At 69.2% G+C, this 53,644-nt stretch carries 52 protein-coding genes and 1 pseudogene; 24 read left to right on the top strand and 29 right to left on the bottom strand.

Going from position 1 to position 53,644, the window contains the following annotated elements:
- The 3 genes and pseudogenes from NM1_RS34430 to NM1_RS34440 all read left to right on the top strand — a co-directional run.
- A pseudogene (locus tag NM1_RS34430) lies at positions 1-424 on the top strand (molecular chaperone HtpG); the annotation flags it as partial.
- 244 nt (positions 425-668) lie between these two features.
- The gene (locus tag NM1_RS34435) at positions 669-869 is read left to right on the top strand and encodes a cold-shock protein (protein ID WP_068029993.1); all 201 of its coding nucleotides are present in this window, start codon (positions 669-671) and stop codon (positions 867-869) included.
- A 116-nt stretch (positions 870-985) separates the two neighbouring features.
- Positions 986-1,654, top strand: coding sequence for a DUF1361 domain-containing protein (locus NM1_RS34440; RefSeq protein ID WP_068029996.1), 669 nt, complete (start codon positions 986-988; stop codon positions 1,652-1,654).
- Positions 1,655-1,812: 158 nt separating this feature from the next.
- Here NM1_RS34440 and NM1_RS34445 read toward each other — a convergent pair whose 3' ends face one another.
- The gene (locus NM1_RS34445) at positions 1,813-2,580 is read right to left on the bottom strand and encodes an SDR family NAD(P)-dependent oxidoreductase (RefSeq protein ID WP_068029999.1); all 768 of its coding nucleotides are present in this window, start codon (positions 2,578-2,580) and stop codon (positions 1,813-1,815) included.
- 143 nt (positions 2,581-2,723) lie between these two features.
- Between NM1_RS34445 and NM1_RS34450 the strand changes: the two genes are divergently transcribed.
- Complete coding sequence (locus NM1_RS34450) at positions 2,724-3,404, top strand: TetR/AcrR family transcriptional regulator (protein ID WP_068030120.1); 681 nt, start codon at positions 2,724-2,726, stop codon at positions 3,402-3,404.
- A 109-nt stretch (positions 3,405-3,513) separates the two neighbouring features.
- On the opposite strand, the gene NM1_RS34455 is transcribed toward NM1_RS34450, so the two are convergent.
- The 4 genes from NM1_RS34455 to NM1_RS34470 form a co-directional block, all read right to left on the bottom strand.
- Complete coding sequence (locus tag NM1_RS34455) at positions 3,514-4,233, bottom strand: TMEM165/GDT1 family protein (protein ID WP_068030003.1); 720 nt, start codon at positions 4,231-4,233, stop codon at positions 3,514-3,516.
- Positions 4,234-4,652: 419 nt separating this feature from the next.
- Positions 4,653-5,180 (bottom strand): peptidase, encoded by a 528-nt coding sequence (locus NM1_RS34460; RefSeq protein ID WP_068030005.1) that lies wholly within the window; start codon positions 5,178-5,180, stop codon positions 4,653-4,655.
- Positions 5,181-5,376: 196 nt separating this feature from the next.
- On the bottom strand, positions 5,377-6,000 hold the full coding sequence (locus tag NM1_RS34465) for a superoxide dismutase (protein WP_068030007.1): 624 nt from the start codon (positions 5,998-6,000) through the stop codon (positions 5,377-5,379).
- A 266-nt stretch (positions 6,001-6,266) separates the two neighbouring features.
- Positions 6,267-6,878 (bottom strand): hypothetical protein, encoded by a 612-nt coding sequence (locus tag NM1_RS34470; protein ID WP_068030009.1) that lies wholly within the window; start codon positions 6,876-6,878, stop codon positions 6,267-6,269.
- Positions 6,879-7,314: 436 nt separating this feature from the next.
- Here NM1_RS34470 and NM1_RS34475 point away from each other — a divergent pair, with 436 nt between their 5' ends.
- The 4 genes from NM1_RS34475 to NM1_RS34490 are packed head-to-tail and all read left to right on the top strand — an operon-like array spanning position 7,315 to position 10,542.
- Positions 7,315-7,674, top strand: coding sequence for a rhodanese-like domain-containing protein (locus tag NM1_RS34475; RefSeq protein WP_068030011.1), 360 nt, complete (start codon positions 7,315-7,317; stop codon positions 7,672-7,674).
- 51 nt (positions 7,675-7,725) lie between these two features.
- Complete coding sequence (locus NM1_RS34480) at positions 7,726-8,799, top strand: DUF4328 domain-containing protein (RefSeq protein WP_084520317.1); 1,074 nt, start codon at positions 7,726-7,728, stop codon at positions 8,797-8,799.
- Positions 8,796-9,563: a glycerophosphodiester phosphodiesterase gene (locus NM1_RS34485; RefSeq protein WP_068030014.1), complete on the top strand. Its 768-nt coding sequence runs from the start codon at positions 8,796-8,798 to the stop codon at positions 9,561-9,563. Before NM1_RS34480 ends, NM1_RS34485 begins: the two co-directional genes overlap by 4 nt.
- Positions 9,564-9,615: 52 nt before the next feature.
- Positions 9,616-10,542: a DUF5926 family protein gene (locus NM1_RS34490; RefSeq protein WP_068030019.1), complete on the top strand. Its 927-nt coding sequence runs from the start codon at positions 9,616-9,618 to the stop codon at positions 10,540-10,542.
- A 58-nt stretch (positions 10,543-10,600) separates the two neighbouring features.
- Here the strand turns inward: NM1_RS34490 and NM1_RS34495 are convergent, their stop codons facing one another.
- The 5 genes from NM1_RS34495 to NM1_RS34515 form a co-directional block, all read right to left on the bottom strand.
- The gene (locus NM1_RS34495; RefSeq protein WP_068030023.1) at positions 10,601-11,149 is read right to left on the bottom strand and encodes a ferritin; all 549 of its coding nucleotides are present in this window, start codon (positions 11,147-11,149) and stop codon (positions 10,601-10,603) included.
- 86 nt (positions 11,150-11,235) lie between these two features.
- Entirely contained in the window at positions 11,236-11,814 is a 579-nt protein-coding gene (locus NM1_RS34500; RefSeq protein WP_084520318.1) for a ferritin, read from the bottom strand.
- A gap of 10 nt (positions 11,815-11,824) precedes the next feature.
- On the bottom strand, positions 11,825-13,132 hold the full coding sequence (locus NM1_RS34505; RefSeq protein ID WP_068030128.1) for an LCP family protein: 1,308 nt from the start codon (positions 13,130-13,132) through the stop codon (positions 11,825-11,827).
- Positions 13,133-13,247: 115 nt separating this feature from the next.
- Positions 13,248-14,042: a CPBP family intramembrane glutamic endopeptidase gene (locus NM1_RS34510; protein ID WP_068030026.1), complete on the bottom strand. Its 795-nt coding sequence runs from the start codon at positions 14,040-14,042 to the stop codon at positions 13,248-13,250.
- A gap of 130 nt (positions 14,043-14,172) precedes the next feature.
- Positions 14,173-14,937: a DUF2470 domain-containing protein gene (locus NM1_RS34515; protein WP_068030029.1), complete on the bottom strand. Its 765-nt coding sequence runs from the start codon at positions 14,935-14,937 to the stop codon at positions 14,173-14,175.
- 100 nt (positions 14,938-15,037) lie between these two features.
- On the opposite strand from NM1_RS34515, the gene NM1_RS34520 reads away from it, so the two are divergent.
- Genes NM1_RS34520 through NM1_RS34530 form a run of 3 tightly spaced genes read left to right on the top strand, consistent with a single transcriptional unit; the run spans position 15,038 to position 17,104 of the window.
- On the top strand, positions 15,038-15,496 hold the full coding sequence (locus NM1_RS34520; protein ID WP_068030032.1) for a hypothetical protein: 459 nt from the start codon (positions 15,038-15,040) through the stop codon (positions 15,494-15,496).
- A 10-nt stretch (positions 15,497-15,506) separates the two neighbouring features.
- Positions 15,507-16,427, top strand: a complete 921-nt coding sequence (gene pheA / locus NM1_RS34525) for a prephenate dehydratase (RefSeq protein WP_068030035.1) — start codon at positions 15,507-15,509, stop codon at positions 16,425-16,427.
- Positions 16,424-17,104: a histidine phosphatase family protein gene (locus tag NM1_RS34530; RefSeq protein ID WP_068030038.1), complete on the top strand. Its 681-nt coding sequence runs from the start codon at positions 16,424-16,426 to the stop codon at positions 17,102-17,104. The genes pheA and NM1_RS34530 overlap by 4 nt, the downstream gene beginning before the upstream one ends.
- Before the next feature lie 12 nt (positions 17,105-17,116).
- Here the strand turns inward: NM1_RS34530 and NM1_RS34535 are convergent, their stop codons facing one another.
- From NM1_RS34535 to NM1_RS34560, 6 genes are all read right to left on the bottom strand, one after another.
- A complete protein-coding gene (locus NM1_RS34535) occupies positions 17,117-17,953 on the bottom strand; it encodes an ESX secretion-associated protein EspG (protein WP_084520319.1) in 837 nt (278 codons plus the stop codon).
- On the bottom strand, positions 17,950-19,119 hold the full coding sequence (locus NM1_RS34540; RefSeq protein WP_068030044.1) for a PPE domain-containing protein: 1,170 nt from the start codon (positions 19,117-19,119) through the stop codon (positions 17,950-17,952). The genes NM1_RS34535 and NM1_RS34540 overlap by 4 nt, the downstream gene beginning before the upstream one ends.
- Before the next feature lie 44 nt (positions 19,120-19,163).
- Positions 19,164-19,478 carry a PE family protein gene (locus NM1_RS34545; protein WP_068030046.1) on the bottom strand — a complete coding sequence of 105 codons (315 nt, stop codon included), beginning with the start codon at positions 19,476-19,478 and terminating at the stop codon, positions 19,164-19,166.
- 249 nt (positions 19,479-19,727) lie between these two features.
- Positions 19,728-20,081, bottom strand: coding sequence for a metallopeptidase family protein (locus NM1_RS34550; RefSeq protein ID WP_068030049.1), 354 nt, complete (start codon positions 20,079-20,081; stop codon positions 19,728-19,730).
- Between the two features lie 22 nt (positions 20,082-20,103).
- Positions 20,104-21,234, bottom strand: coding sequence for a septum formation family protein (locus NM1_RS34555; RefSeq protein ID WP_084520320.1), 1,131 nt, complete (start codon positions 21,232-21,234; stop codon positions 20,104-20,106).
- 150 nt (positions 21,235-21,384) lie between these two features.
- On the bottom strand, positions 21,385-23,082 hold the full coding sequence (locus NM1_RS34560) for an aldehyde dehydrogenase family protein (RefSeq protein ID WP_068030052.1): 1,698 nt from the start codon (positions 23,080-23,082) through the stop codon (positions 21,385-21,387).
- Between the two features lie 86 nt (positions 23,083-23,168).
- Between NM1_RS34560 and serS the strand changes: the two genes are divergently transcribed.
- The 6 genes from serS to NM1_RS34590 all read left to right on the top strand — a co-directional run bounded on the left by serS (position 23,169) and on the right by NM1_RS34590 (position 30,419).
- On the top strand, positions 23,169-24,431 hold the full coding sequence (gene serS, locus NM1_RS34565) for a serine--tRNA ligase (protein ID WP_068030055.1): 1,263 nt from the start codon (positions 23,169-23,171) through the stop codon (positions 24,429-24,431).
- Between the two features lie 137 nt (positions 24,432-24,568).
- On the top strand, positions 24,569-26,434 hold the full coding sequence (locus NM1_RS34570; RefSeq protein WP_246011474.1) for a putative bifunctional diguanylate cyclase/phosphodiesterase: 1,866 nt from the start codon (positions 24,569-24,571) through the stop codon (positions 26,432-26,434).
- 130 nt (positions 26,435-26,564) lie between these two features.
- A complete protein-coding gene (locus tag NM1_RS34575; RefSeq protein ID WP_068030060.1) occupies positions 26,565-27,551 on the top strand; it encodes a DMT family transporter in 987 nt (328 codons plus the stop codon).
- A 97-nt stretch (positions 27,552-27,648) separates the two neighbouring features.
- A complete protein-coding gene (locus tag NM1_RS34580) occupies positions 27,649-28,752 on the top strand; it encodes a Gfo/Idh/MocA family protein (protein WP_246011475.1) in 1,104 nt (367 codons plus the stop codon).
- Between the two features lie 139 nt (positions 28,753-28,891).
- Entirely contained in the window at positions 28,892-29,881 is a 990-nt protein-coding gene (locus NM1_RS34585) for a MauE/DoxX family redox-associated membrane protein (RefSeq protein WP_068030062.1), read from the top strand.
- A 202-nt stretch (positions 29,882-30,083) separates the two neighbouring features.
- A complete protein-coding gene (locus tag NM1_RS34590; protein WP_068030064.1) occupies positions 30,084-30,419 on the top strand; it encodes a BP74-related protein in 336 nt (111 codons plus the stop codon).
- Positions 30,420-30,465: 46 nt separating this feature from the next.
- On the opposite strand, the gene NM1_RS34595 is transcribed toward NM1_RS34590, so the two are convergent.
- Positions 30,466-32,004, bottom strand: a complete 1,539-nt coding sequence (locus tag NM1_RS34595; protein WP_068030069.1) for a Rieske 2Fe-2S domain-containing protein — start codon at positions 32,002-32,004, stop codon at positions 30,466-30,468.
- Positions 32,005-32,142: 138 nt separating this feature from the next.
- On the bottom strand, positions 32,143-32,988 hold the full coding sequence (locus tag NM1_RS34600; RefSeq protein ID WP_068030072.1) for a hypothetical protein: 846 nt from the start codon (positions 32,986-32,988) through the stop codon (positions 32,143-32,145).
- A gap of 90 nt (positions 32,989-33,078) precedes the next feature.
- Here NM1_RS34600 and NM1_RS34605 point away from each other — a divergent pair, with 90 nt between their 5' ends.
- Both NM1_RS34605 and NM1_RS34610 read left to right on the top strand, forming a co-directional pair.
- Complete coding sequence (locus NM1_RS34605; protein WP_068030076.1) at positions 33,079-33,861, top strand: lysophospholipid acyltransferase family protein; 783 nt, start codon at positions 33,079-33,081, stop codon at positions 33,859-33,861.
- Positions 33,862-33,896: 35 nt separating this feature from the next.
- Entirely contained in the window at positions 33,897-34,649 is a 753-nt protein-coding gene (locus NM1_RS34610; protein ID WP_068030078.1) for a lysophospholipid acyltransferase family protein, read from the top strand.
- A gap of 29 nt (positions 34,650-34,678) precedes the next feature.
- On the opposite strand, the gene NM1_RS34615 is transcribed toward NM1_RS34610, so the two are convergent.
- The gene (locus NM1_RS34615) at positions 34,679-36,046 is read right to left on the bottom strand and encodes an MFS transporter (RefSeq protein WP_068030082.1); all 1,368 of its coding nucleotides are present in this window, start codon (positions 36,044-36,046) and stop codon (positions 34,679-34,681) included.
- A 228-nt stretch (positions 36,047-36,274) separates the two neighbouring features.
- On the opposite strand from NM1_RS34615, the gene NM1_RS34620 reads away from it, so the two are divergent.
- Positions 36,275-36,871, top strand: coding sequence for a TetR/AcrR family transcriptional regulator C-terminal domain-containing protein (locus tag NM1_RS34620; protein WP_084520324.1), 597 nt, complete (start codon positions 36,275-36,277; stop codon positions 36,869-36,871).
- A gap of 55 nt (positions 36,872-36,926) precedes the next feature.
- Here NM1_RS34620 and NM1_RS34625 read toward each other — a convergent pair whose 3' ends face one another.
- The gene (locus NM1_RS34625; protein ID WP_211339439.1) at positions 36,927-37,730 is read right to left on the bottom strand and encodes an AraC family transcriptional regulator; all 804 of its coding nucleotides are present in this window, start codon (positions 37,728-37,730) and stop codon (positions 36,927-36,929) included.
- A gap of 87 nt (positions 37,731-37,817) precedes the next feature.
- On the opposite strand from NM1_RS34625, the gene NM1_RS34630 reads away from it, so the two are divergent.
- Positions 37,818-38,663, top strand: coding sequence for an NAD(P)H-binding protein (locus NM1_RS34630; protein WP_068030085.1), 846 nt, complete (start codon positions 37,818-37,820; stop codon positions 38,661-38,663).
- Positions 38,664-38,697: 34 nt separating this feature from the next.
- On the opposite strand, the gene NM1_RS44300 is transcribed toward NM1_RS34630, so the two are convergent.
- Positions 38,698-38,823, bottom strand: coding sequence for a hypothetical protein (locus tag NM1_RS44300; RefSeq protein ID WP_255286253.1), 126 nt, complete (start codon positions 38,821-38,823; stop codon positions 38,698-38,700).
- Between the two features lie 210 nt (positions 38,824-39,033).
- Between NM1_RS44300 and NM1_RS34635 the strand changes: the two genes are divergently transcribed.
- Complete coding sequence (locus NM1_RS34635) at positions 39,034-40,050, top strand: agmatine deiminase family protein (RefSeq protein WP_068030088.1); 1,017 nt, start codon at positions 39,034-39,036, stop codon at positions 40,048-40,050.
- Positions 40,051-40,053: 3 nt separating this feature from the next.
- Here NM1_RS34635 and NM1_RS34640 read toward each other — a convergent pair whose 3' ends face one another.
- The 6 genes from NM1_RS34640 to NM1_RS34665 are packed head-to-tail and all read right to left on the bottom strand — an operon-like array spanning position 40,054 to position 47,923.
- On the bottom strand, positions 40,054-40,713 hold the full coding sequence (locus tag NM1_RS34640; protein WP_174556945.1) for a hypothetical protein: 660 nt from the start codon (positions 40,711-40,713) through the stop codon (positions 40,054-40,056).
- On the bottom strand, positions 40,710-42,383 hold the full coding sequence (locus NM1_RS34645; RefSeq protein ID WP_068030091.1) for an ABC transporter family substrate-binding protein: 1,674 nt from the start codon (positions 42,381-42,383) through the stop codon (positions 40,710-40,712). Before NM1_RS34645 ends, NM1_RS34640 begins: the two co-directional genes overlap by 4 nt.
- A gap of 28 nt (positions 42,384-42,411) precedes the next feature.
- Positions 42,412-44,088, bottom strand: coding sequence for an ABC transporter family substrate-binding protein (locus tag NM1_RS34650; RefSeq protein ID WP_068030093.1), 1,677 nt, complete (start codon positions 44,086-44,088; stop codon positions 42,412-42,414).
- Between the two features lie 9 nt (positions 44,089-44,097).
- The gene (locus NM1_RS34655; protein WP_068030098.1) at positions 44,098-45,984 is read right to left on the bottom strand and encodes an ABC transporter ATP-binding protein; all 1,887 of its coding nucleotides are present in this window, start codon (positions 45,982-45,984) and stop codon (positions 44,098-44,100) included.
- On the bottom strand, positions 45,981-46,946 hold the full coding sequence (locus tag NM1_RS34660) for an ABC transporter permease (protein ID WP_068030100.1): 966 nt from the start codon (positions 46,944-46,946) through the stop codon (positions 45,981-45,983). Before NM1_RS34660 ends, NM1_RS34655 begins: the two co-directional genes overlap by 4 nt.
- A complete protein-coding gene (locus NM1_RS34665; RefSeq protein ID WP_068030102.1) occupies positions 46,943-47,923 on the bottom strand; it encodes an ABC transporter permease in 981 nt (326 codons plus the stop codon). The genes NM1_RS34660 and NM1_RS34665 overlap by 4 nt, the downstream gene beginning before the upstream one ends.
- Before the next feature lie 232 nt (positions 47,924-48,155).
- On the opposite strand from NM1_RS34665, the gene NM1_RS34670 reads away from it, so the two are divergent.
- Positions 48,156-48,998: a Cof-type HAD-IIB family hydrolase gene (locus NM1_RS34670; protein ID WP_068030104.1), complete on the top strand. Its 843-nt coding sequence runs from the start codon at positions 48,156-48,158 to the stop codon at positions 48,996-48,998.
- A gap of 3 nt (positions 48,999-49,001) precedes the next feature.
- On the opposite strand, the gene NM1_RS34675 is transcribed toward NM1_RS34670, so the two are convergent.
- Together NM1_RS34675 and NM1_RS34680 are read right to left on the bottom strand one after the other, a co-directional pair.
- Positions 49,002-49,460 (bottom strand): ATP-binding protein, encoded by a 459-nt coding sequence (locus NM1_RS34675; protein ID WP_246011476.1) that lies wholly within the window; start codon positions 49,458-49,460, stop codon positions 49,002-49,004.
- A 163-nt stretch (positions 49,461-49,623) separates the two neighbouring features.
- Positions 49,624-51,987 carry an N-acetylmuramoyl-L-alanine amidase gene (locus tag NM1_RS34680; RefSeq protein ID WP_246011477.1) on the bottom strand — a complete coding sequence of 788 codons (2,364 nt, stop codon included), beginning with the start codon at positions 51,985-51,987 and terminating at the stop codon, positions 49,624-49,626.
- 371 nt (positions 51,988-52,358) lie between these two features.
- On the opposite strand from NM1_RS34680, the gene NM1_RS34685 reads away from it, so the two are divergent.
- A partial coding sequence (locus NM1_RS34685) for a SpoIID/LytB domain-containing protein (RefSeq protein ID WP_084520325.1) occupies positions 52,359-53,644 on the top strand: 1,286 nt, incomplete at its 3' end.

A 53,644-nucleotide genomic window follows, 5' to 3' on the forward strand; every position in this document is an offset into this window, starting at 1 on the left:
CTCCGAGCAGCTGCGGGAACAGCAGGAGAAGGACTTCGGCGACGTGCTGAAGTGGCTGCAGCAGACCCTCGGCGAGAGCGTCAAGGAGGTGCGCCTGTCCACCCGGCTGACAACCTCACCCGCGTGCATCGTCGGCGACGCCTTCGACTTCACCCCGCAGCTCGAGCGCATGTACCGCGCCTCGGGCCAGATCCTGCCGGAGACCAAGCGGATCCTCGAGCTCAACCCGGGCCATCCGCTGGTCACGGGGCTGCGCGACGCCTACGGGGAGAAGAAGGCCGACGCCGACGAGGGCAAGGCCGAGGAGCTCGCCCAGACCGCCGAATTGCTGTACGGCACGGCGGTTCTGGCCGAGGGTGGCGAGCTGAAGGATCCGGCCCACTTCGCGCAGGTCCTGGCCGACCGGCTGACGCGCACGCTGTAACTACGGCGCGGACAGGTGGGTGCGGGGGCGGCTGTGACGCTGATCATGGTCGTCCCCGCGGCGGGAACCTTTTCCGTCCGGGTGCGTTATTGTTGTTAGTCGCATTTTTGTTGTTCAAATGCTCGTGCGGAACAGTGTGCGGGCGTCGCTTCTCCTTGCCAGGCAAGTTGCAAGTCGCCGTCTGGATGTGACTCGGACGCCGCGACCGCGGTGCCGATGACAACTCTGCCAAGGAGAAATCAAGATGGTTCAGGGAACCGTGAAGTGGTTCAACGCGGAAAAGGGCTACGGCTTCATCGCTCATGAGGGCGGCCCGGACGTATTCGTCCACTACTCCGAGATCGAGGGCACCGGCTACCGGGGCCTCGACGAGGGCCAGCAGGTGAGCTTCGAGATCACCCAGGGCAAGAAGGGCCCGCAGGCCTCCGGCGTCCGCGCTCTGTAATCACAGACCGAACGTTCAAGGCCCGCACCGGATTCCGGTGCGGGCCTTGCTGTATTCAGGGGTCGCCGGGGCACTGACGGCGCGAGCCGACGCCGAAGATCCCTCATGATGGACGCATGGACGTCGTGCTCGATTCGGTGGGGGCGAACCTGGTGGACCTGGTTCGTCGAGACTTCTTCTGGATGGCCTGGAACACGGTCCTGGCGTGGGTTCCGGTGCTGCTGGCGCTCCTGGTGTTCCGCACCCGCAGGGGTGCGACGGACATACCGCGCTCACCGGTGTGGTGGGCCGGGGTCGCGCTGTTCGTGCTGTTCCTGCCCAACGCGCCCTATGTGGTGACCGACCTGGTGCACCTGCGGGAGGACATCCACTTCGTCGGCGACGGGCCGGTGGTCACGACGGTGCTGCCGCTCTACGCGGCGCTGATCGTCTCCGGCTTCCTCGCCTACTACCTGGCGCTGGCCGAGGTCGGACGGTTCCTGGACGGGGTGGGCCTCGCGCGGTGGCGGGTGCCGGTCATCCTCGGGTTGCACCTGCTGTGCGCGATCGGCATCTTCCTCGGCCGCTGGACCCGGCTCAACAGCTGGGAGCCGGTGGTGCAGCCGCGTGACACCGTCGACCGCATCCTGCTGGCCCTGAGCTGGTCGTGGGCGCCCGCCGCGATCGTGGTGCTGGCCCTGGTCACCGCCGTCGGCCATTTCGTCACCAAGGCCGTCGCCGAGGCCACGGTGGCGAGCACCCGCCGCGCCCTGCTCTGGCTCCGCCCCGCCTCCGACTCGCCCTGATGCCCCGCCCCAACGACGAAGGCCCGCACCGTGTACACGGGTGCGAGCCTTCGGATTCGGTGATCCGACCTGGCGGCCGGAGTCCCTGAGATCCCTTCGGGGGTCCGGGGGCTGGGCCCGCGGGTTCCCTTACGGGGTGTGGGGCAATGAACCGCGGCCTAGCGGGGCGCCATGCGGAGGGCGCCGTCCATGCGGATGGTCTCGCCGTTGAGGTAGTCATGCTCGACGATGTACTGCGCCAGCTGCGCGTACTCGTCGGGGCGGCCCAGGCGCGAGGGGAACGGCACGCCGGCCTCGAGGCCCTTGCGGTACTCCTCGGTGACGCCGGCCAGCATCGGGGTGTCGATGATGCCGGGGGCGATGGTGTCGACCCGAATGCCGAACTGAGCCAGGTCGCGCGCGGCCGGAATGGTCATACCGGCGACACCGCCCTTGGACGCCGAGTAGGCGATCTGACCGATCTGGCCCTCGAAGGCCGCGACCGAGGCGGTGTTGATGACGACGCCGCGCTGGCCGTACTCGTCGAGTGGCTCGGTCTTGGCGATGGCGTCCGCGGCCAGCCGCATCACGTTGAACGTGCCCAGCAGGTTCACGGTGATGACGGTGCGGAACAGCTCCAGATCGTGCGGGCCGTTCTTGGACAGGATGCGACCGGCCCAGCCGACGCCGGCGCAGTTGACCACGATGCGCGGCGGCACGCCGGATTCGACGACCGTGGCGACCGCGGCGGCGACGTCGTCCGCGCTGGTCACATCGGTCGGGATCAGGGTGACACCGGCCGGAACGCTGTCGCCCGCCCGCTCGATGGACTGCTGCAGGTCCAGCCCGAACACGGTCGCGCCCAGGTCGGCGAAGCGCTTGGCGGTCGCGGCGCCCAGGCCGGACGCAGCTCCGGTGATGATTGCGGCGGATCCCGAAATCTCCACGGTGTTTTGGTCCTCTCGTTTGTGACGGCCCTCGCTGGCCTTCCGTCAATAAGCACCATAACGGGCGTTCGGTGACGATCGGCCGCGGGCCGCTGCCGAGGCGTTTGTGAACAGATATGTTCTTCAGTGCTACCGTCGTCCGTATGCCAGAGCCGGTCAGCACCGCCCGTCAGCTGCCCCGCGGCCGTCACGGCCTGCCCCGCGAGACCGTGATCCGCGCGCAGCGCGACCGCATCCTGGGCGCGATGGCGGAGGCGATGTCCGAAAACGGTTATGTGGGAACGTCTGTCGCGGTGATCATCAAACGGGCGGGGGTGTCCCGGGAGACCTTCTACGAGCAATTCCGTTCCAAGGAAGATTGTTTCGAGGCGGCCTACGAACGCGCTGTGCAGCTGCTGGTGGACCGGATCATGGAAGCGGCACGGGCGCAAACGGATTCGGCCGACCCGTTGGAACTGGAACATCGCATGGACGCGCTGCTGACCGCCTATCTGGACGGCCTGGCGAGCGAACCGGCGAACGCGCGGCTGTACCTGGTCGAGGTATATGCGGTGGGGCCCAAGGCCATTGCCCGCCGCGCGCAGCTGCAGGAATCGTTCGTCACCATGCTGGCCGACATCCTCGACGCCCACACCGAGCAGCAGCGGTTCGCCTGCCAGACCCTGGTGGCGGCCCTGAGCGCCATGGTCACCACCCGGGTCGCCGCGGACGACCTGGACGGCCTGCACGCGCTGCGCGAGCCCATGCTGGACCTGGTACGCCGCAGCGGTGACCTGTTCGGCGCGGCCCCCGCCGAGCAGACCGCTGCAATCGCCAACAACTGATCCGCACTCCACGTATTTCCGGCGCGCCCTCACCTCACGTATTCCGGCGCGCCCTCACCTCACGTATTTCCGGCACGCTTTTCGCCGGAGCGACGGCGGCGGGATCCGCTCAGCCGTGGGTCTCGAGGCGGTCCGGTTCGTCCGGCGCGGCGGCGCGGGTGGGTCGTCGAAGCAGCCAGAGCACGCCGCCTCCCATGGCGGGAGCGACCGCGGCTAGCGCCAGCTCGGCCGCCTGGCCCAGGTTCGGGACCAGCGCGCCCAGCAGCGTGGCGGTGCCGATGTAGAGGAACAGCAGGCCAGAACCGGTCGCGATCAGCCGTTCGGGCAGATGCTTGCCGACGGTGATGCCGACGGCGATGGCCAGCGCGCCGGCGGCGACCATGCCCAGCACCGATCCGGTCCACACCGCCACCCAGCTGCGGTTGGAGGCGAGGGCGATGGTGGCGAACATGGTCCGGTCGCCGAGTTCGGCGAGCAGGAAGGCCGACAGCACCACGAAGAATGCCCGGCCCGGGGGCGGTGTGCCGGAGTCCGCCGCGGGGGTCTCGGAATCCGCGCCTCGGACATGCGCCTCGCGCAGCGTCCACCCACCGACCGCGAGCAGGACGACACCGGTGCACACCGCGATCAGATCCGTCGGCAGTGCCGCCCCGAGGAAATGCCCGACACCGGTCGCGATCAGATTCACCGCGACGCTGGCGGCGGCGATGCCCGACAGCACGATCCACCACCGGTAGCGCAGCGCGAAAGTCAGCGCCATCAGCTGCGACTTGTCGCCCAGTTCGGCGACGAAGAGCACGCCGAAGCTCAGCGCAATCGTGGCGATCATGAATCGGCTCCCAGGTCTCCGGCCTGCCGGCCGAAGACGGGTGCGCCCTCAGCCGACAACGCATCCGAATAATCGGTTGGTCTGTCATCGGCCGAAGGTCTCGCCCACCGGATTCCGGTTCACGTGGCCGGACCCTGCTCGACGGATCTCGCAGCGGGTCAGTATGTCGACCACGTGATTGGGGGCTACTCCCCTTCGCTGTCGGCCAGCCTACCCTCGGTTACCGCCGTACGCCAACCCCGTGTCGCCGAAATCGCAATGCGCACAATAAGTTTGGCGATCCACGCCGAAAGTTTCGGGTACCCGTCGCAACCCGTCAGCAGACCCTGTGCGAGTCGGGCAGCAGACCCTGCACGACCCGGTCGAGCGACGTGAAGCCGGTGCGGCCGGTCGGTGTTGCCGGGCTGGGCCGAGCTCGCTCAGGCCGCGAGCAGCATGGCGAGTACGGCGGTATCCGGATCGCTGATCGGATCCACGCCGACGCGGCTGACCATGGTGTTCACCGTGCCGTCCAGCTCGGCCTCCACCCATGCCGCGCGGTGCTCCAGCCCGAGATGGGGCACACCGGGCAGCAGCACGCAGCCGGACGCCGCGCCCGTGGATTCGGGCAGCGCGGGGCGGGTCTCCGACGGGGGATGCAGCATGATCAGCGCGGGCGGGACGTGATCGGCGAAGCGGCCGGGCTCGACGGCCTCGTCGCCCAGCACCGGCCCCTCGGCCAGGACCAGGCCGATCGTGCCGGGTTCGGGGTCGTCGGGCAGATCCTCGCGGGCCCCGAAAACCGTGGAGGTGGCCAGCAGCCCCGGCAGGCTGGCGACCCGCACCGCCAGGACGAGCAGCTGCGCCCACTCCTTGGTGGTGTCGGGCCAGCGACCGCCGATGAGGAAACCCCTCAGTAGTCCATGCGCCTGGAAGGGCGTGACCAGTACCTGATCGTTCGTGCGCATCGCTGCCTCCCGGTGGGTACGGGGGCCGGCCGCTCGGGTGACGAGCGAGCCCGTCCTTTAGTTGTGAGTACCCGAGAATGGCGCAAACAATGTCTGGCACACAAGTACCAGAGAGTGCTAAGCCCCAGGTAACAGGGCGGAAACACAAAAACCGGGCCCGCGAATCAGGTTCGCGGGCCCGGAGGGTCGGGCGCTATCAGCCGAAGACGAGACCCTTGGCCTGCGAGGTCGCCCGGGCGAAGCGCTCCTGCACATCGGCCCAGTTGACGACGTTCCAGAAGGCCTTGACGTAGTCGGCCTTGACGTTCTTGTACTGCAGGTAGAAGGCGTGCTCCCACATGTCGACCTGCAGCAGCGGGATGACGCCCAGCGGCACGTTGGCCTGCTGGTCGTACAGCTGGAACGTCAGCAGCTTCTGGCCCAGCTGGTCGTAACCCAGCACCGCCCAGCCGGAGCCCTGCAGGCCGTTGGCCGCGGCGGTGAACTGCGCGCGGAACTTGTCGAACGAGCCGAACTGGTCGTCGATGGCGGCGGCCAGCTCCCCGACCGGCTTGTCGCCGCCGTTGGGGGACAGGTTCTTCCACCAGATCGAGTGGTTGACGTGCCCACCCAGGTGGAAGGCCAGGTTCTTCTCGTTCAGGAAGATTGCGCCGTGGTCACCGGACTCGCGGGCGGCCTCCAGCTTCTCGAGTGCCGCGTTGGCACCGGCGACGTAGGTCGCATGGTGCTTGGAGTGGTGCAGCTCGTTGATCTGCCCGGAGATGTGCGGCTCCAGGGCGCCGTAGTCGTAATCCAGATCTGGCAGCGTGTACTCAGCCACGATGTCCCTTCCTCATGATGTCGGGCCGTGTGCACCCGAGGTGTCTCGGGCGCACCCAACCATCATTCGTACACCCGCTCGGTTGCAACCGGGTTCCATGCCCCCGGATTCCAATCCCGGCCAGGTTTCCCACGGTATGGACGCCGGGGTCGGTGCGACCCGGGTACCCGGCAGGGACGACGTTAGTCAGCGCGGACGCTTCCCGCCTCTGTCGAACGACGGGGATGATCGTCACAGCTCAGGGACGGCAGCTATACGCGAAGGACTCACATCGGCGGTGCGACGTCCGGCAGCATCGTGCGCGGATCGCAGGCATCGTGCGCCTTCCACCAGCGCCGCCCGCCGTCGGCGAATTCGGCGGGGGTGAGGGAGCGGCCGTCCGAGGTCTCGACCTCGACCCCCTCGAACCACACCCGCACGTCGAGTTCGCGGGGATCGACGCCCTCCTGCTGCGAGAACTCCAGCACATGTGTGGCCGGTCGATCGCTGACGGTGGCGTCGAGGCTCAGCAGCTCGCGCCACAGCGCCCAGCCACTGTCGTCGACGTCGATGAAATCCCACCCGTGCAACGCGCCGCCACCGAAGCTCTCGATCGCCTCGCCGAGAGTGTCCAGCGTCAGCGGGGAGATCTGCGGTTCCAGATCGTCCCACTCCTGTTTGCGCAGGGACGCGGCGACTCGGCTGACGCCGGTCAAGATCAGGACCACGCGGCGGTCCTCGGGCGGCGGCCCGTCGACGGGAAGGGTCAGCACCTCCAGTTCGAGTCGCAGCCGCGCGGCCGGGGCGTCGACCGCGACGCCGAGGCAGGTGGCCTCGGCAAGTGCGGTGTTCAGCCCGGCCGCGTCCAATCCGTCGAGTAACCCCCTGCTCGCGTCCATATGCCAAGGCTACCGAGCGTGCCGGGCAGAGCCCGGGATTTCGGTTTCTCGCTAGTGTTGTCGTTTTTTTCGAAGAACAGGGAACCGAACGGCCGGACGTCCCGTCCAAGTAGTTGTCGGGACCACGCCGCGGATCTCGGATACGTACTCGACCTGCGGCGTGGCCCCGCCTTCGGCGGCGGGTGACCGCTCCGGGATGAGGAGGGGAGTCTCGGATCGGTCACCCGCATGCGCTCCGCAGGCCCATCGCACTCGTTCCGGGCCATCGATCGGTCAGCTCACCGTAAACCTGTGGATCAGGTTGTGGATTATGTGGATAACTAGGGCCGGGATATGCACAGTCCGGCCGGAACCGACCGCATGTCCGGCGATCGGGCCGACGCGGAAGACCAGCGGAACTCCCCGCCCGTCCGGCGCCCGTGGCAGGATCGAAACCGTGACGAGCCCCGAAGTTCCGTCGGTGGCGGTCGACGAAGTGCCCGCCGAGTTCGACGCTGCCCCGCCCCCCGATTCGGCCATCCTGCTCGACGTGCGCGAGGACGACGAGTGGCAGCTCGGGCACGCGCCCGGCGCCCGCCACATTCCGATGGCCGACGTGCCGGCGCGGGTCGACGAGCTGGACTACGACTCCGACATCTATGTCGTCTGCCGTCAGGGCGGCCGGTCCATCGAGGTGGTGAAGTACCTGACGCACGTCGGATTCGACGCCGTGCACGTCGTCGGCGGCATGGTGGCATGGCAGCGCTCCGGCCGCCCGCTGGCCGGTGCGGACGAGCACGAGGCGAAGATCTACTGATGGCCCACGGGTTCCGATGACACAGCTACCGATGAAAGGGGGCGGCGCCCGATGAGTACGGTCGTGCAGCCCTGCGCCCGCTGCGGGTCGCGCTGGGCGGTGCAGGGCAGGCCGATGCACTGGTGCCCGCGCTGCCGCGGCGTGCTGCTGTCGCCCGCCCCGGTCGACGCCCCCGCCGAGCATCGCAACTATCGCTGGGTGGCCCGGCCGCCGGGCCGGCATCCGCGCGACGGCCGGTCGAGCCGTTCCGCCCGGTCCGCGCCGGCGACCCCCCGCTATTCCGAGATGCCGCGGTGGGGCCTGCGGGACGAGCCGCCGCGCCCGTCGACGGTCGCCCGCCACTCGCTCTCCCGGCTGACCGACCGCCTCGAGCGGCTGCTGGTGATCACGGCCGCCCTGTTCGCGGTGGCGGGCATCGCCGAACTCGGGCGGTATCTGATCCTGCTGGTCAATCGCACCCGATTGATTCACCCGGCGACGCTGCTGGTCTCCGACATCGCGGTCTACCTGACCGGGGTGCTGGCGCTGCTGTTCGCCCTGGCCGGTGCCCTCGCGCTGGTCGGCTGGCTGGTCGACGCCCGCCGGGACGCGTACGCGCGGGACGGGCGACGCGATCCGCGCTCGCTGCCGATGCTGTTGTGCGGCTGTCTGATTCCCGGGGTGAATCTGATCTGGCCGGGCGTGTTCCTGATGGAACTGGTCCGGCGGCTCGGCGGGGACTCCCGCGCCGTGCGGGCGGTGCGAATCTGGTGGTGTGCGTGGGTGTGCAACGGCGCCATGGTGATCGCCGCCCTGTGCTGGCGCACCGCCGATTCGCTGCAGGCCCAGGCCGACGGTGTGATGTTCACCGTCTGGACCGATCTGGTGGCCGCCGCGGTCGCCGTGCTGTCGCTGTGGGTCGTCAGGCTGATCCAGGGTCGTGACCTGCGCGGCCGCGTCCGGATGCCGAAGCGGTGGCTCGCGGCGGTGGGTCCGGCCGCCCCGGTCATCGAGCCCGTACACCCGGTGGCGGAAAGTAATGAGCGCGCGCCGGATTCGGCGGTCGGGAAGAATGGCGGCTCCGATGCGGAGCCCGAGGTGGCGTCCGAGGCCGGGTCCGAGCAGGAGGAGGTCATGGCGAAGTGAGCCGAGACAGTCGCGCACCGTTCGTGGTGGCGCACCGCGGCGCGTCGGGCGCGCGCCCGGAGCACACCCTGGCGGCCTTCGAGCTGGCGCTGCGGGAGGGTGCCGACGGCGTCGAATGCGATGTCCGGCTGACGCGCGACGGGCATCTGGTCTGCGTGCACGACCGGACCGTGGACCGGACCTCCTCGGGCACCGGGCTGGTCAGCGAGCTGAGCCTGGACGAGCTGCGGGAGTTGGACTTCGGCGCCGACGATGCGCCGGCCGGCGTGGTCACCCTCGGCGAGCTGATCTCGCTGGTGCTGGACTGGCGCAGCCGGCCCACCAAGCTGTTCATCGAGACCAAGCATCCGGTGCGCTACGGCGCGCTGGTGGAGGCCAAGGTGCTGGCCGAGCTGCAGCGGTTCGGGATCGCGACACCGGCCTCGGCCGATCACTCGCGCGCGGTGGTGATGTCGTTCGCCGCCACCGCAGTGTGGCGCATCCGGCGGTCGGCCCCGCTGCTGCCCACGGTGCTGCTCGGCGAGTCGTCGCGGTACCTCGGCGGCAGCGCGGCGACCACGGTGGGCGCCACCGCCGTCGGGCCGTCGGTGAAGACCCTGCGCGACCATCCCGAGCTGGTGGACAAGGCGGCCGCGGCCGGGCGTGCGACCTACTGCTGGACCGTCGACGCCGCGGAGGACGTCAAGCTCTGCGCCGATCTCGGCGTCAGCTGGATCGCGACCAATCACCCGGGTCGCACCAAAGCGGTCCTGGCCACGGTGTGACTCGCGTGCCCCTGCGCCGTGTGCTCAATCCGACACTGTAGGTTCACCGTTCGTGGGTAAGAGCAAACGGAATCAACCCAAGCCCGACAGTAATCGGGCCCAGCGTCTCGCCGAGCGCCGCGCGGCACAGGAGCAGGCGGCGCAGGCCGTCGCGCGCCCCTTCGCCGGCCTGGCCGTCGAATGCGATCTCGTCGCACTACGGGAGTTCGTGCCGTCGGCCACCGCGACGCTGAAGCTGTCGAGCGGGGTTGGCGCCAAGCGTCCCGTCACCCTCGCCACGGTGCTGCCCGGCGCGGTCGCCGCCCTGGTGCGCGCGGGCGACGAGCCGACCGGTTTCGTCGGCGCCCAGGTGCAGTTCCAGTCCGAGGACCCGGCCGCCGACCTGGCCGCCGCCGTGCTGTGGACCCAGAGCGCCGAGCCCGGCGAATCGCTGCAGGCCGCGGCCGAGGCCGCCGAGGACGCGGTACCGGCGCTGGGCGAGGTGATCGATCCGGGCGCGGGCCTGGATCTGACCGTGCACCAGGACTTCGACTGGTGGGTGCCCGAGGGCGTGACCCCCGATCCGCAGGTCGCGGCGACCATCGAGCAGGCCAACCAGGCGATCATGCCGTCCGACCGGCTGGAACTGGGCGGGGATGCGATCGGCGCGGCCTGGTGGGTCGACGCCGGGGAGAAGGCGCACGTGCGCTGGGTTCGCCCCGAGGACGAGGACGCGCTGATGCTGGCGCTGGCCCGCGTGCACGCCGCCGGCGGTCTGCATCTGGGCGACGGCTCCCGGTTCGCGGGTTCGTTCCGCACCCACGGGCTGCTGGTGCCGGTGTTCGACCTGGATCGGGAGCGGCACCCGAGCGAATGGGTCGCTCCCGCCCGGGAATTCGGCGCGCGGCTGGCGGAGGCGGTGGCCTCGGACGCGCCGTTGAGTTCCGACGAGCGGCGGTCCCGCGACGGCCTGCGGTCCCGTCAGGTCACGTTGCGCTAGAAACGAAAAGCTCGGCTCCGCGCAGGCGGAGCCGAGCGTCGCTCACTGTGGGGGAACCTCAGATCGCTCCGCCCGCCGCATGCGGCGCACCCGACGTGTCGTCCGGTCCGCTCATCTCGCGGGAGACGAAATACTCCAGATCGAACAGGTTCTTACCGGCGCGGTCGGCGACGGTGAGCAGCGTCGTCATCCGCGCGACCTCCTCGACCTGCTCCTTGAGGAACCACTGCATGAACTGCTCGCCCAGGTAGTCGCCCTCTTCGCGGGCGGTGCTGGCCAGCTGGACGATCTGATCGGTGACCGTCTTCTCCTGGGCCAGGGCCAGGGCGATGGGCTCGCGGGCATTCTCGAATTTCGACTTCGCGCCGTCGATGCCGGACAGGTCGATGCTCATATCGCGATCGAGGAAGTACTGCGCGATCATCATCGCGTGGTTGCGTTCCTCGACGGCCTGCTTGTAGAAGTACTTCGCCAACACCGGAAGATCGGCATTGTCGAACCATACTGCGATTGCGATGTACTGATGTTCGGCATTGAATTCGTGCCGAATCTGATCGTGGAGCAAGCTGTGGAACTTGCTGCGTGGGGTTTCGGGGTGGCTGGACATGAGCACGACATTAATGCTGGTTATCGCGCTTGTCATCCAAGTGCACCCTTATTGAGTACAACCTTATTGAGGCAAGTATTGCCTAATCAAATGCGGGTTGTTCCCGCCATTTTCGGTGCGGCCGGATCGGGCTTCGAGGGACGCTGCAGTTCGCGTGCGACGAAGTCCTCGACATCGAAAAGGTTTCCGTCGGCGCGGTCGCATACGGCGAGCAGCGTGGTCATCCGGGCCACCTCCTCCAATTGATCCCGCAGGAACCACTGCACGAACTGTTCGCCGAGATAGTCGCCCGTCTCCGCGGCGGTGCGGGACAGGGCGTTCAGCCGATCGGCCAGGCGCTGTTCGCGCCGCAGCATGAAATCGACGGCCGATCGCGCGGAATCGAAGGTGGGCACGATCTCGTCGAGCCCGCCGATCTGGACCGGGATATCCCGGTCCAGCAGGTATTGGATCATGCGCAGTGCGTGCCCGCGCTTGTCGTCCCCGCCGCGGTAGCAGACACCCGCCAGCCGCGGCAGCCGCAGGGTGTCCAGGTACACCGCGGCGGCGAGATACTGCCGCGCCGCGGTGAATTCATGGCGAATCTGGTCCCGGAGCGAATCCGGAAACGACCGTTCGCCGTCGGCGGCGGAAACGTTGTCCGGGGTGTGACCGTTGTTCGGCATGTGATCGACGTTACCGCGTGATCAGGTCCTCGGGGATCGGCTTGTCCGATGCGAGTGCGTCGAAGAACCGGCCCGCCTTCTCCTTGTCCCACAGCAGCACGTTGCCGCTGCCCGAGACGTCGTCGAAGCCGCCGATCGGGACGGTGGTGGTCACGGTGTCGCCGCGCAGGCCCCACCCCAGCCGGGCCAGATCCCAGATGTGGTCGTCGTTGTCGACCTGCAGGGAGCTGGTCAGGCCCTGGGCCAGCGGCCAGCTGCGCAGCGGGTTGATCAGGGTGCCGGTGCTGGTCGCCTTCTTCAGCAGGGCGGCCATGAACATCTGCTGGTTCTGCATGCGGTCGAGGTCGGCCCGGGGCGTGGCGCGGGTGCGGACGAAGCCGAGCGCCTGGGCGCCGCTGAGATGCTGGCAGCCGGCGGGCAGATCTATTCCTGCCAGCGGGTCATCGATCGGATAGGGCAGGCACATATCGATTCCGCCCACCGCGTCCACCATTCCGGCGAAGCCGCCGAAACCGATTTCCGCGAAATGGTCGATGTGCAGGCCGGTGATCGTTTCCACGGTCTGCGCCAGCAGCTTCGGGCCGCCGGCGGAATAGGCCGCGTTGAGTTTGTCCCGGCCGATGCCCGGGATGGGTACATAGGAATCACGCGGCAGGCTCACGATCGTGGTGGCGCCGGACTTCGGGACGTGCACCAGCATGATCGTGTCGCTGCGCTCGCCCCCGGCATCGGAGGTGTCGCCGGTGGAGAGTTCGCTCTCCTGATCCTTCGTCAAGCCCAGGCGACTGTCGGATCCGGTGAGCAGCCAGTTCGTGCCCGGCGTGTCGCCGACACGGTCGGGGTAGTCGCCCAGCGCGTCGATGCGGTGCAGCGAGCGGTCCAGATAGATCGCGGCCACGATCGGCGTGATGAGCGCGACCAGTAGCAGCGCGACCAGCCAGCGGCCCCAGTGCCGCTTGCGGCGCATCCGCGGTTCCGGGGGCGGCCGCTCGCGGCGGCGCGGCGGCGGCCCCGGGGGAGGCGGCGGCGGTGGTTCGCGATACGGCACGGGACGCTGCGTCGGCGCGTGATCCGCGGGCCGACGCGGTGGTCCCTGGCGGTAGCGGGGCGGCGGATTGTCCGCGGGCGGCACCTGGGACCAGGCCAGGGCCTGCTCGCGGGCGCCGTCGCGACGCATCACCTGGGTGGGCTCGTGCGGGGGCCGGGGTTGTCCGCCGCGCGGATGCCGCTGATCGGGTGGGGGCGGCGCGGGGCGGCCGGGTCCTGGCGGCGGGACCCGGCGCGTCCGCGCGTAATGCTGGGGGTCGTCGCCGTTCATCACCGAGATGCTACTGATCCGCCGGGCCCGCCGGTTCATCTCGAGTCGATGACGATCCTCACGGTTTCGGCGGGCGCCGACGTCGAGTGCGGTTGCATCCCGTGCGCTCGGGCGTTCAGGGCAGCCAGGACACGTGCCCGCGCAGCAGGGCGTAGCCGATATAGGCGACCGTATCGATGGTCGCGTGCGCCAGCACGAGCGGCCACAGCCGGTCGGTGCGCTGCCAGAACCTGCCGAACACCAGGCCCATCACCAGATTGCCGAGCCCGCCGCCCAGGCCCTGGTACAGGTGGTAGCTGCCGCGCAGCAGGGCCGAGGCGAGCAGCGACCGGTTCTCGGTCCAGCCCAGCGCCCGTAGCCGGGTGATGAGATAGGCCACCACCAGGATCTCCTCGGCCACGGCATTCGCCAGCGCCGACAGCACCAGCACCGGCAGCCGCCACCAGTGGTCGCCGAGCGAACTCGGCACGATGGTCACGCTGAATCCCATCGCGTGGGCCGCCAGGTACAGCCCCAGCCCGGGCAGGCCGATCACCGCCGCCAGCACCAGCCCCGGAAGCACGTCGCCGCGCCAGCGGATGCGTGCCAGGCCGATCAGCCGCGGCCCGATCCCGCTGCGCCACAGCAGATACAGGCCGAGCGCGCCCCACCCCAGCAGCCGCAGCACGCTCAGCAACTGGAACATCAGATCGATGGCCGACTGCGCCGCCCGCGACGGATTCAGCGCCACCGTCTGTCCGCCCACGCCGCCCGGCGCCAGCGCGCTCTCGAGCAGCGACAGCGCCGCATTGGCCCCGCTCAGCCCGAACGTGACGACCAGGACGATCGCGATCTCGATCCGAATCGCCGTACGCTCCCGCCCCGTCGCGGGCTCGCGCCGGCCAGGAACGGAATCGGCGGAAGACACCATGCCCGCCAATCTATGTGCCGGCCCCAGTCAGCGAGTTCGCGCACCTCGTGCGTTTTCACGCACCCGCTCCAGCCTGCTGAAGGCGGTGCGTGAACGCGCAGGGGGTGCGCGAGCTGGTGTTGGCGTGCCGTCAGATGCGGCGCATGCCGTGTAGGAAGGGGCAACCGGCGAGGATGCGGACCGCGCGGCTGAGGGATTGGATGTCGTCGACGGGGGATTCGAAGGGCAGGCGGACGTCGTGGTCGCCGTCGTCGGGGCTCTCCACGCGCAGGGTCACGCCGTAGCGGTCGATGGCCAGCGGGTGCACCGCGCCGCCGCGGAGCCGGACCGGCAGGTGCCGGGCCAGCTGCGCGACCACGTCGGCGTGGTCGGCGTCCATGTGCTGCAGCCACGCCCCCTCCAGTTCCCAGAACGGGTCGGCCTGGGCGGTGCGCAACTGTTCCTGGCAGGCCGAGGCGGCACCGCTGGAATCGGCCACCACCGCGGAGTCGATGACCAGCCGCAGCAGCGTGGTGGTGTGGCCGACGTCGAGCAGTGCCGGGTGCGCGTGCTCCTTGGCGACCTCGCCCGCCAGGACGCGCTGGGCGTGCTCCGGAACCGCGCGGACCCGCCCGCGCAGCCACACCAGCGCCCGGACCGGCTCGCGCAGCGGCAGTGGCGCCATATCGGTCAGCTCCAGCACGGCGGGCGAGCCGAGTGGACCCCAGGCCGCCGTCACCGCCGATGAATCCATCGGTACCGCGATCACCGCATCGCCGCACGCCCGCAGGTGATGCACGGTCGTGGGCACGGGATCGGCGCCGGGCAGGGCCAGCACCGCCTGCTCGGCGTGTGCGCAGGCATTTCGCACCCGCTCGGCCGTGGACGGTGCGGCGGTCGTGGTCGTGCGCGGCATGCATACCTCCAGATGTCCGGACCCGGCGCTGTAATTAGGTAAACCTAAGCTAAGTGACGACGAGGGGTTGCGCAAGCGTTGCGATCGCTACGGTGGAAACGTGCCGCATGATTCGAATCCGCCCGCCGAGCCGGTCCTGGTGTCGCTGAGCGTGCCGCCGAAACCGTCCGTGGGTCTGGTGGAGGGTCTGGTCCGCGCGCCGTCCGCGGTGTCCGACGCGCCGCTGCTCGACGGCGCGGCACCGGACTCGCAGGTCGCGGCCTTTCTGGCCGGAGCCGCGCACGCCGATACCGGATTCGTGGCCCGCGCCGCATCGGGGGAGCGGGCCCTGGCACTGGTCGCGGCCACGGCCGCCGCGCTGTGCGGTGAGGACATCGCGGCGGCGCTGCGCGATCCGGATATCGAATTCCTGCGCGGGCTCAAACCCCCGGCCGTGCAGGCGCTGCGCGAGGTATTGCTGGCAGTGGAGTCGGACAACCCCCGCGAGGTCGCTCGCACCCTGGCGGTGCTGGCCCCTGACATCGCGCAAACTCCCGGCCCACCCCCGACTCCTCGGTAATGTCGTATCCGTGCCGCGTATCGCCTATTTCGGGCCGTCGGGAACCTTTACCGAGATGGCCCTTGTCAAGCTCGAGTCCGCGAACGTCTTCGACGGACCGGTCGAACGCGTCGCCGCACCCAGCCAGGGCGCCGCGCTCGAACTGATCCGGGCCGACGAGGTCGACGGTGCGGTGGTGCCCATCGAGAGTTCGGTGGAGGGGTCGATATCGCCGACGCTCGATGCGCTCGCCGTCGGCCCGCGCCTGCAGATCGTGGCCGAGACCGAGCTGGATGTGGCCTTCACGATCGTGGCCCGGCCGGGTGTGGCGCTGGACCAGGTGCGGACCCTCGCCGCCTATCCGGTCGCCGCGGCGCAGGTGCGGGTGTGGCTGTCGAACCATATGCCGCAGGCACGGCTGTACACCTCGTCGTCCAACGCCGCCGCCGCGGAGGATGTGGTGAGCGGTCACGCCGAGGCGGCGGTGTCGACCACGCTGGCCGGGGAGCGGCTGGGGCTGGCGGTGCTGGCCTCCGGCGTGGCCGACCACGACCAGGCGGTCACCCGGTTCGTGCTGGTGACCAGGCCGCGGGTGGCGCCGCCGCGCACCGGCGCCGACCGGACCTCGCTGGTGGTGTTGGAGCTGGCCAACGAACCGGGTGCCCTGATGCGGGTGTTCGCGGAGTTCGCCACGCGCGGAGTCGATCTCACCCGCATCGAATCGCGGCCCACCCGTACCGGAATGGGCACCTATCGCTTCTATCTGGATTGCGTCGGGCATGTCGACGACACCGCGGTCGCCGAGGCGCTCAAGGCGCTGCACCGAACGGCCGGGCGGATCCGCTACCTGGGTTCGTGGCCGGCGAGTTCGCCCAGCGGCAGCACGCCGCCGCCGGACGAGCCCGCGGCGGCCTGGCTGGAAGACTTGAAGAAGGGGGTGGCGGATCTGTGAGTGACAAGCTGGTCCTGGTGCGGCACGGCGAAACCGAGGGCAATGTCGCGAAGATCCTCGATACCCGCGTGCCGGGCCTGGCCCTGACCGAACGCGGTGTGGCACAGGCGAAATCGTTCGCGGCCAATCTCGCGGCGTCGCCGCGGCGGTTGTTCTGCTCGGCGGCGTTGCGGGCGCGCCAGACCGCCGGTCACATCGAATCGGTGACGGGTGTGTCCGCCGAGGTGATCGAAGGGCTGTACGAGGTCCAGGTCGGAGAGCTGGAGGGCGCGAATTCCGATGCGGCGCACCGGATGTTCCAGGACGCCTACCACGCCTGGCACCTGGGCGAACTGCAGGTGCGGTTGCCCGGCGGCGAGACCGGGCAGGAGGTGCTGGACCGGTATCTGCCCGAACTGGAACGGCTTCGCCGGGAGTTCCTGCCGCCCGGCGCCGATCGCCTCGGCGACATCCTGCTCGTCAGTCACGGTGCCGCAATGCGTTTGGTGGCGCGGGCGATCGGCGGGGTGGAACCGCCGTTCACGACCAACAACCACCTGGACAACACGGAGACCATCGAATTGCTGCCGCGCTACCGTGGCCCGGAGTTCCAGGGCTGGGAGTGCGTACGGTGGGGCCGCTACACCCCACCCTTCGAATACGATGCCGAACCCACGGCAGACGACCCGATGGGGTAATGGCCAGGTGCTCTAGCCGCCCAGCACTCCCGGATTCGGCTTGAAATCCTCACGCAGTGGCAAGGATTCGATCAGGTTCTCGAGTGCGGCGCGGAGGCGGGCGGGGGTGCCGCTGCTCAGCGACGACCATTTGACGTCGTCGTCGGAGACGCTGGTGGTCGACAGGAAGCGACCGTTGCGGGTGTCGAAGACGGCCACGTGATTGGGCGAGAAATCCCGCTCGCCGTCGCCGTAGATGACACCGACGATCTCCGCGGCGGACTGGATCTCGACCAGAGCCGCGGCCAGCGTGGTGGCGTCCTGATCCGGCTTGCCGACCTGCGCCAGGCGCCGCGCGGTGGCGGCGGAGTCACCGGTGTCACCCAGGATCGGGGCCAGCTCCTCGGTCGGCGCGTTCATGCCGTACAGCTCGAGCGCCGGGGGCGAGCCGAGCGCCGCGATCACCGTCCCCGGCAGGTCGGGGCCGCACTGGTCGATGACGAAGGAGTCGGGCCCGCGTAGGGCGACGACCTCCATGTCGTCGCCCTTGGCCACGCACAGCCGATTCACCGCGTCGCCGACGATCCAGCGCATCTCCAGTGCCCAGTGCGGCCGGTCCAGCACCCGCATGCGATCCGCGAGTTCCGGCGCGACCGCGTCACCGTGCAGCAGATCCCGATCGGTGAGTGATTCGGCCGCGGCGGACATCGCCTCGGAGTAGGTGACGTTGTTCTCGTAGTACCGGTTCGCGCTCAGCACCACCGGAATGTCGGTGAGTTCCAGCCGCTCCTGCAGCAGCTGGAACTCGTGAAACGACAGCGTGACCGCCTCCAACATGGACGGCCCGTTACCCGCTCCGAGCACCGTCACCTAGTGCTCTCCGCGGACGCGTCCGCGCCGATGACGCCGGGCGCGATGACACCGCCCTCGGCGAAGTGCTCGCCGCGCAGGTAGTCGTTACCCGAACGCTCGTCCTCTTCCTCGTCGTTGTGAGCCTGGTTGCCGAGCAACGGATTACCCATGGCGTTGTTCGTGCGGGCCGGAGGTGCGCCCGCCTGGCTCGCGGCCGTCGCCTCCGCGGTCGCGGTGGTCGCGGCCGGGCCGCCGCCGATCGCCGCGCCCGCGCCCCAGCCGTCGGGGAGCTTGAGCGAACCCGCGTTGCTGCCGATGCCGACGGAACCGCCGGAGAACGAGACGGCACGGGTGGCCGCGGCGGTGCCGCCGACCGCGCCGACCGACGCCATCATCGGGCCCGCGAAGCTCGGGACGCCGGTGCTGCCGTTGAACGCCGAGGAGATCGCGGTACCGGCGACGTTACCGGCGGTCGTGACCCCGGTACCGGCCATGGACGCCGCCGACTGCGCGGCCTGGGTGGCGGCGCTCACCACGGACGGGTTGCTCGCGAGCCCCTGGGCTGCGGCGATCGTGGCCTGCAGCGGATCGCTCGGCGTGGCCTGCATGGTCGCGGATTCACCGCCCTGCGCGGACCCGGCGCCTGCCGCGACCGGCGGCGGGGTCAGGAACTCGCCGGGCGTGGTGACCAGGGCCGTGGTGGCGGCCTCGTAGGTCTCCATCACCAGGGCGGCGCGGGTGTCCATCGCGACGCGCGCGGCCTCGGCCGCGGCGAAGCTGCCCGAGACGATTCCGGGTGGGGTGTGCGCGGCCGCCACGGCGGCGTTGGTGGCCCCGATCTCCGGCGGGCTCGGCATCACCAGGGCGGCGACGCCGTAGGCCGTGGCGTTGGCCGCCGTCTTGGCGCTCATGGTGGCCGCCATGGTGGTCTGCTGTCCCGCCCAGCCGAGGAAGCCGGTCAGCTTGCTCAGCGCCGCGACACCGTTGATGCCCTCCATGCCGATACCGAGCTCGGCCATCACGCGCGCGACGGTGGCCCCGGCCTCGGCCCAGGCCGCGGACAGCCCGCCCCAGGCCGTGCTCGCCGCCACGATCGGCACCGCATGTGCCCCCGAATGCAGTGTGGCGCAATTGACTTCGGCGGGTCGGAGCCCCCATATCGCTCCGGTGATCCCTGCAACCATGGTTCTTTACTCCCCTTGTGTGTCCGAGCCCTGTGGTATCCGAATTACGCCTGGATCGCGCCGCCGACGGCGTTGACGCTGCCGGCACGCAACATGTCGGTGCCGATGTACTGCGCCAGCTGCATGCGGAGCGTGTTGGCGGCGTGGTGCAGCTCGAGGATCGCCTGGGCCGACGCGCCGTCGTGGGTGCCCGCGGCGTGGTTGAAGTGACCCGCGGCGAGCAGCGAGACCTCCTCGACGCCGGAGGGAATGACATGGGTTGCCGGTGCCGTCAGGCTGGAAGCGGCGGCGAGCCGCTCGGCGAGTAGATCGAGTTCGACCGAGGCCGCGAGGATGGCTTCAGGTGAGACGAGAAGCATGACTCGAACTCCTTCTAGTGGTGTCTATACAGCGGTAGAGCCGGCACATGCCCGCCCTTCGGTGGAACCACGAGAATTCCCCCTACGAGTGATAGGACGCGACGGCTCCCGGCCGGGTTCCCTCGAATCCGAAGTTTCTTGCGGCTTGACCCGCTCCGCGGGTCAAGATTAACCCCATCCCAGCCGATGAGGGCGGTCTTCGTCAATCCCCGAGCAGTGAACTCCCGCATGAATCACATCGATTCCGGGTCAGCCCCATCCCAGCTGATGCAGGCGATTTTCATCGATACCGAAGTAGTGCGCGATCTCGTGAATCACTGTGATCGCCACCTCCTCGACCACCTCTTCCTCGCTGTCGCACATGTCGAGCAGGGCCTCGCGGTAGACCGTGATCGTGTCCGGCAGCGCCCCGCCGTACTGGCTGTCGACCCGTTCGGTCAGCGCAATGCCGTGGTAGAGGCCGAGGAGGTGGGGGTCCTCGGCGTTGCGGGGCTCGATCAGCACCACCACATTGTCGATGGCGCGAGCCAGCTCCTCCGGAATCATGTCGAGTGCTTCGCCGACCAGCTCCTCGAACCGGTCGTCGGACATCGAAACGGACATTCGTTCTCTCACCAGCCGGTATCTACCGCGGCTGCGGCGGGATCGGCGCGGGCGGGGCGCCGGGGAGCGGCGACGGGGTGGAGCGGCCGGAGTTCGGCGGCGGCACCGGCGCCTGGCCGTCGATGAGTACATCCCCCTTGACCGATCCGGTGATCGTGGAGAAGCCGTCCTGCGTGCCCTTGCCGACCAGACAGCTCAGCCGGTGACTGCCGACCAGCCAGCTGCGGGTGTCGAGGTTGTCCCAGAAGATGGTGAGCGTCTTGTTGATCAGCGCGTCCTGGCCGCCGAGATATTCGTCCGAGGCGCGGGCGCACTCGTCCTGCATGTACTTGTCCTGGTCCGCGTTGTTCGGCGGAGCCCCGGTGAAGTGCGTGCCCAGGTCCACCACCGACATCACCTCGTAGGCGTGCGGTTTGGCGCAGTCGACCGGTTCGTTGGTGGGCAGCCCCTGGCTGATCCCGATGCAGGTGCCGGACTCGAACACCCGCGACTGATCGCTGTCGCGGACCTGGCCCACCGTCTGCTGGGTGGCGTTGCCGGTGGCGCTGACCAGCTGCAGTCCGCAGCGGATGGTGCGGTCACCGTTGCGCCAGCCGGGTTCGCCCGGGTTGATCATGCCCACGACGTACCGGCCGCGCGGGTCCAGCCGCCCCCCGAGATAGGCGGCCGCGGCGGGCGTGCAGTGCTCGTCGCGCAGCTCGGCGAACCGCAGCGAGTCCGGAAACCGTGAGCCCGGCCCGAATTCGCGGCCCGGGTACAGGCTCAGATCGATGTCGGAGGTGACCTCGAACAGGTGCTTGTCCGCGCAGTTGACCTTCGACAGGTCCAGCGTCTTGGCGTTGGTCCACGACAGGCAGTCGCCCGGTTTCGCGCTGCCGAACGCGGTGCCCGCCCGCCCGCCGATCTGCGGGGAGGCGGGGTCGTGTGCCTCCAGGCCGTTCGAGCTGCGGAAGCCGGAGATGAACATCGTCACCAGGGCGGCCACGATCGCGCCGACCGCGACGGCGAGCAGGCCCCAGCGCAGCTTGTGCGCGGGCAGGTGCACTCGGCCGGATGCGCTGCGCGCGGCCCGCCTCGACGCCGCTCGCCCGGGTTTACCGGGGGCGCCGGACGGTTCGGTGCCGGGTGCCTGGGGCTCATCATCGGTGGACATCGCGCTCCATCATGACAGCGCGGTTTCGCAGCCGCCACGAGCCTCGGCCGATCCGTCCCCCGGGCCGGGCGCGACGGTCGCTGCCGCAGCCGCTGGTACGGGCGATTTCGAGCCGATGCGGCACGCTCGGGGAGCGGTGCCGACGGCGGTTCAGCCGCGCAGCGCGGAGGCGAAGATGCCCGTCAGCAGTCGAGGATTCGGTGCGGCGTAGAACTCGGTGAGCTTGCGGGCGGTCTCGGTGGCGGTGTGGTTGTCGACGAACCAGGGTGGCGTGGGGGCGAGCGCGAACTCGCCCGCGAGCAGTGCGCGGGGCGCCGGCCGGAACGGGCCCGACACCACGGTCCGCTCGACGTCGGCGAGCAGTAATGCGTTGTGTACGACGCCGATCCCGCTCTGCACGTCGTCGAGGGTGTGGCCGGGGAACGCGCCCCAGGTGGCGCGCGGCGCCAGGAAGGCCAGCGCGGTCCAGGCGTTGACGGCGACGGTGCCGTAGTGCAGCCGCTCGATCGCGTGGGCGAACGCCAGGCCCAACCGGCGCCGCGTGCGCGGATGCACGATCACATTCGCGCCGAGCGTGCCCGCGAGCTCGTGGTTGGCGAATTCGACCGCCCGGTGCAGGAATTCGCCGCCCTCGTAGGGCAGCTCGACCACGCCGAGTACCGGGGCGAAGTACTCGGTGCGCAGCGCCGGGCCGGTGGCCGACTCGAGCAGCAGCCGCCCGCGGTCGGGGCCGCGTCGTTCGGCGGCGGGATAGGCGGCCACGGCCTCGGCCACCCGGGCGTCGCTGCCGGGGTAGTACGCGGGTCGGCCCGGTGCCCGGTCCAGGGCGTCGCGCAGTTCGGCGAGGAAGCGGTCCTTCTGTGCCCATCGCGCGTCCAGCACCACCACCTGGGTGGCGACGCAGTTGTAGCCGCCGTTGTGCAGCCGCTGGGTCGCGATGTGCTCGGCCTGGTAGCGCAGGTCGGCGTCGGACCATTCGCCCGGCACGACGATCGCGGGGGACACCCCGCCGAGTTCGCTCGTGATCGGCTTGTCGAGCAGGGGATCCTTGGCCTGCTTGCGGGCCGCGCCCCCTGCCCCGCCGCCGAAGACGACCGCGTCGTGGGTGCGCGCGCTGCCGGTCATGTGCACGTGCGAGACGGCGGGATGGTGCACCAGATATTCGCCCGCGTCGGCCCCGCCGGTGACGATGCGCAGCGCGCCGAGCTCCAGGAACGGGGCGAAGACCTGCTCGAACACCGGCAGCAGCGGATCGGTGATCGGGTTGAGCTTCAGGGCCACCACCCGGTTGTGCGCGAACAGCTCGGTCAGCACGTCCAGGGGCGGGATCGAGGTGATGTTGCCCGCGCCGAGCACCGCCCCGATACCGGCGGTGGTGGCCGGATCCCGTTGCGCCAGACCGGCATCGCGGCGGGCGGTCGCGGCATCGATGCCCGGCCGCAGCCAGACCTCGCCACGGAAGCCATTGAGCAACAGGCGGTCGTAACCGCCGAACGGCAGGATCGGCACCGCCAGCCGCTCGCCCGGCGCCGCGGACAGGGCGAGCCCGTCGAGCGGGCTGTATCCGGCCTCGAGCACCGCCAAGGTCTGCTGCAGCGCGTCGGTGGCCTGCAGCACGGCCAGCGGACCCGACATCCATTCCTCGCCGAGCAGCGGGGAGTCGGCGGGCAGCTGTTTGATCGTGCGCGCAGCGGCGACCCAGTCGGCCGCGTACCGCCCGATTCGGGTGTGCAGTTCCGCGAGGAGCGCGCGGCGTCGGGGTAATGGTGTTTGTGCCCAGCTCTTTTCGCCGGCGCCCAGCTCGGTGAGGGCGGCGTCGATGACGGACGTGTCGAATGTCGTGCCCACGATCCCACTATGGGCCGCGCAACGGCGGCCGCGGTGCGAAACGGGGCGATCCGGAGACGCTTCGCGCCACTGAATAGGATCACTGCATGATCGACCTCCGATTCCTGCGTGACGATCCGGACGCGGTCCGCGCCTCCCAGCGGGCCCGCGGCGAGGATCCGGCGCTGGTGGACGCACTGCTCGAGGCCGACGCCGCCCGCCGGGCCGCGGTCGCGACCGCCGACAATCTGCGCGCCGAGCAGAAGGCGCTGGGCAAGAAGGTCGGCAAGGCCTCCCCGGAGGAGCGTCCCGCGCTGCTGACGCACGGGCAGGAGCTGGCGGCGAAGGTGAAGGAGGCCGAGGCGGCCGAGCACGCCGCCGACGCCGAGCTGGACACCGCGCAGCGCGCCCTGTCCAACGTCGTGCAGGAGGGCGCCCCGGCCGGCGGCGAGGACGATTACGTCCTGCTCGAGACCATCGGCACGCCAACCGAATTCGACTTCGCGGTCAAAGACCACCTGGAACTGGGCGAATCGCTCGGCCTGATCGATATGGAGCGCGGCGCCAAGGTGTCGGGCTCGCGGTTCTACTTCCTCACCGGCTACGGCGCCCTGCTGCAGCTGGGCCTGCTGCAACTGGCGGCGCAGCGGGCGACCGCCAACGGGTTCACCATGATGATCCCGCCGGTGCTGGTGCGCCCGGAGATCATGGCGGGCACCGGATTCCTGGGCCAGCACGCCGCCGAGATCTACCACCTCGAGGAGGACGAGCTGTACCTGGTCGGCACCTCGGAGGTGCCGCTGGCGGGCTACCACTCGGGCGAGATCCTCGACCTCGCCGCCGGGCCCAAGCGCTATGCCGGGTGGTCGTCGTGTTTCCGGCGGGAGGCCGGCAGCTACGGCAAGGACACCCGCGGCATCATCCGGGTGCACCAGTTCGACAAGGTCGAGATGTTCGTCTACTGCAAGCCCGAGGAGGCCGACGCCGAGCACCGGCGGCTGCTGGGCTGGGAGCAGGACATGCTCGCCGCGATCGAGGTGCCGTACCGGGTGATCGATGTCGCCGCGGGCGATCTGGGCAGTTCGGCCGCGCGCAAATTCGATTGCGAGGCATGGGTACCCAGCCAGCGGACCTACCGCGAGCTCACCTCCACCTCGAACTGCACCACGTTCCAGGCGCGGCGGCTGTCGGTGCGCTACCGCGACGACAACGGCAAGCCGCAGATCGCGGCGACGCTCAACGGAACCCTGGCCACCACGCGCTGGATCGTCGCGCTGCTCGAGAACCATCAGCAGGCCGACGGATCGGTGCGGGTGCCGTCGGCGCTGGTGCCGTTCGTCGGCCGCGAGGTCCTGGAACCGTTGCGGTAGCCAAGGATTCGCCACAGTGGGTAGATTCGCGCACGTGCACTCGCACGTGCGCCGCGAACACGGAAATCGAAGACTTTGCCAGCCGATTCCTGCCGATGTGACTACTGCACGGGACAACTGTGTCTAGGCTAGGCAGCGTGCGAGGAATCGGGTCTCGCGGCGATACCCGCACGCGGGTGCGGACGGCATCGGCGCTGGCAACTGCAATGGTGATGGCTCGGACCACCGGTGCGTTCTACGTGATGGGTGGCGTGCTCGGCCTGCTGATCACCGCCATCGCCCCGGGTGACGAGGGAAATCGGCCGCTGGTGGGCGCCGCGGCGGCGGTCGCCCTGCTGCTGGGGGTCAGTCTGCTGATCTGGGGTCCGCGGCTGCCGCATTCGGTGCACCACATCTACGTCGCGGTGGCGACGATCCTGGTGACGATCGCGGTGCACTGGTTCCCCAACACCGTCGGCGGGATCAGCCTGGCCGCGTTCTACGTGTTCGTCGCCTGCGATGCGGCGATTTTCTTTGGCTGGCAATGGGTTGCGGCGCATGTGCTGTTCGCCGTGCTGCTGTGCCTGTGGGTGGTGCCCTCGCGCGGACTGCCGTGGTGGTCGGGCATGATCCCGGCCGGGGTGACGGTCGGCGCGGGCATCGTCGTCGGAATTCTGACCCGGATGGCGTCCGACGCCGATATCGATGTGCTCACCGGCCTGCTGAACCGTCGCGGCTTCGACCGCGCCCTGAATTCCGCGATCGCGCACGCCACCCGCACCGGCCAGGGACTGGCGCTGGTGCTGGTGGACCTGGACCGCTTCCAGAAGATCAACGATCATCTCGGGCATCGCGCGGGCGACGCGGTCCTGCAGCGGGTGGCCGACACCTGGCAGAAACTGCTCGAGCCGGACCAGCGGCTGGCCCGCTACGGCGGCGACGCCTTCGCGCTGCTGCTGCCCAATACCACCGAGCAGGCCGCGATCCTGCTCACCGAACAGCTACGGGCCGCGGTCACGACCGGATGTTCGGCGGGAGTCACCTCCTGGCAGCCCGGCGAATCCGGATCGTTGCTGGTCAGCCGGGCGGATGTGGGGCTATACCGGGCCAAGCAGGCCGGGCGCAACCGCACCGTGCTGGAGTCGTCGCGGCAGCTGCCGCTGGCCGTGGAGCTGCGCGAGGCCATCGACAAGGGCGCGCTGGATGTGCACTACCAGCCGATCGTGAGCCTCACCGAGGGCGGCAGCAAGGCCGTCGGGGTGGAGGCGCTGCTGCGCTGGTCGTCGAACGCGCAGCCCGATGTCACCACCGAGGGCCTGATCCGGGTGGCCGAGGAATACGACCTGATCTCCGATCTGGACGAGCTGGTGCTGCGCCGCGCCTGCGCCGACGCCGCCCGGCTGCAGGAGACCTTCGCCCAGCTCGACCTCACCCTGAACGTCAATGTCAGCGGACTGGAGCTGGCCGAATCCGATTACGCCGACCGGGTTTCCGGCATTCTGGCCGATACCGGCTGGCCCTCGGATCAGCTGGTGCTGGAGGTCACCGAGAGCGAATTGGCCGCCGAATCGCAGACCGCCATCGCGAATCTGCACACGCTGCGGGAGCGGGGTGTGCGCATCGCCATCGACGATTTCGGCACCGGCTACTCCTCGCTGAGCCGCCTCGCGACCATCCCCAGCGACATTCTGAAGGTCGACCAGTCGTTCGTGGCGGCCATCCGTTCCGGCACTCCCGCCCCGCCGCTGCTGGGTGTCATTGCCGCGCTGAGCAAATCGCTCGATCTGCAGGTCATCGCCGAGGGCGTGGAGACCGAGTACCAGGCCGCCGTGCTCACGGAACTCGGTTTCGCGCTGGCTCAGGGTTATCACTACAGCGACTCGCATCCGGTGTCGGAGCTGATCAGCGACCTCAACGAGCAGCGCGGGCTGGTCGGCGCCGGGACGTCGGACCGAGACTTCGCCGCCAAGGGCTGGATCCCGGTCGAGAACGGTTACGACACGGGGACTCTCGGCAAGAACTGAGTGGATTGCGCCGAGTGGTCGGCGCGAGTGTCGATGTGTGAAGTGCTGTTCATGGAGCGCTCTGCGCGGTGTTCGAGGTCGGTGGTGATTCGCCGGGATTTCTACCCGCCGTGGGGGTGGTGGTGGCCGGGTGCGCAGAATCGAAGCGGTGCGGAGAGAACTCGGTGTGGGGTGCGGCCTGTGTATCGGCGCCGGTGTGGCGGTGCAGGGGCGGGTGAACGGCGCGCTGGGGGAGCGGTTGCAGGACGGGATCGCCGCGGCCGTCATCAGTTTCGGATCCGGCCTGGTGGTGCTGGGTGTCGCGTTCGTGCTGAGTGGACGGCTGCGCGCGGGGGTGCGGGCGGTGTGGCGCGCGGTCGCGAGCGGCGGGCTGCGGTGGTGGCAGCTGCTCGGCGGGCTGTGCGGGGCGTTCTTCGTTGCGTGCCAGGGGCTTACGGTGGCGGTGATCGGGGTTACCGCGTTCACGGTGGCGGTAGTTGCCGGGCAGCTGACGAGCAGCCTGGTGGTGGATCGGCTGGGGCTGGGCCCGAGTGGGCGCACGCCGGTGACCCTGCTGCGCACCGCAAGTGCGGCCCTGGCCCTGGCCGCGGTCGGGATCTCGGCCGTCGGCGGGTCCGGAGCCGAGCACACGGCGTCCGCGGCGGGGGATCTGCTCGGTGGTGTGCCCGCGGCGGTGCTGATCGTGCTCCCGGCGGTCTCGGGCATCGGGCTGGCCTGGCAGCAGGCGATGAACGGGCAGATCGGGGTGGTCGGCGGTCCCTACTCGGCCACGCTGGTCAACTTCGCCACCGGGGTGGCCGGGCTGCTGGTCGTGGAGTCGCTGGTCCTCGCCCGCATCGGATGGCCGGACCGGTTTCCCACCGAACCGTGGCTCTATCTCGGCGGTGTCATCGGTGTCTTCTTCATCGCGCTCGCCGTGGCGGTGGTCCGGTGGATCGGGGTGCTGCTGCTCGGCCTCACCTCGGTCGCCGGGCAGCTCCTTGCCGCTCTGGTGCTGGACATCGTCCTGCCGACCGGCTCCGGATTGTCGTTCGCCGCGGTCGTGGGCTGCCTGCTGACCCTGGTGGCCGTCGTTGCCGCGGCTCGGCGGCCGGGAACTGTCCAGGGCTCGCAATAGTGTTCGGCGGCCGATCCTGTCCGCCCGGGCGCGTAGGCGTTGCCGGGTTGTGCTGCGCCGGTGCGATGGGGTCGATCACTCGGATGCGACCGGGCCGATGATCGACTCGGAGAGAATGGTGTGCGGCAATGCGACGGACGGCGGGAAGGACGGCATGCGGGAACTGAATGTGGCGGTGATCGGGTACGGGCTGGCCGGGTCGGTGTTTCATGCGCCGCTGATCGCCGCCGAACCGCGGCTGCGGGTGGCGACGGTGGTGACGTCGTCCGGTGAGCGGGCCGAGCAGGCACGTGCCGAGAACCCGGGCGTGCGGGTGGTGGCCGGCGCCGAGGAGGTGTTCGCGGACCCGGCGGGGATCGATCTCGTGGTGGTCGCGACGCCCAACCGCACCCACGCGCCGCTCGCGATGCGGGCGCTGGCCGCGGGACTGCCAGTGGTCGTGGACAAACCGTTCGCGCTCACGTCCGCCGAGGGTGAGCAGGTGATCGATGCCGCCGAGCGGGCCGGACTGTTGTTGACGGTGTTCCAGAATCGGCGCTGGGACAGTGACTTTCGTACGGTCCGCCGAGTGATCGCGGACGGCGGCCTGGGCGAGGTGCGGCGTTTCGAATCCCGTTTCGAACGGTGGCGGCCGGTGACCAAGGGCGGATGGCGGGAGGTCGGCGGCGTCGACGACGGTGCGGGCATCCTCTACGACCTGGGCAGTCACCTGGTCGACCAGGCGCTGGCGTTGTTCGGCCCGGTCGCCGAGGTGTACTGCGAACTGGATACGCGCCGCGACGGTGTGCAGGCCGACGACGATGCCTTCGTGGCATTGACGCACGTCTCCGGCGTGCGGTCACACCTGTGGATGAGTGCCGTCGCCCCGCAACTGGGCCCGCGTTTTCGCGTGCTCGGCTCCGTCGGCGGCTACGTGTCGTACGGGTTGGATCCGCAGGAAGCCGCGCTGCGGGCGGGCGATCGCCCGGAGGCCGGAAAACCTTGGGGCACGGTGGAACCCGAGGGCTGGGGCTTGCTCGGCGCCGAAGGGGACACGCACCCGACCCCGACCGAGCCGGGCGACTATCCGGCCTTCTATACCGCCGTGGCCGATGCCCTGCTCGACGGCGCCCCGCCCCCGGTCGATCCACACGACGCCGTCGCGGCCCTACGCATCCTGGAGCGGGCTCGAGCCTCCGCGCACTACGGCTCGACCCGCTAGTACGCCGACGTCACATTCCCTCGTCATCCCGGCATGCTTTCGCCGGGATCCACATCGCAAGCCCGAGTTTTGGTAAGGATGCCGAAACTTGTTCTGTCGATACGGTTTTCGATCTTTCTCGATGTGCGACGGTGCACTTGTGCTGATCGAATACTTGGTGTGGGTGGGGCGGTTGGCGCTGGCCGCGGTGTTCGGGTTGTCGGCCTGGGCGAAGCTGGCGGATCCGATTGCGACGCGGAAGGCGGTGGGGGAGTTCGGAGTACCGGTGCGCTGGACACCCACGGTCGCGACGGCGCTACCTCTGGTGGAGGCGGTGCTGGCGGCGGCGATGGTGCCGCCTTGGACGTCCGCTGCGGCAGCCGCAGTCGCGCTGGTCCTGCTGACGATGTTCACCGTGCTGGTCATCAGGCTGATCCGGGGCGGAAAGCGTCCGCCCTGTTCGTGTTTCGGGGCGGCGAGCACTGCGCCGATCGGCGGTCGTACGGTCCTGCGCAATGGTCTGTTGATGTTGCTGGCCGTCCTCGTGGGCTGGGGTTCGCTCGCATATCCCGAGGTGCCGGGCGCACTGCCGGTCGATCGCACCGTCGGCATGGCGGCCGTCGCCGTGTTGGTCGCCGCGCTGGTGTGGGTCCTGGGGGAGGTCCGGGCGCTGCGACGGCGGGTGGACGAGCAGGCCCTGTCGACCCTGGGCGCGGAGGGGCTGCCCGTGGGCGCGGTGGCCCCGGAGTTCGAGCTGCTGGACGCGGCGGGTGAGCGGATCGGCCTGGCGCAGCTACTGATCGGGGGTCGGCAGCTGCTGCTGGTGTTCGTGCACCCGGGATGTGAGCTGTGTGCGGCACTCGCGCGGGAACTGCCCAGATGGCATGCGCGAACGGCCGACCTGCTGACGATCGTCGTGGTCGGCAACGGCGACATCGGCGACCATGTCCGGTGGGGTCGGGAGCAGGGCCTGGGCGAGATTCCCGCCCTGGTGCAGCAGGGGAACGAGGCGGCGTTGCGGTACCGGGTTCGCGGCACGCCGTCGGCGGTACTGATCGGGCGCGAGGGTCGGGTGGCGGCGCCGGTGGCACGTGGTGCGATGGCCGTCCGGGAGCTGATCGTGGGGGTGAAATCCGCTGCGCGACAGTAATTACGGCGGCGCAACCGGTATGACGGTCGGTTCCGCCGCGGACTCGATCATCCGGCCGCCGTTTCGGGGATTCATACGGGGTGGTTCTTCAATTTTACTGCCGCACAATCGATTTCGATCGGACCCGTAGATTCGCGCGATTACCATCGATTTGCAACGGCGCGCACCCCTACCCCTTCGCCACTCATCGAGGTGAAAGATCATGGCGGACTTTGCATTCACCGACTACTCCGGCAAGGAATTCGTCATCCGGCTGACCAACGAGCAGCGCATCGCGGAAGCGCGCCGGATCCTGTCCGGCGAGGAACAGATGTCCGTCCACGTCATGGGCAGAATTCGCAAGCAGACCGCCGACTACAACCCGGGGTGGAGCTTCCATCTCGATCCGGACACCGTCACCTTCTTCACCGTGGCCATCGAGGTGTGTGATGCCAGCATCACCTACGTCGAAGACCATCTCGACGAGGCGTGCGGCGCGTTCCTGCCCGGTTGCTTCTGGTGCCCGTGGTCGTCGAGGCTGACCCGCGAACTCACCTGACCGGCCGTGTCGCTCCGGCCGGTGCACCCCGGCCGGAGTGCCGTGCTCAGACCAGCTTGCGCGAGCGCAGCTCGTGGCCCTTGGAGGTCTTGCACCGCCCGCTCTCCAGGTCCCACTGCCAGCCGTGCAGGTTGCAGGTGAGCGTATTGCCTTCCACCACACCGAACTTCGACAGATCCGCCTTCAGGTGCGGGCAGCGGCGCTGCACCTCCCACCCGGCGATCTCGCAGGAGGCCGAATCGTCGTGCGCCTCGGAGAACCAGCCGTCGGCATAGGCGATGCGCTCGTCGGTGAGGCATTTGAAGAACGTGTAGAGATACTCGTTGTACCCGCCGATGCGCCACGCCTGGAATCGCGTGGACAGGAAGATGGTGTTCACCCAGTCGGGCTCGCCGTCGCGCAGCACGGTGCGTACCAGCTGCGGATCGATGCGGAAACCGTAGCGGTATTTGCCTTCTCCCTCGATCGGGCCGCGCACCACGCGCTTGGGGAAGTCGAGCACCACGGTCTCGTCGCCCAGCACCAGGCCGACGGGGTAGCCGATGCCGTCGCAGATCAGGTCGCTCTGCGCCATGATCGGCTCGAACAGCTCCTTCAGCTGCGGTAGCAGCGGGCCGTCCCCGGTGGCCCAGGTGGCCTTCTCCGCCGCCAGCACGGGCGCCATGCGCTGCGCCATCTGCTCGATGTAGGCGGCCTTGTCGTCGTAGATCTCGCCGGGATCGAACGGATGGGTCAGCTCCAGCTCGGCGCCGCGTACATCGGCGACCGAACCCGGGATCATCAGCACGCCACCGGCATTGCCGTGGATGCGCATCTGCTCCAGGAACACCATCTGGTCGGGGAAGATGTTGCCCTCGTCGCCGTGGTCGTCGTTCAGGTAGCGCAGCTCGTCGTCCAGGAACACCGGCGGGCCCGCCGACGGGACCACCCAGGTCGCCCCGACCTGCTCGATATAGCTGCGCGCCCGGTCCATGCCGCGCTGGCGCTTCTGCTTGCCGAAGTTCGACTTCGTCCGCTTCGGGATGTCGTAGACCATCGGGTACCAGATGGCGCCGGAGTACTGCAGCAGGTGGATGTCGACGTGGCCGAACTGGTCGTGCAGCACGTCCATATCGACCGGCCGGGCGTCGTTCATGTTGAAGCACACGGTCTCGCCGTCGGACACCACCAGACCGGAGTCGCCGATCGGGCCGTCCGCGGGCGCGCGCAGCGCGATGATCATGACGTCCAGGTCGCCGCCCGGCCCGGTCACGGTGTGCTTGACCGAATCCTCGGTCTCGAAGAACTTGTGGAAACCCAGCTTCTCCAGCTCGCGCTTCAGGTCCGGAACCGGATAGTCGGGCAGCAGGACCGTGGCGTCCTTGTTGATGCGCTCGGCCAGGTTCTTCGCGTCGAAGTGGTCGCGGTGCAGGTGCGAGACGTACAGGAAATCGCAGTTCCCCAGCTCGTCCCAGTCGAGCCGGGTGTTGTCCGGAAACGGGAACCACGAACCGAAGTACGCCGGGTTGACCCACGGATCGCAGAGGATCGTCCCGGCCGGGGTACGGATGTGAAATCCGGCGTGTCCGACGCTGGTGATCTGCACGAAGAAGTCCCTCCTGAACCGTTATCAGCCACCCAGGGTAGCCGTGCCGCGTCGGCGGCGCTCGAGGGTCCCCGGGCGGTCGCGCACGCCGCCGCCGCAGTGTCCGATTAGGTCGTTTTCGGCGCCGCGGGCGCCGCGCTACCCGGAGACGTCGCCGAGGCAGTAGCCCTGGTCGGTGAGCCGCAGGGTGAATGTCCGCTCCTGCGTCCCGGCGGCGGTGGTGACCGGTGCCGAGGCCGAGAGATAGTTCCCGCGCAGCGGTTTGGACGTGATCGACTGGTCGACGAAGGATCGCACGCCGGTGAGCTTGTCCGGGTTGATCGTCAGGGGCGCCGCGGCGGTGCGGCCGCTACCGGTGGGATCCCAGGCGGCGTCGCAGATCAGGGGGTGGGTGTCCTCGCGATCGGCCGCATTCAGCGGCCGGCCGACGCTGCGGGAAAGGTACCGGCGGACGGTGTGGCGGGCGTCGGCGTCGTTGAACGCGGTATCGGTGCCGGTGGGGTAGACCCGCGGGCAGGCATAGCCCGTGGCGATATCGGCGCGCTGCGCGACGAGGGTGACCCCGGCGCGGTTCGGGGCGGCCGGGCCCTGCCAGGTGATGGCGGTGCCGTCGTCCACGCCGGGCTGGGCGAGCGCGAGCACGATGGCCTGCTTGTCGGCGTACATCGACTCCACATTGCGCGGCGCCATTGTCCAGCACTTGTCCACCAGCTGCGGCCCGGGCAGTTCCTGCAGGTCGATCGCGAATCGGGTGAGGGCGTCGGCCGCCTCGGGGTCCGGGGACTCCAGCGATACGGTGACCGCCACCTCCCGCGCCGGTGCGGCCGAGGTCGCCGCTGCCGTCGAGCTGGTCTCGGTCCCGGAGTCGTAGTCGGTGCCCTCGATGCCGACCCGCGAATCGCATCCGGCCACGGCCGCGGCGGCCAGCAGCGCGAGGCTCCCGAGTAGCGTCCCGCGACGGGGCCGGGTGCGTCGGGTACGCAATGCTGGTCGAGGGCATTTCACTGCGGCAAACCTCTTTCCTACGCGTGCGATGGAGGGCGCGAATGTGACTGCGACTACGCTAGCTGAATTGTGGAACCCGTCTACCGGACGATCATCGGCCTGGCCCGCACCGTCTTCTTCGCGCAGGGACTGAAATTCGAGGTCAGAGGGGATGAGAACATCCCCGCGACCGGTGGTGCCGTCATTGCGATCAATCACACCGGATACATGGACTTCACCTACGCCGGGCTACCGGTGCGGACGCCGAAGCGCTACATCCGGTTCATGGCGAAGAAGGAGGTCTTCGACGACAAGATCTCCGGTCCGATCATGCGAGCGCTCGAGCACATTCCGGTGGACCGGTCGGCGGGCGCGGACTCCTACAAGGCCGCGCTCGACTATCTGCGGCGGGGTGAGCTCGTGGGTGTCTATCCCGAGGCCACCATCAGCCGCAGTTTCGAGATCAAGGAGTTCAAGTCGGGCGCCGCGCGGATGGCTATCGAGGCCGGGGTGCCGCTGATCCCGATGACCATCTGGGGTGCGCAGCGGGTGTGGACGAAGGGTTTCCCGAAGCGTCTGGGGCGCACCAATACTCCGATCTTCATCGCGGTCGGCAAGCCCATCCAGCCGCCCGCCGTGGAATCGGGCAGTATCGCCGAGCCCGCCGCCGAGCTGACCCGGCAGCTGCGCTCGACGATGCAGGAGATGCTGCGGGATCTGCAGCGGGACTACGTGCACGAGCCGGGCGCATACTGGGTGCCCGCCCGCCTCGGCGGCAGCGCCCCGACGCTGGAGGAGGCCGATGCGATGGATGCCGCGGAGGCCGCCGAGAAGGCGGCGCGGCGCTCGGCCACGGGTGACGCGACGCAGTAGCCGAAAGGCCGCGGCAGTACAGGAGTTTCGAGAGTATGGCGCGAGAGCCCGTCTTCGACGTCCTCACCGGTCTGGTCCGCACGATGTTCTGGGCGCAGGGCCTGCGCATCGATATCGCGGGGCAGGAACATATTCCGCGCACCGGCGGGGCCGTGCTGGCCGTGAACCACACGGCGTACCTGGATTTCATGGAAGTCGGTCTGGTGGGCCGCAAATCGGGCCGCAATGTGCGCTACATGATGAAGGCCGAGCTGGAACACGGCATCGTCGGCTGGCTCATGAAGCACTGCAAGGCGATCGGCGTGGATCGCAGCGCCGGTCACGAATCCTTCGAGCGCGCGGTCGCGGCGCTGCGGGACGGCGAGATCGTGGTGGTCTACCCCGAGGCCACCATCAGTCGCAGTTTCGAACTGAAGGAGTTCAAGTCGGGTGCGGCCCGGATGGCGATCGACTCCGGCGCCCCGATCGTGCCGATGACGATCTGGGGCGCGCAGCGCGTCTGGACCAAGGACATCCCGAAACGGTTGGGGCGGCACAACTTCCCGATCCACATCCGCATCGGCGCGCCCATCCCGGTCCGAGAGCCCGCCGAGGACCTCACCGCCGAATTGCGTTCGAGCATGGAGCAACTGCTCGACCAGGCGCAGCAAGGCTACGAGATGCCCGAGGGGGCGCGCTGGGTGCCCGCACGTCTCGGCGGCGGCGCGCCCACCATGGAACAAGCGGCGGTGCTGGAGCAGGAGGAGCTGGCGCGACGGCGGGCCAAGCGCGAGGCCCGCGGCGCCTGAGCGCGGGGACGTGGCATCGGCCCGGCCGCTCACCGGTCGGCGGCGAATACCAGTGCCGCGCCGACGGTTCCGACGGTGGTGGCGATCCAGAATGCGGTCGGGAATCCGCCGTATACCGAGCCGAGGATCAGGGCGGCACCCAGCTGGCTGCCCAAGGCGCCTCCTACCGTGCGGGATACCGTATTGATGCCGTTGGCCGTGGCTGCCCGCCCGGGATCGACCACCCGGTGTAGCTGGGACGGCAGTGCGGTCATCACCAGGCCGGTGCCGAGCCCGATCGGCAGTGCGCACACCGCCAGCTGCCACGGTGAGCCGTGCGCGACTGCCAGCAGCGCCGCGCCGCACGCGGTCACGAGTAGTCCCGCGGCCAATGGCCCGCGCGGACCCCGGCGGGCGATGATTCGGCCCGCGACGGCTCCGGCGGGCAGGACCACCAGGGTGGACGGCAGCATCACGAGCCCCGCTGTGGTAACGGATCCACCGAAACCATCTGCCGCCGTGGGCAATTCGACCAGCTTGGGTACCAGGACGTAGTACATGAACTGGACCGCCCCCAGGGCGAGCGCTGCGAGATGCGCGATGCCGACGGGCCGGTGGAGTACCAGGTCCATATCGATGAGCGGATCCCGCAGCCGCTGCTCCACTCGAACGAATATCGCCAGCAGTGCGACACCGCCGACGGCGAACAGCAGCGTCGGGACGCCGAGCCATCCGGCGGTCGGTCCGACGGTGAGCGCCAGCAGAATTCCGCAGAGGCCGCCCGCGAGCAGGACGGTACCGCCGATGTCGAGCCGTCCCGCACTGCGGGACGTGCCGTCCGGCACGGCCAGGTAGCCGAGAACCAGTGCGGCCGTGATCAATCCGGCGCCGACGACGAAAAGCCATCGCCACGAGGCATGGTCGACGATCAGCCCGCCGCACACCAGCGCGATGCCCGCCGCCCCGCCGACCAGACCGGACAGCAGTCCCAGCCCGGCGTGCACGCGCTCGGGCGGCAGGATGTCGGGGACCGAGCCGAAGGCCAGCGGCAATATCGCGAGGCTGACGCCCTGCCCGGCGCGGGCCGCGATGAGCACGCCGATGTGCGGCGCGGCGAGGGCGATCAGCGTGGCGGCCAGGTAGATCGCGAGCACGATCAGCAGCATCCGGCGCCGCCCGTACCGATCGCCCAGTCGGCTGATCAGCGGCGTCAGGATCGCACTGGCGAGCAAGGGTGCGCTCATCACGGCCCAGGTCGCGCCGGTCGCGCTGGTGTGCAGGGCATGCTGCAGCACGCCGATCGCGGGCACCAGCATGGTCTGCATCAGCCCGTAGGACAGCACGCCGAGGGCCAGGGCGACCATGGCGGCGGTGCGGCGGATCGCGGGCGGGATGGTGGTCAGGGTTTCGGTGGTCACGCGGCCTCCTTCTGATGCGAACAACGTTCGCGTTAGGCTTACCTAACTATATGCGAACGCCGTTCGCAAGTGCCGAATCCGCTCGGCAGCGTGACTCCGGCCAGGGCACGCCCATCGACGAGTCGCCGCTGCCCACGCGATGACTCCTTCCGGGATCGGTGAACCGGGTCCTCCGTGGGTCCTCGACCCCGCCGCCTAGGCTCGGACCAGCCGGGCGGAAGGAATGAGGTGCGCGAACAACCGTTGACTCGCGGCGCGATCGTGGCCGCCGCGCGCCGGATCGCCGATGCGGAAGGGTTGTCGGCGCTCACCCTGCGGCGGGTCGCGCAGGACCTGAACACGGGCCAGGCCTCGCTCTATCGGCACATCGCCGATCGCCGTGAGCTGCTCGCCCTGTTGAACGACGACCTCGCCCGCGCGTTTCCGGTGGTGCGGGACGGCGGTCCGAGGGAGCGGATCGTGCGGCAGTGGCTCGGGGCGCACCGGGTCCTGCTCGACCATCCGTGGGCCGCCAAGGTGATCATCGACGCCGCCTCGGTGACCGCCACCGCACTGCCCTTCGCGGAATCGGGGATCGGTGCCCTGCTGGACGCCGGCCTGAGCCCGGAGGTCGCGGCGCGCACCTATCGCGCCGTCTGGCACCTCCTGCTCGGGTACGTCGTCAACGAACATCCCCTCGGCCATCCGGGATTAGCGGTCGATGCGAACGACTACCCGGCCCTCACCACAGCCCGCCCGCACCTGGCCGCCGCCGATGCCGTCGCCGATTTCGAGTGGGCCCTGCATCGACTGCTGGACGCGGTGCTGGGGACGGCGGACGACTGAGCGTGCGGCTCGGCGCGATTCACGCCCACCGGTATGCACGAAGGCGAATGACGGCTCAGTCGCGAAGGCGTACGGAACAGGGTGTGGGCGCGGGTAGCTTGCCTTCGAAGAATGAGGTCGGCGGAACGCCCATCAGAACGCGGAAGTCGGCGGTCATATGGGATTGGTCGTAGTATCCCTGCTCGGCGGCGAGCCGGGCCAGCGGTGTATGCGCGGCCGTGGACAGGGTTCGGCGCAGCCGGTCGATTCGGGCGAAATGCTTGGGGGAGACGCCGATTCCGAGGGTGAACAGGGTGCGCAGATGACGTTCGCTCACCGCCAGACGGGCGGCGACCTCCGGGATCGTCGCGGAGGTCGCCGACAGCAATGCCGTGGCCGCGTGCAGCAGCGCGCGCTGGGAGGTATCGGTGTCCGGGATACGCCGCGGCAGTTCGGCTTCCAGTAAAGCCGAGACTTCCTCGGGCGCGGCGTGGGTCAGCTCGTCGGCGAATTCGGCCAGGGGACCGGGCAATTCGGCGAGTGGTACTCCGCGATCGGTCAGGTCCGCGGCCGGTACGCCCAGCAGGGCGTGTGCCGCACCCGGGGCCAGGCCGAGCCGCACGCAGGACGCCGGTGCGGCGGTCGCCTTGTACGTCGCGCGGGTGAGCGGGCCGATCACCAGCACGTCCCGCCGCCCGTCCGCCGAATCGCGCAGCACCAACCGGGTCGTGACCTCGGGGACGTGGATGAACGGTTCGGTCAGCTCCGGGTGGTCCGCGATGCTGTCGGCCGCGCTGAACCACGACCGCAGGGCGCTGGGCACCGCGATCGGGCGAGTGAAGCGCTCGACCGTGCGGATCGGGGACAGCGTGCTGGTCACCAGCTCCACTGTAGGCGCGCCCCGGCCCGGGCGGCCGTGCCGAAATTTCCTATAGCCGCAGGTGGTCGGGTCGGCAGGCTGTCGTTCATGATTCTGGTGACGGGTGCGACAGGCACCATCGGCAGCGAGATAGTGCGGCAGCTGGTCGGACGGGGTGCGCCGGTCCGGGCGTTGACGCGGAACCCGGACGCGAGCTTTCCCTCGGGAGTGCAAGCGGCGCAGGGCGATTACTCCGCCTCGGCGGCCGTGCGCGCGGCCATGGCGGATGTCGAGGCGGCCTTCCTCGTCGGGGTGCTCGGTCCGGACAACACCGATACCGACGCCGAGCTGGTCGCCGCGGCGCGCGCGGCCGGGGTCCGCCGGGTCGTGAAGCTGTCCGCGATCGGGACCGGCAATGGGGATCTGAAAGGGGTCGGGACGTGGCATCTGCCCGGTGAGGAGGCGGTCCGCGCCGGCGGTCTGGAGTGGACGATCCTGCGCCCCACCGCCTTTGCGTCGAATACGCGGTCCTGGGCCGAGCCGATCCGGGCGAACGGCGTGGTGCCGGTGCGGACGGGTGACGGCCGCCAGGGCGTGGTCGACCCCCGCGATGTGGCGGCGGTGGCCGTCGAGGCGCTCGTTTCCGGCGAACACACGGGCCGGGTGTACACGCCGACCGGGCCCGAACTGCTGTCCGAGCCCGACCAGGCGGCCATCCTCGGCGCTGCGCTGGGCAGGGAGCTGCGGACCGCGGACCTCTCCGACGACGCGGCGCGCGACATGATGCGGTCCGCGGGCCTGTCCGATGCCTTCATCGATGGCGCGCAGCTGGGCGCCGCATATGTCCGGGCCGGGAAAAACGAGGTGCTCACCGGGGATGTGCGCCGGGTGCTCGCCCGGGAGCCGCGCACGTACGCGCAGTGGGTCGCCGATCACCTGCGGGAGTTCACCTGATGGCGGAGGTCCCCGCCGGTCGATCCGCGCGCGATCACGTCCCGCCGGTCTGACCGTAGGTGGCGCACCGCCGCCCGGCCGATACCGGAACACTGCGATAGGCAACGGTTTCCGCGAGCGGGTCGAGCCGGGCCGGGCGGCCGCCGGAATTGTGTCGCACCGATGTAATTCGAACAGACCGCGTGCCGGTGGTCCGCGGCGGAGATCGGCCACGGAATTATGTATCGGGTGTCGAATTGTGACGGCCGAATTGTTCATCGATGGCTGAAATTCGCGATCGCGACGCGGCCGGGTACCGCGAAAGCGCATCTGCAAAGTCGAATGGCGAAAGTTTTTGGTGCGTCTCCGAAAACTGGGTAGCGTCGGGCCCATGACGCGCTACACAATGCCGGCGGAGACCGCTCCACACGCCCGGACCTGGCTGGCCTGGCCCGCCAAGGAATCGGTGTGGGAGGAGCTGCTACCGGCGGTGCGCGCGGATATCACGCGGCTGGCCCGCGCGATCGCCGAACACGAGCCGGTGACGCTGCTGGCCCGCCGCGAGCAGGTCGAGGAGGCGCGCCGGGCCTGCGGTTCGGCCGTGGAGGTCGTTTCCGCCCCGCTGGACGACCTGTGGGTTCGCGATACCGGGCCGACATTTGTGTCCGGTCCGGACGGTCCCGCCGGAATCGACTTCAACTTCAACGGCTGGGGCCAGAAGTCCGAATACCACATGGACGCCAAGGTCGCGCGAAAAGTGCTCGAACATGCGGAAATTCCCCGCGTGGTCGCGCCGATCGTCACGGAGGGCGGTGCGCTGGAGGTGGACGGCGACGGCACCCTGCTGACGACCGAGAGCGCATTGGTCAATCCGAACCGAAATCCGGGGCTCGATCACGAGGATATCGAAAAGGCGCTGGGCGAAATGCTGGGCGTCACGAAAGTCGTGTGGCTGCAGGGAGTAGCGGGCGAGGACGTCACCGATTGTCACGTCGATGCCGTCGCTCGTTTCGCCGAACCCGGTGTGGTCCTGGTGGATTGGCCGGTCCATCCGGATCCGGGCGACGTCTTCGCGCGCGCCGCGGTCCAGGCACGCGAGATCCTGCGCCGGGCCACCGACGCCGCGGGCAGGCCCTTCGAGATCATCGAACTCCCGCAACCGGATGCGACCGAGCTGTCCGGTGAGCGCGGCCCCGACTTCCTGTACTCCTACGCCAACTTCTACGTCGGCAACGACGCCGTCTACATGCCCGCCTACGGCGACCGCCGCGGCGACGACCGCGCCGCGGGGATCCTGGCCGACGCCTTCCCGGGCCGGGAGGTGGTCCGGGTGGAATGCAACGCCGTCGTCGAGGGCGGCGGGGGAATCCACTGCTCGACCCAGCAGCAACCGCTGGTCACCGGCTGAGGTTCAGCTCGGATCGGACCCGCGGATCGCGGCGAACCAGGTTGCCACACCCGCCGCGACGGTCACCGCTCCCACGAATGCGGGGAACCCCCCGCCCGCGACATACACCCACAGCAGCGCGGCGAACGGTGCGGCGACGGCGAATTGGGCATCCAGCACCAGCCTGTGCACGAACCGTGCCGACCGCGCGGCGTGCGCGGCCCCGTCCGGATTCGGGCGGGCGGGATTGTCGATCAGTTTTCCGGTCGGCTCCGAATCGCGCAGCGGTCCGGTGGGATACAGGCGCAACTCGTCGATTCGGATGGCTCCGTTTCCCATTCGCGGTGTCGACACGGACAATGTCACCAGCGCGGGATCGAAATATACGGGTAGCCAACGCTTCCGGCCGTCGGCCTCCAGTTCCAGCCAGGAGCGGCTGAGCAGCCGATGCTGCTGCCGGACCCGCCTGCATTCGACGGTTCCCGCGGCGAGGCCACGCACCGGCAGCTTGCCGAACGCCACGGCCAGCCGAAACGCCGTGTACCCCAGCACGATCACCGCCACCGCCGCCAGCATGCTCGCCTGCTCCAGATCGGCGAACGGCGCCCAGGCGAGGCAGATCGCCAGGGCGCCGAACGTCGTCAGGACCGGGTAGGCCAGCGGATGGCCCGAACCGGAAATCACTTCAGGAAGCCGACTTTCGTCCAGTCGAAGGTGGCCAGACCGCGGGCGCCGTAGTTGGCGAGGTTCGCCTTCGCGGCGACGATGCCGGGCGACTGCAGCAGCGGGAGCGAATGCCCCTCTTCGAAGATGCTGCGGTCCACCTTGTTCGCCAGTTCGATCGCCTTCTTCTCGTCCAGCTCCGAGATGGTCTGCTCGATGAGGTCGTTGAGCTCCGGCGAGCCGATCCGGCCGTAGTTGCCCTGCAGATCGTTCGGGTTGTAGCCCCAGATCTGGTTGAGAGAGCTGAGCGGGAACGGGTCGCCGACCCAGCTCCACTGCGCCACGTCGAAGTCGCCCGGCTGGATCACATCGGTGAAGAATGCCTTGCCGGGCCGGGTGTCGATGGTGAGCTTCACGCCGATCTGGGCGAGATTCTGCTGAATGATCTGCGCCAGCTGGACCCAGGTCTCGTCGTTGTACATGACATCGCGGATCTCCAGCTTCCGGCCGTCCTTCTCCCGGACGTCGCCGTTGAGCTTCCAGCCGAGGTCGTCGAGTTCCTTTGCGGCGGCGGCGGGGTCGAAGCCGAGGCTGTTGTCCTGGTAGCCGGTCTGCCCCTCCAGATAGATGTGGTTGTTCAGCGGCTTGGGATCGGCGACCAGACCGTTCTGGATCGCCGTGGCGATGCCCTGCCGGTCGATGCCCTTCGAAATGGCAAGGCGCAGTTTGGGATCGGACAGGATCGAACCGGGCGCGCCGTTGAAGGTCAGGTGCGACCACTGGGTGGCGGGCGCCCGCCGGATCGCGATATCGGGAATGCCCTGCGCCGTGGCCAGGTCGTCGCGGCGGCCGATGCCGACCGCGTCGATCTCGTTGTTCTGCAGCGCGGGTACCAGCGCCGCGCTGTCCAGGACGCTGAAGGTGACGGTGTCGAGCTTGGGTGTCGCCCCCCACCATTTCGGGTTGCGGCCGAGGACGATACGGCCCTGGGCGCGATCGGTCGACTGCAGCAGGAACGGGCCGGCCGTCAGGCCGATACTGTCCACGAGGCTCTTGTTGAATGCCTCCGGCGTGCTGGTCACCGATTTCGGGAACAGGAAGCCGTTACCCGCGAACTGCCCGCGCCATTCCGCGTAGTGCGTCCTGAAGGTCATCACGGCCTGCCGGTCGTCGACGCCCCGCTCGACCTTCTCCACCCGGTCGAAGCCCTGATTCGCGGCGATCAGGAACTCCTTGTTCCGGCCGCTCAGCGCCTCGGCCTCGGAGCGGATGTCCTCCCAGGTGATCGGGCTGCCGTCGGACCACACCGCGTTCGGGTTGATCGTGTAGGTCACCTGCTGCGGCTCGGTATTGGTCAGCTCGATGCTGGTGAAATAGTCGGTGTTGAGGATCGGATTACCCGACGGATCGATCCGGTAGGACTGCGGCATCATCAGTCGCTCGATATTGGCGATATCGGCGTTGTTGCCGTCGTTGGAGATGGAGTTCCAGTTGGGCGGGAACTCGGAGACGGCCAACCGCAGATTGCCGCCGTCGCGGAGCTCGCTGACATCGTGCGGGTTGATGTCGTTGGTGGTCCCGATCGAGGAGGTGCCGGTCCCCTCGGTATCCGAGCCCGCACACCCGGACAAGACCAATCCGAGTGCGACCGCCGGGATCGCTAACCGGACAACTGTCGAACGAATCCGCAAGGGTCGCTCCTTTCATCGGGACCGCTGGTCACTTCACAAAGCCGATCTTGGTGTAGTCGTAGGACGCCAGTCCGGGCGCCCCGTAGTTGGCCAGTCCCGCGCGCACCGCGAGATTTCCGGGCGATTGCATCAGCGGAACCGAATGACCGATCTCCCAGATCTTCCGGTCGATGCGATTGGCCAGCTCGACGGCCTTGGCGGGATCCAGTTCGGCCAGCGCCTCATCGATGAGGGCGTTGATCTCCGGCGACCCGACCCGGCCGTAATTGCCCTGCAGGTCGTTCGGATCGTAGCGGTAGACCTGCGGCAGGTTCTTCAGTACGAATACGTCGCCGGACCACACCCAGTGTGCGACATCGAAATTGCCGGGCTTGATGTTGTCGGTGAAGTAGCCCTTGCCCGGTTTGGTGTCGATGACGAGCCGCACGCCGATGCGCGCCAGGTTCTGCTGGATGATCTGCGCGATCTGGACCCAGCTCTGGTCGTTGTACATGACATCGCGGATTTCCAACCTGCGCCCGTCCTTCTCCCGGACGTCGCCGTTGAGTTTCCAGCCGAGGGCGTCGAGTTCGCGCGCGGCGGCGTCCGGGTCGAAGGGGAGGCCGTTGTCCTGATATCCGGTCTGGCCCTGCACGTATACGTGACTGCCCAGTGGCCGCGGAGTCTGCACCAGGCCGTTCTGGATCGCCGTGGCGATGCCCTGCCGGTCGATCGCCTTGGATATCGCCACTCGCACGCCGGGATCCTCGAGCAGCGAACCCGGTGCGCCGTTGAAGGTCATATGCGACCAGACATTGCCCGGCGCCCGCCGGATGGCCACCCCGGGAATGCCCTGGGCGGTCTTCAGATCGTCACGGGTGGCGATGCCCACGGCGTCGATCTCGTTGTTCTGCAGCGCCGGGATGAAGGCGCTGCTGTCCAGCACCGTATAGGTGATCGTGTCCAGTTTCGGGGTATCGCCCCACCATTTCGGGTTGCGACCCAGCACGATTCGTCCCTGCGCCCGATCCACCGACTGGACGGTGAACGGCCCCCCGGTCAGCAGAATGCCGTCGACCAGGCTCTTGTTGAACGCCTCCGGCGTGCCGGTGACCGATTTCGGGAACAGGAATCCCTCGCCGGCGAGCTGCCCCTTCCAGTCCGCCCAGTGCTGCCGGAAGGTGATGATCGCCTGTTTGTCGTCGACCCCGCGTTCGACCTTCTCCACCCGATCGAACCCGAAGTTCATCCTGATGAGAAATGCGGGATCGGCACCGCTCAGCGCCGCGGCCTGGGAGCGAATGTCCTCCCAGGTGATCGGCGTGCCGTCGGACCATACGGCCTTCGGGTTGATGGTGTAGACGACCTGCTGCGGATCGGTATTCGTGAGTTCGACGCTGGTGAAATAGTTCGTGTCGACCGTCAGGTTGCCCGCCGCATCGGTTCTGAACGCCCGCGGCATCATCGGACGGAGTACGCCCGCCACCTCGCCGTCGGCGTCGGTGTGCAGCACGTTCCACTGCGGCGGCAGCGCCGTGAGCGCGAGCCGGAGATTACCCCCGTCCCGCAGGTCGGTGACATCGTGCGGGTTGACGTCGTTGGTGGTCCCCAGCTCCGCGGCGGACCCGTGCGGCGCCTCGCCGGAATCCGAGCCGCACGCGGCGAGCCCGAGCGCGACGACAACCAGCGGTATGGCCAATTGCCTGCTCAGCGAGCGAACTTTCACGATCTTCTCCTACCGCGCGACAACCGGAAGCGGGACGGCGTCGATGAGGGCCCGGGTGTACTCGTGCTGCGGGTCGGAGAAAATCCGTTCCGCCGGGCCGGATTCGACGATCTTGCCGCGATACATGACCGCGATCTCGTGTGCGAGATTGCGCACCACCGAAAGATCGTGGGAGACGAACAGATACGACAGTCCGCGTTCGATCTGCAGGTCTCGCAGCAGGTTCAGCACACCGGCCTGGATGGAGACGTCGAGCGAGGACACCGGCTCGTCGAGCACCAGCAGTTCGGGGTCCAGTGCCAGGGCGCGCGCGATGTTGATGCGCTGCTTCTGGCCGCCGGAGAAGTCGGCGGGATAGCGGTCGGCGTGTTCGGGGCGCAGGCCGACCTGTTTCAGCAGTTCCGGTACCCGTCTGCGGATCTCGTCGCGCGACCGCCCGTCGATGCGCAGCGGCTCGGCCAGCGCGTCGGAGATGGGCAGTCGCGGATCCAGCGAGGCGGACGGATCCTGGAACACGATCTGCATTTTCCGCCGAATCTCGCGTCGGCGCGCCTTGGTCAGCGACGAGACGTCGCTGCCGAGCACCTCGATGGTGCCCGACTCCGGTCGTACCAGATCCAGGATCTGGGTCAGGGTCGTCGACTTGCCGGAACCGGACTCGCCGACCAGCGCCAATGTCCGCCCGGCGCTGATCTCGAAGCTGATGCCGTCGACCGCCCGGACCTCACCCCGGCGCCGCTTGAACACCACCCCGGACGTGATAGGGAACGTCTTGACCAGGTCCGAAACCCGAAGCACCGCGCGCGGTTCCGGCTCGTCCGTGGGCTCCGGCTCGCCGATCTCCTGGCGATACGCCGTGAACAGGGCGTCGGTGCCGACCTCCGCCGTGCGAATGCAGGCGGCGCGGTGGCCCGGCGCGGTGTCCTGCAGCGGCGGTTCCGCGGCCCGGCATTCGTCGATCGACACCGGGCAGCGCGGCGCGAACGGGCAGCCCGGCGGCAGTGCGTGCATGGCGGGCGGGGCGCCGACGATCGGGATGAGGGGGCGGCGCGCGGGCCCGTCCATGCGCGGGATCGAACCGAGCAGCCCCACCGTGTACGGCATCCGCGGCGAATTGAAAAGCTCTGCGGCTCCGGTGGTTTCGACGATCCGACCGGCGTACATGACCGCCATCCGGTCGGCGATCGTGGCGGCGATGCCCATATCGTGGGTGATCATCACGACGCCGGCGCCGGTGATGTCGCGGGCCTTGCGCAGCAGGTTCAGGATCTGCTTCTGCACGGTCACGTCGAGCGCGGTGGTCGGCTCGTCGCAGATGATCAACTCCGGATCGTTGGCGATCGCCATCGCGATCACCACGCGCTGGCGCATGCCACCGGAGAACTCGTGCGGAAATGCCTTGGCGCGCATCTCCGGTTCCGGAATGCCGACCAGGTCCAGCAGCTCCACCGCGCGCTCGGCCGCCTGCTGTTTGCTCATCTTCTTGTGTGCCAGCAGGGCTTCCGCGATCTGGTCGCCGACCCGGTACACGGGCGTGAGCGCCGACAGCGGATCCTGGAACACCATGCTGATCCGGCTGCCGCGCAGCGCCGACAGGTGCCGGTCACCCATGCCGAGAAGTTCCTTGCCGCGCAAGCGGATCGAGCCCCGAACCCGCGCCTGATCGGGTAGCAGCCCCATCACGGCGAGCGAGGACACCGATTTCCCCGAACCGGATTCGCCGACGATGGCCAGCACCTCGCCGTCGGACACCGTGTAGCTCACCCCGCGCACCGCATCGATGCGGCCCTCCTCGCTGGGGAACGATACGTGCAGGTCCGATACCTCCAGCAGCGGCGCCGTGGTCGCGCGTGCGGTCTGCTCATCGGTCACGGACTCCGGGCTCTTGTCCGTCATGCCGCGGTCTCCTGCTTCGTCGTCGCCGCGGCCGCCGCCTTCCGGCCGGACCTCTTGGTTCGCACCCGGGCGCGTTTGGCGCTGGGGTCGAACGCATCTCGCAGACCGTCACCGACCAGATTGGCGCACAGCACGGTCACGATCAGCAGTCCACCGGCGAACAGGAACAACCACGGGAAGGTGAGCGCCGACTTGGTTCCCGACGCGATCAGCGAGCCCAGCGATACATCCGGCGGCTGCACGCCGAAGCCGAGGAAGCTGAGACCGGTCTCGGCCATGATCGCCGCACCGACCGCCAGCGTGGTGTCGATGATCAGGATCGAGGCGATGTTCGGCACGATGTGGGTGGTGATTACGGTCCACGTCGACGCGCCCATATACCGTGCGGCACGGACGAATTCGCGTTCCCGCAGGCTGAGCGTCAGCCCGCGCACGATGCGCGCGCTGATCATCCAGCTGAATGCGGCCAGCAGCACGATCAGCAGCAGAATAGATCCGCTGCCCTTGGTGCGCGGCGCGAAGATCGCGACGATGATGAAGCTCGGCACCACGAGCAGCAGGTCGACCAGCCACATGATGGCCCGATCCGTCCAGCCGCCCAGCAGACCCGCCACGGATCCCGCCAGGGCCGCGATGATGCTGGTGCACAGGGCGACACTGAATCCGATGATGAGCGATTTCTGCAGCCCGCGCAGCGTCTGCGCCAGCACGTCCTGACCGATCTGGTTGGTGCCGAAGGGGTGCTTGGGGCTCGGGGGCTTCAGCAGCGCCGTGTAGTCCAGTTGCTGATAGTCGTACTCGAGGAACGGCGGCAGGGCGAAGGCCAGCACCACCATCAGCACCAGCACCACGGCACCCACCACCGCGGGTTTGTTCCGGCGGAACCTGCGCCACACCAGTTTCCGGCGCCCGGCGGCCTGCGGTTCCGGGGCGCCCTGGACGATGATTTCCGCTTCGGTCATGCTCCCACCCGCACCCGTGGATCGAGGATCGCGTAGGCGATATCGGACAGCAGGCCCGACACCAGCACCACCAATCCGGCAAATGCCGTGACTGTCACGACGATATAGATGTCCTGCGCGTTGATCGCGTCCACCAGCCATTCGCCGACGCCGTGCCAGCCGAAGATCTTCTCGGTGAAGGTGGCCCCGGTGATCAGGGCGCCCAGGCTGTAGGCGAACAGGGTCGCCATGGGTATCAGCGCGGTGCGCAGGCCGTGTTTGTACAGGGCTCTGTTGCGGGTCAGCCCCTTGGCGCGGGCGGTGCGGATGAAATCGCTCTGCAGCACGTCCAGCATCGCATTGCGTTGGTAGCGGCTGTAACCGGCCATGGCGGTGAGTGCCAGGCCCAGCGTCGGGACGATCATGTGCTGCGCCCGGTCCACGATCTGATTCCACAGGCCGTGCACGGCATTCGCCGATGTCTCGCCGGTGTAGAGGAATATCTGCTGCCCGGACAGCGTATTGATCTCCAGCGCACCATATTTCAGCAGGGTGGCGAGCAGGAACACCGGCGTGCTGAGGATCAGCAGCGACACGATCGTCGTGAAGTAGTCGCTGAATCTGTACTGCCGGATCGCACCGGCGGCGCCCACCAGCACGCCCAGCAGGGTGCCCACGATCGAGCCGATCACCAGCAGCCGCAGGCTCACCCCGATCCGCCGGGGCAGTTCCTCGCTGACCGGCTGCCCCGCGAGCGTCTGCCCGAAATCGCCGTGCGGGATGCCGCTGACCCAGGTGAGGTAGCGCTGCGGAATCGGATCGTTGAGATGCAGTTCCTCGGCCTTGGCGTCGATCACCGATTGCGGCGGGCGCGGATTGCGTTGCTCGAGGCTGTCCAGCGGGCGGAAGGTCAGCGAGGCCAGGCTGAACGTCAGGAAGGACGCGAGCACCAGCAGCACGACATAGTTGAGCGCGCGTCGTAGCAGGAAGCCGGTCATCAATCCCCTCGGGTCGGTTGCTAGCCCCTGATCATAAGGACAGGTGGCGATCGGGGCGCGTCATGGAGGGCCAGTGACATGCACGGATCGTCAGCACATCGTGCACCAGTGTGACGGCCTGCGGTGGCGGTTCGGCACCGCAGGTAAGGGGGCTGATCACGGCTTGACTACGGGCGTGTCGGGAGTTGGCCTGCCGAATCGTGATTACAACGAGCGTCCGGTTTCGGGCAGGATGGAATGGGTGACTCGCCTGCACCTGCCCACACCGAAAATGGTGGCCACCGATGTCGATGGCACGCTGATCGATGAACGCGAGCAGGTGACGCCTCGCACCCGGGCCGCGGTGGCCGCGCTGATTGCCGACGGGGTGCCCTTCGTGCTCGCCACCGGTCGCCCGCCGCGCTGGATCGATCCGGTCGTCGACGGTCTCGGATACGCGCCGCTGTGCGTCTGCGGCAACGGCGCGGTGATCTACGACAGCGCCTCCGACCGCATCCTGCACACCAGCACCCTCGACGTGGAGAGCCTGGCCTGGATCGCCGACCTGGCCGAGCGGGTGCTGCCCGGTTGCGGTCTGGCCGCCGAGCGGGTCGGGGAGAGTGCGCACGACGCGGCCACCCCGCAGTTCGTGAGTTCGCCGGAGTACGAACATGCCTGGTTGAATCCGGACGACACCCAGGTCGCCCGGCGCGAGGTGTTCGCCGCCCCGGCCATCAAGATGCTGATCCGGTTACGCGGCGCCGCCAGCGCCGATATGCGGGCGATCCTGGAGCCGGAGCTGTCCGGCCGCGCCGATATCACCTATTCGACCGACAACGGCCTGATCGAGCTGTCCTCGCCCGGTGTGAGCAAGGCCTCCGGCCTGGCCACGGTCGCGCAGCGGCTCGGCGTCCAGCACGCCACCATCGTGGCCTTCGGCGATATGCCCAACGATGTTCCGATGCTGCGGATGGTGGGTCACGGTGTCGCCATGGCCAACGCGCACCCCGAGGCCCAGGCCGCCGCGGACGAGATCACGGGCACCAATGCCGCCGACGGCGTCGCCCAGGTCCTCGAGCGCTGGTGGACCAGCTGACGCTCAGAGCACGTGCGTCAGCACGATGTCGGCGACCCGCGCGACGGGGACGGTCGTCACGACCTCCAGCGTGGCGTCCTCGCGGAGCAGCGGCTCCACCGTCTCGAGGTTCTCCAGCGTCTCCGCCAGCTCCGCGGAGTCCTTGCCGTACGGGTTGTCGGTGCGGGCGGCCAGGCGCTCGATCAGGATCTCGGCGGGCGCGCTGAGCAGCACGATGTGCTCGAAGCGCGGATAGAACAGGGTCTGGTTGCGCGTCGTGCCCTGGACGAACAGTGACCCCGACTCCGGCGCGCTCGTCAGCAGCGCGTCGATTCGGTCTGTGCGCCACAGTCTTTCGCCGTCGACGGTCTCGAAATAGTCGCCGTAGTCGGTGTCCACCGTCCGATGGCCGCGCCGCGCGAGCTCGCGCAGCAGCGACGACTTGCCGACCCCGGACATCCCGGTGACCAGAACGCACGTCACCCCGGCAAGCCTAGGGCGCGCGGCACACCCGCGCGAATCACCACCCGCGCATCGCGTAGGGGTGCCGACCGGCCGGACCGACGTGCTCGGCGAACTATCGGGCGGTGCCTCGCGCTGCGCCATGACGGTAGCCACTGGGCGGTGACGACCCGCTGGGCTGTGACTACTCGGCCGGGGCGGGGTAATGCGGTTCCGGGACGGGTACCGACGCCGGAGCCGGATCGGGCACGGACGGTTGCCCTGGTGCGGGGGCCTGGCCGGGTGCCCCCACCTGGCCCGGCGCGGCGATCTGCCCGGGCAGGGGTTCGGCGTTCTGGCCCAGTGTCGAGTTCCGTTGCTGCTGTGGGTTCTTCAGCAGGGTCGTGACGATGCCGGTCACCTGGTTGAGAATCAGTGAGCCGTACTGGAAGTCGGAGCGCTGGCCGTCCGGGACGGGATAGGCGTTGCCCAGCGGCAGGCCGAGCGTCCCGGTCTCGGCGCCGAGCTGGACGAAGCGGTCCAGGATATGGCCGACCACCTCGATCACCTTCCCGTTCGGATCGGCGTAGACGTAGCCGTTGGCGAACTTGGCGTACTGCCCGCCGTCCCTGGTCGGCTGCGGTTCGGAGGCGGCGGCGCCCAGGTGTCCGTCCGGTCCGCCCTGCGTGGACCAGTACCGGGCCACGGCGTTCTCGCCGACCATCCCCAGCAGCTTCGTGGTCATATCCGCCAGCGCGGCGAGATCGGACTGGGTGCGCCGGGTCCCGGGCGCGGTGTTGTTACCCGCCCGCGTGCCCAGGGATCCGCCACTGCTCGCGGCGATCTCACGGATGCGGTCCATCAGCGCGTACGCGGCGTCGCCCGGGCAGGTGGTGTTGCCGACGTCGCGGTGGGCGAACACGGTCGGCAGCTGCACGGCCTCACCCTCGGCGTACGGGGTGAATTCGGTGCCCTCCGAGTACATGGTGGTCTTGCCCGCGGGATTCAGCCCGGCGACCCTGGCCCGCCAGCCGATGAACTGCCCGGCCGCCTGCAGCGCGGCATCGGTCGGCGGCTCGGTCTCGAAATCGCCCATGAGCGCCACGCCGGAGGTGTTCTCGTTGAACCCGCCCGCGTGTGCGCCCTGGACGGCCTTGTCCATGCCGCCGTATCGGCCCTCGAAGATCTGCCCGTACTTGTCGACCAGGGTGTTGTACCCGATGTCGCACCAGTTCAGCGTCTTGGCGTGGTAGGCGTAGATGGCGCGGACGATGCCCGCGGATTCCGCCTTGCTGTAGTCGTTGCGCCCGGCGGTGTGATGCACGGTGATGCCGCCGACGCCGTCGTCGTACACCGTCGGCTCCCCGCATTCGGTGCGCAGCGATTCGTCGGCGCCCCACTGTTGACGCGTGATCACCTTGGGGCCGCCGCCGGACACCGGCGCAGCCACCGCGGACAGATTCTCGTCGGCCGCGCCGCGGCCCGGATCGATCAGCACCGCCGACAGCGCCGCCGCCGTCACCTGCGCCGGATCGTCCGATCGCGCGGCGGTCGGCCCGCCCGGCGTCGGGACGGACCCGCCTTGGGCGGGCGCGGTCTCACCTTGGACGGGTGCCGGAGCCGCGTCGCCTCGGGCGGGTGCGGGATCTCCTTGGGCGGGTGCGGGGGCCGCGTCGCCTTGGACCGGCCCGGGGGCGGTCTCGTCCTGGACGGGTGCGGGGGCGGTCTGGCCCTGAGCGGGGGCGGTCCCATCCTGAGCTGGTGCGGGTCCGTCCTGGCTCGGTCCGGGTGTTGCGTCGCCCTGGGCCGACGGGGCCTCGCCCTGGATCGGCGCGGCGGCGGCCTTCCGGGTCGTCAGCACCTGAACGGCCTTGGTCTTGCCGACGTAGATCGGCTCGGTGCCGGTGCGGCCGGGCGCGGCGTGGTCGTTGCGACGGGTATCGACCTGCTCGGTGGAAAACCAAGGGCCCCAACTGCCGTCGGCGGTGCGCGCCCGGACCATGGCACTGGTACCGGCGAGGTCCTTCGCGGTGAGCGCGACCATGCTGAACGGGGTTTCGCGGGTGAGTTCCTTGACCTCCGCGCCGACCTTGTCGGCAAGCTCGGGTGCGATGGCACCGGGCGCGAGCGCCGGGGTGGCGGGGTCGGCGGCGAATCCCGGGGCGGGTACCGGTTCGCCGGCCGTGGCGTTTCCGGTGCTGCCGGGCGCGGGGTTCACGGCATCGGCGGGAGCGGGTGCGGTGCCGGGCCCGCCGGGAGCGGGTGCGACACCGGGGTCGGCGGGGGCCGTGTCGTCGAGTGGACCGGCGATGAATCCGGGGGAGGTGCCGGTGGGCCGCCGCGGCGCCGGTTGTACGGCGGTGGGATCGGACTGACCGAACTGAGGTAGGGGGATCTCGCTGGGTAGCTGCACGCCGGGCGGCATCGGTAGGCCCGGGGGTAGGTGTACCGAGCGGGGCAGCGGAAGTTTACGCAGATCGGATAGTCGCAGGTCGGGGAGATTGAGCCCGGTGAGCTCGCGCAGCGGCAGCACCACGTCGGGCGCCGAGGAGAGAGCGACCTCGGCCATTTGCGCGGGGATCGCAGCGAGATTGCTTTCGTTTGCCGAGTGATAGTCGGGCGTGTCGCGCAGGACGAGACCCGCGAGCGGCGCGATGACCGCCAGAGTCGTGACAACCGGGAGGATAAACGGGCGTTTCGGTCTGCGGTACGGCACGAGCATCTCCCATTCAGGTAGAACCGTTGACCGTCAGCGGTGCAGCAGGGTTGATTCCTGACGGAACAATGGTCACACTAGTCACAATCGTCACAAATCTAAAGGTTCACTTGAGAGTTAGGTTAGATAGCTCGAATGTAGCTTCCAAATAGCCAGGCAGCGGGCAGGACATGCCGAACGGAAGTACCGGCGAGTCTCATCCGCGCAAACCCTTGGGAGTGCACATGGCAAGCACGGGACGACGATGGGTGGCGGCGGTGCGACAGGGGGATCTCCTGCGGCGCCGCCATCGCAGACGCGCCGCGAGCGTGGGGCTGGTCGTGGTCGCCCTGGTGGGTGGCACGGTCGTGGTGACCCTGACCTGGCCCGATGGCTCGAGCGCCGGATATCGGCCGCTGGCCGGCGTCGGCCACGGTCGCGGCATGAGCCAGGTCGGCGCCTTCGACCAGGCGACCGGCGGCGCTACGGCCGAGCGCATCCTCGAGCACTACTACCCGGGCGCGCTGCTGGGTGCGATCGGACCCACCGCCGTGCGGGTGCGGCTGCAGGCCGACGACAACGAACCGCTCGACGTCTTCGCCGATGCCGGGCTGGCGGTCGCGGGACGCCGGGTCGTCCCCGGTCAGGCCGCCCATCTGACCCCGATGCCCGACGGCGGCGCCAATGTCGTGATCACCACCGGGTGCGATGGCGAGGTGGTCTGGCAGGGCGTCACCGACGATCCGGTCGCCTATCCGATCGCCTCCGGCACCAACCGCCCGCCCGCGGAGCACCTGAAGGTGTGCGGCGGCGGCACGTATCGCGGCACGCTCGGCGTCGCCCTCGAGAACGGCGAGCCCCGCACCGTCAACGAGGTCGACGTCGACGACTACCTGCTGGGCGTGGTGCCCGCCGAGATGCAGGCCAACTGGGCCGACCAGGGCGGCGCCGAGGCGCTGCGCGCGCAGGCGATCGCGGCCCGCTCCTACGCGCTGGCCGAACATCGCTACCCCTACGCCCAGACCTGCGACACCACCGACTGCCAGGCCTATCCGGGCACCGAGCGGGAGGATTCGCGGGCCGCCGCGGCCGTGCGCTCGACCGCGGGCCGAGTGCTGTTGCGCGACGGCCGGATTCTGCGCACCGAGTATTCGGCGGCGCCGGGCGGCGGCCAGCCGATCGACGTCGGCACCCTCGAGGTGGGCCCGGCCCCGGAGGAACTCGCCCCGGCCCCGGCGCCACCGCCCGACGAGAGCGCGCAGCGGTCCGTGCGCGCCGATACCGTCATCGAGGCGAGGTACGCCCAGACCGGCGGACCGGAGGGGCCGCTGGGGGATCCGCTCGGCCCGGAGTCGTTGCTGCCCGGCCGAATCGGGACGTACCGGATGTACTCGGGCGGCGTCATCATCGCGACACCGGCGCTCGGTGCCCGGGTCGTCGACTTCAGCACGCTGTTGCAGGTGGCACCCGAGGCGGCGGCCGAGCCCCAGGCTCGGGCGGGTGCGGCGCTCGACGGTGCGGCCGCGCTGCC

The organism is Nocardia mexicana NBRC 108244 (assembly GCF_001613165.1).
GTDB classification, from domain to species: domain Bacteria; phylum Actinomycetota; class Actinomycetes; order Mycobacteriales; family Mycobacteriaceae; genus Nocardia; species Nocardia mexicana.

Excerpts from the sequence above, each read along its gene's own strand:
- NM1_RS34435 (WP_068029993.1), top strand. The coding sequence starts at position 669 with ATGGTTCAGGGAACCGTGAAGTGGTTCAACGCGGAAAAGGGCTACGGC.
- NM1_RS34440 (WP_068029996.1), top strand. The coding sequence starts at position 986 with ATGGACGTCGTGCTCGATTCGGTGGGGGCGAACCTGGTGGACCTGGTT.
- NM1_RS34450 (WP_068030120.1), top strand. The coding sequence starts at position 2,724 with ATGCCAGAGCCGGTCAGCACCGCCCGTCAGCTGCCCCGCGGCCGTCAC.
- NM1_RS34455 (WP_068030003.1), bottom strand. The coding sequence starts at position 4,233 with ATGATCGCCACGATTGCGCTGAGCTTCGGCGTGCTCTTCGTCGCCGAA.
- NM1_RS34460 (WP_068030005.1), bottom strand. The coding sequence starts at position 5,180 with ATGCGCACGAACGATCAGGTACTGGTCACGCCCTTCCAGGCGCATGGA.
- NM1_RS34470 (WP_068030009.1), bottom strand. The coding sequence starts at position 6,878 with ATGGACGCGAGCAGGGGGTTACTCGACGGATTGGACGCGGCCGGGCTG.
- NM1_RS34480 (WP_084520317.1), top strand. The coding sequence starts at position 7,726 with ATGAGTACGGTCGTGCAGCCCTGCGCCCGCTGCGGGTCGCGCTGGGCG.
- NM1_RS34495 (WP_068030023.1), bottom strand. The coding sequence starts at position 11,149 with ATGTCCAGCCACCCCGAAACCCCACGCAGCAAGTTCCACAGCTTGCTC.
- NM1_RS34500 (WP_084520318.1), bottom strand. The coding sequence starts at position 11,814 with ATGCCGAACAACGGTCACACCCCGGACAACGTTTCCGCCGCCGACGGC.
- NM1_RS34505 (WP_068030128.1), bottom strand. The coding sequence starts at position 13,132 with ATGAACGGCGACGACCCCCAGCATTACGCGCGGACGCGCCGGGTCCCG.
- NM1_RS34510 (WP_068030026.1), bottom strand. The coding sequence starts at position 14,042 with ATGGTGTCTTCCGCCGATTCCGTTCCTGGCCGGCGCGAGCCCGCGACG.
- NM1_RS34515 (WP_068030029.1), bottom strand. The coding sequence starts at position 14,937 with ATGCCGCGCACGACCACGACCGCCGCACCGTCCACGGCCGAGCGGGTG.
- NM1_RS34540 (WP_068030044.1), bottom strand. The coding sequence starts at position 19,119 with ATGGTTGCAGGGATCACCGGAGCGATATGGGGGCTCCGACCCGCCGAA.
- NM1_RS34545 (WP_068030046.1), bottom strand. The coding sequence starts at position 19,478 with ATGCTTCTCGTCTCACCTGAAGCCATCCTCGCGGCCTCGGTCGAACTC.
- NM1_RS34550 (WP_068030049.1), bottom strand. The coding sequence starts at position 20,081 with ATGTCCGTTTCGATGTCCGACGACCGGTTCGAGGAGCTGGTCGGCGAA.
- NM1_RS34555 (WP_084520320.1), bottom strand. The coding sequence starts at position 21,234 with ATGTCCACCGATGATGAGCCCCAGGCACCCGGCACCGAACCGTCCGGC.
- serS (WP_068030055.1), top strand. The coding sequence starts at position 23,169 with ATGATCGACCTCCGATTCCTGCGTGACGATCCGGACGCGGTCCGCGCC.
- NM1_RS34580 (WP_246011475.1), top strand. The coding sequence starts at position 27,649 with ATGATCGACTCGGAGAGAATGGTGTGCGGCAATGCGACGGACGGCGGG.
- NM1_RS34590 (WP_068030064.1), top strand. The coding sequence starts at position 30,084 with ATGGCGGACTTTGCATTCACCGACTACTCCGGCAAGGAATTCGTCATC.
- NM1_RS34610 (WP_068030078.1), top strand. The coding sequence starts at position 33,897 with ATGGCGCGAGAGCCCGTCTTCGACGTCCTCACCGGTCTGGTCCGCACG.
- NM1_RS34630 (WP_068030085.1), top strand. The coding sequence starts at position 37,818 with ATGATTCTGGTGACGGGTGCGACAGGCACCATCGGCAGCGAGATAGTG.
- NM1_RS34635 (WP_068030088.1), top strand. The coding sequence starts at position 39,034 with ATGACGCGCTACACAATGCCGGCGGAGACCGCTCCACACGCCCGGACC.
- NM1_RS34655 (WP_068030098.1), bottom strand. The coding sequence starts at position 45,984 with ATGACGGACAAGAGCCCGGAGTCCGTGACCGATGAGCAGACCGCACGC.
- NM1_RS34660 (WP_068030100.1), bottom strand. The coding sequence starts at position 46,946 with ATGACCGAAGCGGAAATCATCGTCCAGGGCGCCCCGGAACCGCAGGCC.
- NM1_RS34665 (WP_068030102.1), bottom strand. The coding sequence starts at position 47,923 with ATGACCGGCTTCCTGCTACGACGCGCGCTCAACTATGTCGTGCTGCTG.
- NM1_RS34670 (WP_068030104.1), top strand. The coding sequence starts at position 48,156 with ATGGAATGGGTGACTCGCCTGCACCTGCCCACACCGAAAATGGTGGCC.
- NM1_RS34680 (WP_246011477.1), bottom strand. The coding sequence starts at position 51,987 with ATGGCCGAGGTCGCTCTCTCCTCGGCGCCCGACGTGGTGCTGCCGCTG.